Here is a 53,056-nt window from a genome sequence, read left to right as displayed (position 1 = left end):
ACCCGATCGACCACCCGCATGGTGGTGGTGAAGGCCGGACATCGGGTGGTCGTCACCCAGTGACCCCATGGGGCAAGCCCACCAAAGGTGCGCGGACCCGGAACAAGAACAAAGCGTCCAGCAAGCTGATCATCCGCTCGCGGCACGCCAAGAAGAAGGGACGTTAAGATATGTCTCGCTCAGTCTGGAAAGGGCCTTTCGTCGACAGCTACGTGCTGAAGAAGGCCGAAGCGTCGCGCGAGGGCGGTCGCAACGAAGTGATCAAGATCTGGTCGCGTCGTTCCACCATCCTGCCGCAGTTTGTGGGTCTGACGTTCGGCGTCTACAACGGCCACAAACATATCCCTGTCAACGTGTCCGAGGACATGATCGGTCAGAAGTTCGGTGAGTATTCGCCGACGCGGACCTACTACGGTCATGCCGCCGACAAAAAAGCGAAGCGGAAATAAGCCATGAGCAAGGATAAGAATCCCCGCCGCGTGGCCGACAACGAAGCAATGGCAAAACTGCGCATGCTTCGCACAAGCCCGCAAAAGCTGAACCTCGTCGCCGCGATGATCCGTGGCAAGAAGGTCGATCGCGCTCTGACCGATCTGACCTTCTCGAAAAAGCGGATCGCGCAGGACGTGAAGAAGTGCCTTCAGTCCGCCATCGCCAATGCCGAGAACAACCACAACCTCGACGTGGATGAGCTGGTCGTCGCCGAAGCCTATGTCGGCAAGAACCTGACCATGAAGCGCGGTCGCCCGCGGGCCCGTGGCCGGTTCGGCAAGATCATCAAGCCGTTCTCGGAAATCACCATTCTCGTGCGTCAAGTTGAGGAGCAAGCCTGATGGGTAACAAAGTCAATCCGATTGGCATGCGCCTGCAGGTGAACCGCACCTGGGACAGCCGCTGGTATGCCGACACCAAGGATTACGGTGATCTTCTTCTGGAAGACCTCGCGATCCGCGATTTCATCAAGGAAGAATGCAAGCAGGCCGGCGTGGCGCGTGTGATCATCGAACGTCCGCACAAGAAGTGCCGCGTGACGATCCACACTGCCCGCCCCGGCGTCATCATCGGCAAGAAAGGCGCGGACATCGAAGGTCTGCGCAAGAAGATCGCCGCGATGACCAAGAGCGAGCTGCACCTCAACATCGTTGAAGTGCGCAAGCCCGAGCTGGATGCGGCCCTCGTTGGTGAGAGCATTGCACAGCAGTTGGAGCGTCGGGTGTCTTTCCGCCGCGCCATGAAGCGTGCCGTTCAGAACGCGATGCGCATGGGGGCCCTGGGCATCCGTGTGAACCTCGCGGGTCGTCTGGGCGGGGCCGAGATCGCGCGGACCGAATGGTATCGCGAAGGTCGCGTGCCGTTGCATACGCTGCGGGCCGATATCGATTACGCACACGTTGAGGCGGCGACCGCCTATGGCATCATCGGGATCAAGACCTGGATCTTCAAAGGTGAGATCATGGAGCATGACCCGGGCGCGCGTGACCGTAAAGCACAGGAACTCCAGGATGGCCCTGCACCGCGTGGTGCTGGTGGTCGCCGCTAAGGGGGAATGACAGATGCTACAACCAAAGCGCACTAAATTCCGCAAGCAGTTCAAAGGCTCCATCAAGGGGCTGGCGAAAGGCGGGTCGGATCTCAACTTCGGGACCTATGGCCTCAAGGCCACCGAGCCCGAGCGTGTGACCGCGCGTCAGATCGAAGCGGCCCGCCGCGCGATGACCCGCCACATGAAACGTCAGGGTCGCGTCTGGATCCGGATCTTCCCGGATACGCCGGTAACCTCCAAGCCCGTCGAAGTTCGTATGGGTAAGGGTAAAGGTTCGGTGGATTTCTGGGCCTGCAAGGTCAAGCCCGGCCGCGTGATGTTCGAAATCGACGGCGTCGATGAGACGATCGCCCGCGAGGCGCTGCGCCTTGCCGCGATGAAGCTGCCGATCAAGACACGGGTCGTGGTCCGCGAGGACTGGTAAGGCCGACGGGGCATGGCCCCGATCCGCTGACAAGATCAAAGGCCCCCACCGCACACGCGGTGGGGGCCTTTATCGTTTCAAGGGGGCTTCGGGGACGTAAGTGGCTGGCCGGAGGGCGGCAATTTACGGGGTCCGGCGTCATGCCACGCCCGATCTGCCATTGGGGGGCTCAGGTTCGCGCCTTTTCAAAGGCGGTCCAGGCTGCTTCGAATGCCGCAAAGTCAAAACCCGGCCGGTTGGCCGGTTCCAGAACGATCTTCTCCGTTCGCAGAAGCGTTTCGATCGCGTCCGCGAGCCTGGGCAATATATCGTCGGGGATGACCAGAGCACCGTGGCGATCCGCATGGATCAGATCGCCCGAAGCGATGCGCAGGCCATGAACAGTGACCTCGGTGCCGATTTCACGCACATGGACAAAGCCGTGGCTGGGCCCGATGGACCCCGCGACGACCGGAAACCCGTCCGGCAGATCGCCAAGGTCGCGCATGACGCCATCGGTCAGTGCCCCGGACATGCCGAAACCCTTGTGAATGCTCGTGTTGATTTCGCCCCAGTAGGCGCCGATCGCTTGCGGTACATCCAGATCCTGGACGACGGCGACGCTGGGGTGTGCGCCCTCAGCCATGTAGCGGTAATAGGCCATGCGACGTTCGCGGATCACCTCGGGTGGTTCGGTCGGTGGGGCGACCGCGGCGATCTTGGCGGTTCGGGCATAGCCGACGATTGCGGGCGCATCCGGCGCACTGCACAGCATCGTGCCACGGGTGAAGGCATCAAAGCCACGCTTGCCCTGCGCGGTCTCGATCGCGTTGCAGACGGTCGGCGTATCGACCGAGCGGAGCAGTTTCAGCAAGTCGGGCGTCATTCGGCCTCCAGCCACCGGGCGATATGCCGGCATGTGTCTTGGGGATGTTCAAGCGTCGGCAAGTGGCCGGCGCCTTCGATGATCCGCAGTGTCGACCGGGGCAGCAGATCGGCCATCAGCCGATGCCGTTCCACCGGGCAAAGCGCGTCGTGTTGCCCGCACAGCACCAGCGCGTGGCCGCCAAAACCGCGGAGCGTGTCCTGTTGATCGGGTCTTGACCGCAGCGCCCGTGATTGCCGCACGAACACCTCCGGCCCCAGCGTCATGGCCATGGTTTCGCAAAGGGTTTCTATTTCGCGCCGGCACGGGCCGTCAGCCAGGTAGTTCGGTATCATCTGGTCGCGCATGACCCGCATCAGGTGGCCGGCTTCGACATCTGCGATCTGCGGGGCGCGCCGGGCCTTGACCGCATCCGTCTCCGCCAGCGGATTGGTATCGAGCAATGCCAGACGGTCCACGCGATCAGGGGCCTGGCGCACCACCTCCATCGCGACGATCCCGCCCATCGACAGCCCGGCCAAGGCGAACCGTTGCGGGGCGTGGCGCAGCACCTCCGCCGCCAATGCCTGCACGGTGTCATATGCGCCGATGGGCGCGTGTATCACGGTGCGCTGCGCCGAAAACGCGGTCGTCTGCGGCCCGAAAAGCCGGGCATCGCACATCATGCCGGGGATCATCAGCAGCGGGGTCATCTTAGCCCGCCCATGTCGCGCCCGCCGGGTCATCGGTGGCAACCACGTGATACATCGATGCCTCTCCGGTCATTGACGGTACGGCGGAATGCGCCAGGTTTTCCGGAACACTCATGGTGTCGCCGGGGGCCAGCGTGACGCCGCCGCCATCAAAACTGACGCGCCAGTGGCCGCGCATCGGCATCAGGACAGAGGGCCTGTCGTGGCTGTGGACCTTGTCGGTGGCCGAGGACCGGGTGATGAAATCAACCTCGAACCCGGGTTTGTCGCGCAGGATCCCGTGTTCGCCGATGACCTTGGCCGGCGCCCGGTCCGCCAGCGCGACAAGGTCGAGATAGCGCGCGACATGGCCGGGGACGACTTCTGCCGTGGTGGGTTCGGGAAAGGCCCCGAGCTCGTCTTGGGTCAGCACCTGCATCGGTGCGACGCCCTCGGGCAGGGTCGCGCCCTTGAGTGAATCGTAGAGCTTGCCGTTGGCGCCCAGCACCAGTCCGTGATCGGCCGCGTCCTCGATCACCTGCGGTGCCCAGATCACCCCGCCGCCCGCATCATCGCCGCCCAGCACGGCCATGATCATCCCGTAATCGGTGCCGATGTTCTCAAACCCGCGGAAGATACCGGTCGGGATGTTGATGATGTCTCCTTCCTCGAGAGTGACCTCTCCGGCGGTGCCCCAGCGGCCCCAGAAAAATCGCCACCGGCCCTTGAGCACGAAAAACACTTCGGCCGTGCGGTGGCTGTGAAGCGAGTTGCGGCATTTCGGAGGTTGGCCCGCGGCACCGATGTTGAAGCCGTGCGGAATCGAGATGTGCACATGCTGGTCCGGCGATTCGGACACGCCGCCACCGATGATCGTGAAGTTTTCCTTTTGGTCCGATCCGGGGGTATGGGCGTCGATGAAGGCCGTCTTGCATGGGATAAGATCGCCGTAGCGGACAATGCGGTTTTCCATGTCTTGGGGTGTCATTTCAGGCTCTCGTTTGCTGTGTGAGGTCAAGGGGAAGAGGGGTGGGCAAGGGTGGCGTTGCAGATCAGCCGGTCTGCAGATGTATCTGCTTCCACACGGCGGTTTCGTCATAAAGCGTGTATTCCCGGCGCAGCCCCCAGGGGCCGAACTCGGCATGGCTCATTCCCATGATGTGAACGCGCTTGCCGGTGGGGCGGCCAAAGGCCCCCCAGCCATCGTTCAAGCCGTCCAGCGACCAGCGGATCGCGGCGCGGGGCGACATCATCGCGTCGTCGCGTCCGACCACGTGGTGGATCTTGAACGTGGCCGACGGAAACGAAGCACGCAGCCCGATCCAGAAGTCGTCCACCGCCCGGTGACTGATCGCGGTCACGCCGCCCGCGTATTCGCCGATGACGGCCCGGTCGTATTCCCGTGGGATCACGGTGAAATCGGCGGCCATGATCCGCATTAGGATATCGGCGTATTTTGCACCCCAGTCGCTGTCGTTGCCGCGCCCGGTATAGGGGCCGGCGACATCGTTTTCGGGCAGGAAGGGTTTGACGCAGGCGTCGGGGCCGCCTTCGCGGTCAATCAGGTCGCGGGCATAGTCCGCCGGGGTCCAGCCCATCTGGCGCACGATGGCGCCCTGGTCGCGCACCAGCCATTCATCGGTGATCTGGTTGGCGCGCGCATAGCAATCGGCGATGATGCGGTAGCGCACCGTTTTGCCCGTGGCCGCGCCGTAGACACCCGGGTTGGTGTGGGTCGCGGTTGACAGCAAGCGGTGCGAGGACAGCAGCCCGTCGTCGTTGCCCTCGCACCAGATCACGTCCTCGCCGAAAAGCGTCCGATCAGGAAATTCCGCCAGCGTCGACATGGTCGCGGCGACCACGTTCTTGTTGCCGACGACTATGGACCCGGGCGATCGGACAGGCAGGTCGGCGCCGTAGTAGTGATCCAGCGTGGCAATGCCGCGATCCTCCCAGATCTCCTTGGTTATGCCGATGATGTAGTCGGGGAAATCCTTCCACCGCGGGTCGAAATTCTTCATGTCTTCCATCCTTTTGGCAGCCGGGCGGATCCGCGGACGATCAACGGACCGTCCAGCGCCACGCGGCGCGGTTCTGCGTTCTTGTCATCGATCCGGCTGAGCAGGATCGAAACCGTTTCACTTACCATCCGGTTGGCCGGTTGGCGCACGGTCGTCAGGTTGAAGCTGGGCCAGGAGGCAAGTGTCACATCGTCGTAGCCGACGACCGACACGTCCTGCGGGATCCGCAGACCCAGTTCGAAGCGCAGCACGTCCATGACGGCAAAGGCCATGTGATCGTTGGCGACGAACACCGCGTCGGGCCGGTCGGTGCCGGCGAACATCCGGCGTGCGGCATCGGTGGCGGCATCGTATTTGAACGCGCCGCTGATGCGCGAGTGCAGGCTGCGTGCACCGTCGGCCAGCCCCATCACGAAACCGGCTTCGCGGTCTCGTTGGGTCGATGCGCCTTCCCAACCGGCGATGTGGCCGATGCGGTCGTGCTGGCCGCGCAGCAGGAATTCCGCGACCTTGCGCCCGCCGGCCACGTTGTCGGAACTGACGCCCGACAGGCGGTCGTCGTCCTGCAGGCGGTTGAACATGACGATCGGGATCCCGGCGGAGTCGCAGCGTTCGGTCAGATCGCTGGTCATCCCGACAGAGGCGGTGATGATGCCGTCGACCTGATAGTCCAGCAATTCCTCGATCACGCTATGTGTGGCCGCGTCATCCTGCGCCGCCATGAAGACAAGGACATGATAGCCTTGTTCCTGCAAGGCGTTGGACAGCTTTTCGATGGCTTCGGGATAGAACTGGTTTTCGAGGTAGGACACGACCAACCCGATGATCCGGCTTTTGCCGGTAATCAGCGACCGGGCGAGGATATTCGGGCGATAACCCAGTTCCTCGGCGGCCTTGCGGACCTTCTGGGCGGTCTTGGACGATACCGATGCGCCCGGCGTGAACACCCGGCTGACGGCGGACTGGCTGACACCGGCGCGCAGCGCGACTTGCAGGGATGTGACCTTGTCGACCATCAGCCTGCCGTCCATCCGCCGTCGATCAGCAACGAGGTGCCGGTGATCAGCGCCGCCGCGTCCGATGCGAGGAACACCACAGCACCCATGATGTCCTCTACCTCGCCGACGCGGCCCAGCTTGATCTTCGATTCGATCCATTTGCGTTTTTCGGGGTCCGCCAATGTCTGTTCGCCCAGCGGCGTGCGGATGAAGGTCGGGCAAATGGTGTTGATCCGGATCCGGTCCGGCCCCCATTCGATGGCCATCGCCTTGATCATGCCTTCCAGCCCGTGCTTGGACGCGCAATAGACCGCGCGTTCGGGCCCCCCCACATGGCCCATCTGGCTCGAGATATGGATGATGCTGCCGCCGGTGCCTGACCTGATCATCGCACGTGCTGTCAGGGTGGACAGGAAATAGGCGGCCCGCAGGTTGACTCCCATGACCGCGTCATAATCTGCGACCGTGGTGTCGATCGCCGCAGAGTGGCGCGCAAGCCCGGCGGAATTGACCACGATGTCGAATGGCCCCTGCTGCGCCAGCCGATCCGACAAGTTGTCCAGATCGGCCACGTCCATCGCCACCGCGTCGGCGGACCAGCCGGCATCGCGCATTGCCGTGACCGTGTCGTCAAGCCGCGCGACGCCGCGCGCGGCACAGACCACATGCGCACCCGCTTCGGCCAGCGCCACGGCACAGCCGCGTCCGATGCCCGACGACGCGCCGGTCACCAGCGCGCGTTTTCCTGTCAGTGTCAGGGCAGGGGTTCGGGGAAGGGTCATGACGCAGGCCTTTGTATCGTGTCGACATCGGTTGCCCGGCGGGCACCGGTCAGTTGCCGCATCCGCGCAAGAACGTCGACCCCGATCTGGTGGTACATGTGCAGCAGATCGACCAGCACCCAGTTTTCCCGGATCAGGCCATTTTCCAGCCGCCAGAAATCCAGCGATCGCATCTCCACCTTCTGACCGGCGGGCGCGATGCCCAGCCAGCCATCGTGGGTGATCGTCTGGTACATGTCGGGCCAGCCGGTGACGGCGGCGTAATCGCGGTCTCCGAAAAAGTGATAGGTGATCTGATCCACATATTGTCCCCGGTCGGGCATCCCATTGAGAAACGGGATCTGGTGCCAATTGCGAAAGCCGTCGATGCCGCGGCCCGAACCGATCCCCGAGGGGCCGTACCACATCATCTTGGGGTGCCAGAAGCGCGGCATCTCCATCACCTCCGGCCCACCCAGCCTCGGGTGTTTCTTGAGGTGTTCGAGCATCTCCACAATGTGCCGGCATGTGGCCGCGCCCCATGCGGCATCATGGGGCCCCGGCACGATCCCGTCGTTCGTCGCCGGACCCGGCACATGCCATTCGCGCCCGAGGCTGGGCACCATCGGCCAGGCCCCCGCCTGCATCATCACTTCGGGGATGTCCCAAAGCGCCTGCATCTCCACCACGCGGCCCTGTGACACGCGGTAGAATTCATGGTGCCGCATGTGCACGATGTGCCCTGTCGCCGGAATGTCCAGCCACGGCGCGCGGAACGTGCCGGTGTACCAACCGCCGCAGCCGACCCAATCGTTGCCCTCTTCTGTCGGCCCGGCCATCACGATATGGTCGCGCCGCTCCAGATCCGGCACCGCGGCCAGCAGTGGAGCATAGGCCTTGTCGTAATAGGCATCCACCCCGGTGGTGGTTTCGAACGGATAGGCCAGGTGGAAAACGGCATCTGGCGCGCAGATGTCATGCAAGACACGGCGCACGTCCTGGCCATCGAAATTCGCCATTGCCGCCCGCAGCTTTGCGATCAGCGCCTTGTTCGCGGTGTGACACTCCATGGTCTCGTCTTTCCGTATCCGTGCCCCGCAGGGAACCTTCGCGTCAGTCCGCCGTTTTGAGAAGCGGCGCGCCTTCGCCGTAGGGGACGTTGATCCCGCCATAGCGCCGGACGCGCACGTTGCATTGCTCGGCGTGGCCGACGAAGCCTTCCAGCATACACAGCCGCGATCCGACGGCTCCGACCCTCGCGGCGGCCTCATCCGTCAGGATTTTCTGATAGCTGTGGGTTTTCAGAAACTTGCCGACCCATAATCCGCCCGTATAGCGCCCCGCCTTTTTCGTAGGCAGGGTGTGGTTGGTGCCGATCACCTTGTCGCCGTTGGCCACGTTTGTGCGCGGGCCCAGAAACAGCGCGCCATAGCAGGTCATGTGCTCGAGGAACCAATCGTCGCGATCGGTCATCACCTGCACGTGCTCTGACGCGATGTCGTCGGCGACGGCCAGCATTTCGTCATAGCTGTCACAAAGGATCACTTCGCCGTAGGTCTCCCAACTGACGCGCGCTGTATCGGCGGTGGGCAGGATGGTCAGCAGGCGGTCGATTTCCGCCAGGGTCGCTTCGGCCAGAGACCGGCTGTTGGTCAGCAGCACGCAGGGGCTGTTGTAGCCATGCTCGGCCTGACCGAGAAGGTCGGTGGCGCAGATTTCGGCATCAACTGTGTCGTCGGCGATAACCATCGTTTCGGTCGGCCCGGCGAAAAGGTCGATCCCCACCCGACCGAAAAGCTGGCGCTTGGCCTCGGCGACAAAGGCGTTGCCGGGGCCCACCAGCAGATGCACGGGGTCGATCGTTTCCGTCCCGATGGCCATGGCGCCGACCGCCTGGATCCCGCCCAGCACGTAGATTTCATGCGCCCCTCCAAGATGGATCGCGGCGATCACCGCCGGGTTCGGCTCGCCGTTGAAGGGGGGGGTGCAGGCGATGATGCGCGGGACCCCCGCGACCGATGCGGTGGCCACCGACATATGAGCGCTGGCGACCATCGGAAACTTGCCGCCCGGAACGTAGCAGCCGACGGACTGCACCGGGATCGTCTTGTGACCCAGTATCACGCCCGGCTGCAATTCCACTTCGATATCGAGCATCGAGTCGCGCTGCGCCTGTGCAAAGCGGCGGACGTTGTCTTGGGCGTACCGGATGTCCGCCATCTCGCGGTCCGATACCCGCGCCATCAAGGCTTCGATCTCGCTCTGGCTCAGCCTGAAGGAGGCCGGGGAATACCTGTCGAACTGCGCGGACAAATCGCGCACGGCCGTATCCCCGCGCGCCTCGATGTCTTTCAGCGTCGTCTCGACAACGGCGCGGGTCTTGGCATCGTCCTCGCCGCGCTCTGCGTCCGATTTGCCGCGCTTGAGATATTCGATCGTCATTTCGTTATCCTCGATTGTCGGGTTGTGGCGGAGTTGCGTCGCCCGTGTCGTAGGCTTCCCAGCCCTGGCCGCCGAAAACATCGACGCCAAGCTGGGCCAGCACATGCGCAAAATCGACCATCACCCAATTGTCGGTGATCCGGCCATTTTCCACCTTCCAGAAGTCCATATAGCGGATCTGTACCCGCTTTCCGGTTGCGGCGACGCCCATGAAGGCACCCGCGTGCGTGGCCTCCTGCCGTCCGAATGCGGCGGCCCATTCGCCCATGAAAAGCCGTGCCTCGTCGATGCAGACCTTGTCGGAGAACGCGGCCTGGAAGGGGCGTTGCCAATTGTCCTGGAACTGTTGCAGGCCCAGCTTGGTGCCGCAACCCTGGTTGCCCATCCAGCGGAACCCATCCGCGAAAAAAGCGCCGATGTCGTCGATCCTGTGATCGTTCAGCCCATCGACCATCGTTTCGATCACGGCGCGGGTCGCGTCCGTTTTCGACAGGTCGGTGTCGCGCGACAAAATCGCCTGTTCGGGGCGTGCGCCCTTGCCGGTGGCCGCAGGGGCGGTGGGGTCGAAACCGGTCATCCCTTGACCGCCCCCGCGGTCAGGCCCGATACGATCTGGCGCTGGAACACCATGACCAGCAAGAACAGCGGCGCGGTGATCGACACGGCGGCGGCAATCGCCTCGACTTGGTCGGTGGTGGTGGTTTCGCGGTTGAAATAGCCCGCGATGGCCGGAACCATCGTCTGGTTTTGCGCATCCAGCAGCAAAGAGGTCACGAGGAAGTCGTTGTAGCCCAGCAGGAAGCTGAACAGGCCCGTGGTGATGACGCCGGGCCACATCACCGGCATGATGACGCGGCGAAAGGCCTGGAAATGCGAACATCCATCGACGCGCGCGGCTTCGTCCAGTTCGGTCGGGATAGAGTGAAAGAACGACCGAAGCATCCAGATCGTGAAGGGCTGGTTGATCGCCACCAGCACCGCGATCACCGCGTAGGGCTGCCCGTACAGCGTCGGCGCGGCGTCGCCGAAGATTGGCCGCAGAATTTCCGCTGAGTTGATGAAGACCGGCAGGTATCCCGCCACCAGCACCGAATGGGGCAGCGCCCGGAAGATCAGCGCGAGGATCAGCAGCCAGAACGCCAGATTGGAACCCGAGCGCGCCAGACCGTACCCCGCCAGCGTTCCGACCGTCAGAGAGACCGTGACGACGCCGGTGGTCACCAAAAGCGAATTGAGGAAATTGCGGTAGAATTCGTTGTCCACCCAGACCGATTGGTAATGCACCGTCGTCAGCCCGATCAGCGGCGTCGACAGCGGCCCCGCGATGGCGTTCAGACCTGTCAGGATTACCGGCAGGATCACGAAGAAGCCGATGACGAAGGATACTGCGAAGCCCGACACCGCAATGATCCAGCCGATCACGATGGTGCCCGGCTGGGTCAGGCGCGACACCATCCGCGGCAACGTGCGCAGGGCAAACCGCGCCGACGCCCAAAGCGCGGCCAGCCCCAGCACGATGTCGATGATCGACAGCCCGTTGCCGTCAGCGCGGGTGGCTGGGCCGATGACCACGTCGAGCGGGTTGGACGCAAAGGCATCCACCGGCGACTTGAAGCTCATCACGGCGATCCAGACGATCGGAAACGCTGCCAGCAGGCACCAGAAGATCAGGAAGCCGGCGGACCCGACCCGAAGGGACAAGGATTGGCGCATGGACAGGGGGGTGGACATGTCAGTGGCTTCCTTTGTGGTCGCGCCAGGTGCGCGTGAGCAGGGGAATGAGCAGGACCACGATACCGATCATCGTCAGCATCGCGCTGGCCGATGCCCGCCCGATGGACCGGTTGCCCGCATCGTCGGGCGTCAGGAAGTCGTAGGTCAGCCACTGAAGCGAGATCACGTGGCTTTGGCTTGAGAAGCCGACGATTTCCTCGAACACGCGGTAGCAGTCCATCAGGTGAATGAGCGCCACGAAGACGATCAGCGGCATCAGGTGCGGCACGATCACGTAACGCAGCCGTTCCCATCGGTTTGCGCCGTCGATGATCGCGCTTTCCAGCGTGTCCTGGTTGACCGTCTGCAGGCCCGCGTAAAAGATGACAAAGGCAAAGGGCGCGACGTGCCAGACCCGGTAGAACAGCATCATCAATTCGATCGTCCAGCCCTGCGCGAACATCGCGATGTCCTGTGCCAGCCACCATTCGAGAAAACTGGTCAGGATGCCGTCACCGATGAACAGCCAGCGGATCGACAGCGCGCCGATCACCGGCGTGATGATGAAGGGCAGCAGCGAGATGAAGATCACCGGCCCACGCAGCGATTTCGCGGCGTTGTTGACGGCCAGAGCGATCGCCAGCCCGACAACGACGACCAACGGCAGTGTCAGCAACGTGAAGGTCAGCGTGAACCGCAGCGCCTTCCAGAAATCGATTGCCATCAACTGACGCCAGCTGCCGTTCGCGAGGGCGTCCTTGACCCGGCCCAACTCCAGAACGTTGCGGTAACTTTCCAGCCCGGTGAACCGGGTCTGGGTCAGGATCTTGCCATCCTCGCCGAGTATCGGCTTGGTTTCAGTCCGGGTGACACAGACCGGATCGGGAAACCCCGGCGTGCAGCTTTCGATCTCGACCTGCTCGAACACCGGCTGCGTGTTGTAAAAGCTTTGCGTGAACACGCTGACCAACGGCAGGGCGATGAACACCAGCATCATGAACAGCGACGGGCCGACGAAGGCTGCAAAGGTTTTGAATTTCATGGCATGGCCCTTTTCATACGGTCGCTTCGGCCCGGACTTTGACGCTGCGCAGGGCGCGGCTGCGCAGGGTCAAACCTCGGGATTGATGGGTGCGGCAGGGCGCGAACGCCCCGCCGCGAAACGGTCATTCGGCGATCAGCCCGGCCTCCTTGGCCGACGTCAGATAGGCTGCTTCGATGTCGGCCAGCGTGGTCGCGGCATCCTTGGCGCCAGTCAGGTAATCGCTGACCCCGTTGCCGATGGCGGTGTGCATCAGGCCCATTGCCGACGTCGATGGATAGGCCTGCGGGGCGGGTTGCGCGGTCAAGGTCGCGATCGCGCCCTGTGCCAGGCGATCGGGGTCGTATCCGGGAATGAGCCAGACCGCCGCACCGTTGTTGGCCTTGACCATCTCGGTGTCCAACCCCTCGACGATCAGCCGGAAGGCCGCGTCGGCTTGCTCGTCGGAGACGTTGGCGGCGATGACGACGCCGTCCCACCAGATCGTCGTGGCTGGCGCGCCGCCCTCCATGGCCAGTGGGGCCGCGGCGGTGTTGACCTTGCCGACGACCTGGCTTTCGCCCTCGACATCCACCGATCCGGCGCGGCTGGCCCAGAGGTTCGCCATGGCGATCTTGCCCTGTTGCAACTGCTGCTGCACGTAGGTGGAATCGGACACGAGGTATTCGGGATCCAGGTAGGCCGTGATCGCCTTGAGCGTCTCGAGGGCGTTCACGCCCGCATCGGTATTGACCGTCGGCATGTTGTTCTCGTCATAGAACTGTCCGCCGTAGCCTAGGAACATGTTGTTGAAATCCTGCGCCAGGTTCCAGCCGGATTTCATCGTGGCGCCCAAGGGATAGTCCACAACGCCCGCGGCCTTGATTTTTTCGGCGGCATCCAGAACCTCGTCCCAGGTGGTCGGGACCGCGATGCCCAGATCGGTCAGGATGTCATCGCGATAGATCAGGTGCTGGGTGTTGACCATCATCCCGATCGCCATGATCTTGCCGTCGATGCGGATCAACTGGTTCGGCGACAGGTCCTGACCGTATTTCGCCACCAGATCGTCAAGCGGGCGAATGGTGCCTTCGTTCATCAACGGCGTGATGGTGCCGTTCGACACCCCGCCAATGGTATAAAGCGACGGCTGCGCGGCAAAGGCCGCCGGCTGCTTGGTGCGGAACTCCTGATCCAGTTCGGCGGTGAAGTTGCCGCATTCGGCCATCGCGTCGGACACGGCCTTCCAGGCTTCGAAGCCAGCCGACAGCATGCTGACCGGCGTTTCGTTTTCGTACGAACAGGCGGCGAACGCGCCGGTGCCCATCAGTGATATGGCGCCCGACACTACAAGATTTCTCAGATACATGGTCTACACTCCCTTTTGATACTGCGGCGCCGGTTGTCCGACACCCGTTGGATGGCCGGCTTGTTGCCGGGGTTCTTGATTTGGGCCTACGCCGCGATACGCGCGCCGGTGGTCCGGTCGAACAGGTGGCAAATTGCGGCCGGTATGGCCAAGGATACCGGGTCGCCGATGCCTGCGCGGTACTCTTTGTGCGCCTTCACCGACACCATCTGCCCGCCCGCGCGGACCGTCAGCATCGTGGCGTCGCCCAACAGCTCGATGGTATAGAGCGGCGCATTGACCGCGCCGCTGGTCCCGGCTTCGGCGACGCTGGCATCTTCGGCGCGAAAGCCCAGGGTCACAGGGCCGTCGGCGCCGTTCAGACCGGTGATTTCCACGTTCTTGCCAGTAAAGGTTCCGTCCCTAAGGTCGCCATCCATCAGGTTCATCGCCGGTGATCCGATGAAACTGGCCACGAAGGTATTGGCGGGATTGTCGTAAATGTCGGTCGGCGTTCCCACCTGTTGCACGACCCCGGCCTTCATCACCACGACGCGATCTGCCAGCGTCATCGCCTCAATCTGGTCGTGGGTCACGTAAACCGTTGTCACCTTCAGCTCGTGGCTGAGGTTCTTGATCTGCGCGCGCGTCGAGACGCGCAGTTTCGCGTCGAGGTTCGACAGCGGCTCGTCCATCAGGAACACCGACGGCTTGCGCACGATGGCGCGCGCCAATGCAACCCGCTGCCGTTGCCCGCCCGACAGCTCGGCGGGTTTGCGGTGCAGGAATTCCGTGAGCTCGACCATTTCCGCGGCCTTCATCACCCGCTCGTCGTGGGTGGCGGGGTCGGCCTTGCGCACCTTGAGCGGAAACCGAATGTTCTCGTAGACGTTCAGGTGCGGATAAAGACCGTAGGACTGGAACACCATCGCGACATCGCGGTCCTTCGGGTCGAGGTCGTTGACCTGTCGATCCCCGATCCAGATTTCGCCCTCCGTGGCATCCTCCAGCCCGGCGATCATCCGCATTGTCGTGGTCTTGCCGCAGCCGGATGGACCCAGCAGCACCAGAAATTCCTGATCCGCGATGGTCAGATCGAAGTTGTTCACCCCGATGAAAGACCCCCATCGCTTGGACAGGTTCCTGAGTTGAATTTCGGCCATGATCCCTCCCGCCAGCGCAACTTGCATACGCTTGCAAAGAAGGTAAAATGAGAAACCGCCATAAGGCAAGAAATTTTTGCAAGCGTATGCATGGCGTATGGATCAGGCGGTTGTTACCGCGGGTCCATCGGTCTGAAATAGTTGAGGAATTGAACCGATGTCAGAAATTCAGGCCGCCAAGGATCTGGTGCGCGCCTATTACGCCGCGCTGGATGGCGCCGAGGTCGCGGAGATCCCGGAGGTCATCGGGCGATTCGCGACGCCGTCGTACGAGTGGCTTGGGTATCACCCCTTCGATGCGCTGACAGGCGCGGCGGAGGTCGGTCGGACGTTCTGGCAGCCGCTGCGCCGGTCGCTGGGCCGGATACAGCGGCGGCTGGATGTGTTCATGGCCGGGCACAACCGGTTGCCAGGCACGCAGGGTGTCTGGGTCTGCTCGATGGGGCACCTGATGGGCCTGTTCGACGCGCCGTGGCTGGGGATCGCGCCGACAGGCCGGATGGCATTCCTGCGCTATGGCGAATTTCACCTGATCGAAGACGGCAAGATTGCCCGGACGGCGATGTATTTCGACATACCCCACCTGATGATGCAGTCCGGTCTGGCCCCGTTCCCGCCGCAGACGGCCGCGCATCTGGTACAGCCGGGCCCGCAGACGCATGACGGCGTGATGTTCGGCCCGCAGGCGCCGCAAGACGGCGACAGAACGCAGGCGGCGATCGACGCGATGATCGGTGACCTAGGGCAATGGGCGTCGGGCCTGCCGCTTGAAGAGGAGCTGGCGCGGTCATGGCACGATGACATGATCTGGTGGGGGCCGGCGGGGATCGGCGCGACCTATACCATAGAACGTTATGCCAAGCAGCACGCGGGCCCGTTTCGCGCCGGGTTCCGCGATCGATCCGCCACCGGGCACATCTGCCGCATCGCGGAAGGCGCGTATGGCGGGTTCTTTGGCTGGCCGAACTTCACCGCCGTGCCGACCGGCGGCTTCATGAGCATGCCGGCGACGGACCGCCCCGGTGAATTTCGCGTCATCGATATCTATCGCCGCGCGGGCGACAAGCTGGCCGAGAACTGGGTGTTCATCGACCTTCTGCATTTCTGGAAGCAGCAAGGGGTCGATGTCCTGGCGCGGATGCAGGCCGTCTCCGCGGCGGGGAAAGCACGATCAGAGCCCTGAACAGGGCGGCCGGCGCAGCGGTCGCGTCATTCCCACGCGTAGTTGAAGGAGACGGAAATTCGGTCGTCCTCTGCCATGTTCATCGGTACTTCGTGACGCAGCCAGCTTTCCCAAAGCAGCACGTCACCCGGATCCGGCGCGACATAGACAAAGCTGCGCAGCGCGTCGCGCGCGTCGGCCCTGCGCCCCGGCGCGGCCATCATCATCGGCAGGCGCGGATCCTCGAACTTGATGGCGCTCGCCCCCTCGGGCATCGTCACATAGGTCGTGCCGCTGATGACCGAATGAGGGTGGATATGCGACGTATGCACCCCGCCTTCAGGTAGGATGTTGATCCACAAGTCATTGAGCGTGATCGCCTTGCCGTCCAGATCAAAGTCCAGATCCTCGACGAAGGTGGCGACATGCTTGTCCAGCGCCGCCTTGAGATCCTTGAAGATCGGAAAGCGGTAGGGCAGGTCATCGAGCGAGGCATAGGAGGTATAGCCGGGAAAGCCGTTCTCCTCGCACCAGTTCTGACCGGCTTCGTCATCCTGTGCGATGGAGTAGCACGACGCTTCGAGTTCGCTCGCATCGACAGGTTTTCCGAGTGCTGCCAGAGGCGCGTGATACAGGCGGGTGACGAATAGGGATCTGATCTGGGTCATGGGCTGGTTCGCTTTCGGGGATCGGGGCAGGGGGCACGGTATCTGCGAACGGCACGGTGTAAAACCCCCACGGTCCCTGGGCGGCGCGCGGCGGCGCGTGACGCGCGATCCTGTCCGGCAATAGGGGGTTGCGCCGTTGCGCCATCCCTCCTATACGGCGCACTTCGATACCCACTCCACCAGAATCATGGTCACCCGAACGGGGCCTGCTGGTGATGTTGAAAGGACTAGGGCTATGAACGCCAAGGAACTGCACGACAAGACGCCGGACCAGCTCCGCGAAGAGCTGTCGAACCTGAAGAAAGAAAGCTTTAACCTGCGCTTTCAACAGGCCACCGGTCAGCTGGAAAACCCCGCACAGATCAAGATCGCCCGCCGCGCCGCGGCCCGCGTCAAGACCGTGCTGAACCAGAAAGCCGCTGCCGCGGCAGCGACAGAATAAGGGAGCCTCAGACATGCCCAAGCGTATCCTCTCTGGCACCGTGACAAGCGACGCCAACGCCCAGACAGTAACCGTGTCGGTCGAGCGCCGCTTCACGCACCCTGTTCTGAAAAAAACCATTCGTAAGTCCAAGAAGTACCGGGCCCACGATGAGAACAACACATACAAGGTGGGCGACGCCGTTCGCATCATCGAGTGTGCACCGAAGTCGAAGACCAAGCGCTGGGAGGTTCTTGAGGCTGCTGAAGCCTGAAGACCCAATCCAGCTTAATCGAAACCCTGGGGATCAGGCACGCATCGCCCCCCAAAGGTCGGGAGAAACCAAATGATCCAGATGCAGACCAACCTGGATGTTGCTGACAACAGCGGCGCGCGCCGTGTTCAGTGCATCAAGGTCCTGGGTGGTTCCAAGCGTAAATACGCGTCCGTGGGCGACATCATCGTCGTCTCGGTCAAGGAAGCCATCCCGCGCGGTCGTGTGAAAAAGGGCGACGTCCGCAAGGCCGTCGTCGTTCGCACCGCCAAGGAAGTTCGTCGCGACGATGGCACAGCCATCCGCTTCGACCGCAACGCAGCCGTTATTCTGAACAATAACAACGAGCCCGTCGGCACCCGTATCTTCGGGCCAGTCGTGCGCGAGCTGCGTGCCAAGAACTTCATGAAAATCATCTCGCTCGCTCCGGAGGTGCTGTAATCATGGCTGCCAAACTTCGCAAAGGCGACAAGGTCGTCGTGCTCGCGGGCAAGGACAAGGGCAAGGAAGGCACGATCGCCTCGGTTGACCCCAAGTCCAACAAGGCCGTGGTCGAGGGCGTGAACATCGCCATCCGCGCCACCCGCCAGACCCAGACAGAGCAGGGCGGTCGCATCCCCAAGGCGATGCCGATCGACCTCAGCAACCTCGCGCTCGTCGATGCCAACGGCAAGGCGACACGCGTCGGCTTCAAGATGGACGGCGACAAGAAAGTGCGCTTTGCCAAAACCACGGGGGACGTGATCGATGCTTGATAGTGCAACTTACACACCCCGCCTGAAGGCGATCTACACGGACACGATCCGCGCCGCCCTCAAGGAAGAGTTCGGCTACAAGAACGAGATGATGATCCCGCGACTGGACAAGATCGTTCTGAACATCGGCTGTGGCGCCGAAGCCGTTCGGGACAGCAAGAAGGCCAAGTCGGCGCAGGAAGACCTGACGCTGATCGCGGGCCAGAAGGCTCTGACCACCGTGGCCAAGAAATCCATCGCCGGTTTCCGCGTTCGCGAGGAAATGCCGCTGGGCGCGAAAGTGACCCTGCGCGGCGATCGCATGTACGAATTCCTTGACCGTCTGATCACGATTGCAATGCCCCGTATCCGCGACTTTCGCGGCGTGCCCGGCAAGTCTTTCGATGGCCGTGGCAACTATGCCATGGGCCTCAAAGAGCACCTCGTGTTCCCCGAGATCAACTTCGACAAGATCGATGAGAACTGGGGAATGGATATCGTGATCGCCACCACGGCGAAAACCGACGCCGAAGCCAAGAGCCTGTTGAAAGCCTTCAACATGCCCTTCAATTCGTAAGCGCGGGAAGGAATAGACATGGCTAAGAAATCTATGATCGAACGCGAGAAGAAGCGTGAGGCGCTGGTGAAGAAATACGCCGCCAAGCGTGCCGCGCTGAAAGAGATCGTGAACGACGAAAGCAAGCCGATGGAAGAGCGGTTCCGCGCTTCCCTGAAGCTGGCAAAACTGCCGCGCAACAGCTCGGCCGTGCGTCTGCACAACCGGTGCCAACTGACCGGTCGTCCGCATGCGTACTATCGCAAACTGAAAATTTCGCGGATCGCGCTGCGGGACCTCGGCTCTACCGGCCAGATCCCCGGCCTGGTCAAGTCGAGCTGGTAAGGAGAGCATGATATGAACGATCCTATCGCAGATATGCTCACCCGGATCCGCAACTCTTCGTTGCGCGGCAAGTCCACGGTCATCACCCCGGCGTCCAAGCTGCGGGCATGGGTGTTGGATGTGCTGGCGGACGAAGGTTACATCCGTGGTTATGAGAAGATGACCGGCGCCGACGGCCACCCGGCCATCGAGATCAGCCTCAAGTACTACGAAGGCGAACCTGTCATTCGCGAACTGAAGCGGGTTTCCAAGCCCGGTCGCCGCGTTTACATGGGCGTCAAGGACATTCCCTCGGTCCGTCAGGGCCTGGGCGTGTCGATTGTCTCCACCCCTCAGGGTGTGATGTCGGACGCATCCGCACGCGCAGCCAATGTTGGCGGCGAAGTGCTTTGCACCGTATTCTAAGGGGAAACTGATGTCTCGTATTGGTAAGAGAGCGGTTGTGCTGCCCAGCGGTGTTACGGCATCGATCAGCGGCCAGACCATTGAAATCAAGGGGCCCAAGGGCACCCGTGCCTTCAAGGCGACGGATGACGTGACCCTGACTGTCGAAAACGACGCCGTTTCGGTCACGCCGCGTGGCACGTCCAAGCGCGCGCGCCAGCAGTGGGGCATGAGCCGCACGATGGTGGCGAACCTCGTGACCGGTGTCACCGACGGTTTCAAGAAAGAGCTTGAGATCCAGGGTGTCGGGTATCGTGCGGCCATGACCGGCAACACGCTGAAGTTGAACCTCGGTCTGTCGCACGATGTGGATTACACCCCACCTGCCGGCGTGACCGTGACAGCCCCCAAACAGACCGAGATTGTGGTGGAAGGCATTGACGAACAGCTTGTTGGTCAGGTTGCCGCGAACATCCGCGCATGGCGCAAGCCCGAGCCCTACAAGGGCAAGGGTATCCGCTATAAGGGCGAGTTCATCTTCCGCAAAGAAGGCAAGAAGAAGTAAGGACGCAGACAATGGCAAACAGCAAAAGACAACTGTTCTTGAAGCGCCGCCTGCGCGTTCGGAACAAACTTCGCCGGACCAACGCCGGGCGCATGCGCCTGTCGGTGCACCGCAGCAACAAGAACATCAGCGTCCAGCTGATCGACGATGTGAACGGCGTGACGCTCGCGTCCGCCTCCACGTTGGAAAAAGATCTGGGCGTTGTGGGCAAGAACAACATCGAAGCGGCCACCAAGGTGGGCGCGGCGATCGCCGAGCGCGCCAAGAAGGCCGGTGTTGAAACCGCCTACTTCGATCGTGGCGGGTTCCTGTTCCACGGCAAGGTCAAGGCCCTGGCCGACGCCGCCCGCGAAGGCGGTCTGAAAATCTAAGCGCAAGTCGCCCCGCGGGGCGACTTCGATGATCCGGGAGCGATCCGCTCACCTGGATTGACGGAAAACAGGTGCTTACGACGCACCGGAATGAAAGGAAGCCTGATGGCTCGAGAAGACAACCGAGGGGGCGGACGCCGCAACCAGCGCGACGAGACCCCGGAATTCGCTGACCGCCTTGTGGCGATCAACCGTGTGTCCAAGACCGTGAAGGGTGGTAAGCGTTTCGGCTTTGCCGCGCTTGTCGTCGTGGGCGACCAGAAGGGCCGCGTCGGCTTTGGCAAGGGCAAGGCGAAAGAGGTCCCCGAGGCCATTCGCAAGGCCACGGAGCAGGCCAAGCGCCAGATGATCCGCGTCCAGCTGCGCGAAGGCCGCACGCTGCACCATGACATGGAAGGCCGTCATGGCGCCGGCAAGGTCGTCATGCGCACGGCACCCGAAGGCACCGGCATCATCGCCGGCGGCCCGATGCGCGCCGTGTTCGAGATGCTGGGCATCAAGGACGTGGTGTCCAAGTCGATCGGATCGCAGAACCCCTACAACATGATCCGTGCCACGATGGACGGTCTGAAAAAAGAAGCCAGCCCCCGGTCTGTCGCACAGCGTCGCGGCAAGAAGGTGGCCGACATTCTGCCCAAGCGTGACGAGGCCCCCGAGGCGTCGGCACAAGTGGCTGAGGAGGCATAAACCATGGCCAAGACAATCGTCGTCAAGCAGATCGGTTCCCCGATCCGCCGCCCCGCCAAGCAGCGTGCCACGCTGATCGGTCTGGGACTGAACAAGATGCACAAGACTCGTGAGCTCGAAGACACACCTTCCGTTCGCGGCATGGTGAATTCGATCCCGCACATGGTCGAGATCATCGAAGAGAAGGGCTGAGGCCCCGTCGCCGATTTCTGATCGGAAAGCGGTTCGGAAATCTCAGAATCCCGGCTATTAGATCAAACGCTTCGCAGGATACTGCGGAGCGTTTTTTCTTGGCTGGACGGAATGGTTTTTTCGGTGTTCGTCCCGGGCAGGGCGCTGCCTCCGGTTTATCAACACAAGCCTTGATCCTCGCGGGTCCGGCGTCTATACGCGCCCGGTGGATGCATGTGCGCCCACAAGAATCATGAAACGCCGCGTTCGGCCGCTCCCGTCGCTGGGGGTCGCATCCGGCAAGAGGAGAAGCGACAATGAAACTGAACGAACTTCACGACAACGAAGGCGCCACCAAGAAACGCAAGCGCGTCGGTCGCGGTCCCGGCTCCGGCATGGGCAAGATGGGTGGCCGTGGTATCAAGGGTCAGAAATCCCGCTCCGGTGTCAGCATCAACGGCTACGAGGGTGGCCAGATGCCGCTCTACCAGCGCCTGCCCAAGCGCGGCTTCACCAAGCCGAACCGCAAATCCTACGCTGTCGTGAACCTGGGTCTGATCCAGAAATTCATCGACGCGAAAAAACTCGATGCGAAATCCGCGATCACCGAGGACGCGCTGATCGCAAGCGGTCTGGTGCGTCGCAAGCTCGATGGCATCCGCATCCTGGCAAAGGGCGATTTCACCACCAAGGTTGACCTCCAGGTCACCGGCGCGTCGAAGTCCGCCGTCGAGGCCGTCGAGAAAGCTGGCGGTTCGCTGACCGTCGCAACGCCGGCCGCGGCTGAGTAAGCCTTCGGATTGGCCTTGTGAGCGGCGACCGAGCCGCTTACATACCTATCTGAGTTTTCCCCAACGCCGCCCGCCGGAAAACGGCCCGGGCGGCGTTTTCGCAACAAGAGAGAGCCCTCCATGGTATCTGCCGTCGAAAACATGGCCGCCAACACCAGCTGGTCCGCGCTGGGAAAGGCGACGGACCTGCGCAATCGCATCTTGTTCACGCTTGGCCTGCTGATCGTTTACCGCCTCGGGACCTTCATCCCGGTTCCGGGTATCGACGGCGTCGCGCTGCGTGAATTCATGGAAAGCGCCGGGCAGGGGATCGGCGGCATGGTGTCGATGTTCACCGGCGGTGCGCTGGGGCGGATGGGTATCTTTGCGCTCGGGATCATGCCCTATATCTCGGCGTCGATCATCGTTCAGTTGCTGACCTCGATGGTGCCGCAGCTCGAGCAGTTGAAGAAAGAGGGCGAACAGGGCCGCAAGAAGATCAACCAGTACACGCGATACGGAACCGTCGCACTGGCCACACTGCAGGCGTATGGCCTTGCCGTGAGCCTTGAGGCAGGCGATATCGCCGCCGATCCGGGGCTGTATTTCCGTATGGCCTGCATGATCACGCTGGTGGGCGGCACCATGTTCCTGATGTGGCTGGGCGAGCAGATCACGGCGCGCGGCATCGGTAACGGTATCAGCCTTATCATCTTTGTCGGCATCATCGCCGAAGTGCCCGCCGCCATCGCGCAGTTCTTTGCGTCTGGCCGATCCGGCGCTATCAGCCCCGCCGTCATCGTGGGCGTGCTCGTGATGGTGATCACGACGATCATGTTCGTGGTGTTCATGGAACGCGCGCTACGCAAGATCCATATCCAGTACCCGCGCCGTCAGGTCGGGATGAAGGTGTACGACGGCGGCTCCAGCCATCTGCCGGTCAAGGTGAACCCGGCGGGCGTGATCCCGGCGATCTTTGCGTCCTCGCTGCTTTTGCTGCCCGTCACGATCAGTACGTTTTCGGGCAATTCCACCAGCCCGGTGATGTCTTGGCTGCTGGCGAACTTCGGCCCCGGCCAGCCGCTGTACCTGCTGTTCTTTGTCGCGATGATCGTGTTCTTCGCCTATTTCTATACCTTCAACGTTAGCTTCAAACCCGACGAGGTTGCCGAGAACCTGAAAAGCCAGAACGGCTTTGTTCCCGGTATCCGCCCGGGCAAGAAAACCTCGGAATATCTGGAGTACGTGGTCAACCGCGTGCTGGTCCTGGGTGCGGCCTATCTGGCTGCGGTCTGTATCCTGCCGGAAATCCTGCGTGGTCAGTTCGCCATTCCGTTCTACTTTGGTGGGACTTCCGTTCTGATCGTGGTTTCTGTGACAATGGACACGATCCAGCAGGTGCAAAGCCATCTTCTGGCTCACCAATACGAAGGACTGCTTGAAAAGTCGCAATTGCGCGGCAAAGGTAAAGGTCCCCGCAAGAAACGGAGCCCCGTGCGTCGATGAACATTATTCTGCTTGGGCCCCCGGGGGCCGGTAAGGGCACGCAAGCCCGCCACTTGGTCGAAACCCGAAACATGGTCCAGCTGTCCACCGGCGACATGCTGCGCGAGGCGAAAGACAGCGGCACCGAAATGGGCAGGATCGTCGCCGATGTGATGGCCCGCGGTGCGTTGGTCACGGATGAGATCGTGATCGGCCTCATTCGCGAAAAGCTCGAAACGGTCAAGGCCGACGGCTTCATCTTCGATGGCTTTCCGCGCACGCTGGCGCAGGCCGATGCGCTTGCCGAGTTGCTGGAGGCCGAGGGCCAGACGCTTGACGCGGTGATCGAGATGCGCGTCGACGACGAGGCGCTGGTCGCACGGATCACAGCACGCTCCACCTGCGGCGATTGCGGCGAGGTGTATAACGACAACACCAAGCCTATCCCCGCGGACGGCAAATGTTCCAATTGTGGTGGCACGGAATTCAAGCGTCGGGCCGATGACAATGCCGACAGCCTCAAGACCCGCCTGATGGAATACTACAAGCAGACTTCGCCGCTGATCGGCTATTACTATGCCAAGGGCATGCTCAGCCGGGTGAACGGTCTGGGCAAGATCGAAGAGGTCCAGGCCGAGATCGGGGCGATCCTCGACGCCTAATCGGAGCGGCGCGCCAGCGCGTCGCGACCGAACGCCAGAAGCGGCGCCACGGCCAGTGCCATATCGACCATCCGCTGCACGATGTCGCCGCTGATCCAGATGGGTTTGGGTTGCGGCGCGTAGACGGTGTAGCTTTTCAGCTTCAAATATTCCGCCAAAGGGTGATCGTCGTGATCGGCATAGCCGCGCGGCATGGTCCTGAGCGTGTCCTCGGTCGACAGCGGGAGGCCCCTGGCCGCCAGCGTAGCGGCGATCTCGGAAAACCGCTCCGGCTCTGCGATGATGCGGTCGCGCATCAGGCCAAGGTCGGCCGTGCCCAGCTTGTAGAAGCCTGCCGCCAGCAGGCCCGCTTGGGGGCCGACTTGGGCATAGACAACACCGCCCAGACCCGATTTCGTCCCCGAGGGGGTGATCATTCCCGATACGGTCGGTTTGTAGGGTCGCTTGTCCTTGGAAAACCGGACATCGCGGTTTTGCCGGAACATCGTCCTCGCGCTGCCCGCCAACGGGCACTTGCTGCCCGCAAGCCGCATCGTGACACTGTCCAGCATCGCCTCGAACGGTGCGCGCGCATCCGAATAAAGCCGGTCACGGTTTGCATCGTACCATGCCTTGGTGTTATTGGCCTCAAGCTCGGCGAGAACCCGAAAAGTCGCTTCGGTAAATCCTGTCATGTCCCGATCCTGCCTGGGTGAGCGTTAGCGCCACCACGGCGCGTCGCCCGATCAGGATACCCGGCAGGCCGCTCTGGTCCAAGACCTGGGTTGACGATGCCGCCAAAAGCCCATAACCAGCCGTATCTCGACAGAGAATCACGTTGCAGGGTGGGTTTTCCCGTCGCTGCAAGATCACCTGATCAGCTGCGGCCCGACGGTTTCGACCTCACCGGGCCACACGTTGTGAAAAAAGGGTCTGGAATGACGGACCCGCAACGAAAAGGACATGACACGTGGCACGTATTGCCGGCGTAAACATCCCGACTGCAAAGCGGGTTCCAATCGCCCTCACCTATATCACCGGAATCGGCAACGCCTCCGCCAACGCCATTTGCGAGGCTGTCGGCATCGACATCACCCGTCGCATCAATGAGCTGTCGGATTCCGAAATCCTGAAAATCCGCGAGCATATCGACGAGAACTATACCGTCGAAGGCGACCTGCGTCGCGAGACTCAGATGAACATCAAGCGCCTGATGGACCTTGGCTGCTACCGTGGTCTGCGCCACCGTCGCAATTTGCCGGTTCGCGGTCAGCGCACCCATACCAACGCTCGTACCCGCAAAGGCCCCGCAAAGGCCATTGCCGGCAAGAAGAAATAAGGGAGGGTCTGACAGATGGCACGCGAAAAGACACGCACCAAAAAGAAGGTCTCCAAGAACATCGCCGCTGGTGTGGCGCATGTGAATTCGAGCTTCAACAACACCAAGATCCTGATTTCGGATGTGCAGGGCAACGCGATCAGCTGGTCGTCCGCTGGCACATGCGGCTTCAAGGGGTCGCGGAAATCGACACCCTATGCCGCGCAGATGGCCGCCGAAGACGCGGGCCGCAAGGCACAGGAACATGGCGTCAAGACGCTGGAAGTCGAAGTGCAGGGCCCCGGTGGCGGACGCGAAAGTGCGCTGCGCGCGCTGGCGGCCGCAGGGTTCAACATCACCTCGATCCGCGACGTGACGCCGATGGCGCACAACGGCTGCCGCCCACCCAAGCGCCGCCGCGTTTAATCGATCCGATACTCTTGGGGCCGCGTGTTTTCACACGGCCCCAATCCGCTTTTTTGAAACCTCGAGCGTTTGTGCCTTTCGGACATGGGGCGCGAACAAGGATGGAGGGACCGCATGATCCATAAGAATTGGGCCGAATTGATCAAGCCGCAGCAGCTTGACGTGAAGCCGGGGAACGACCCCGCGCGTCAGGCGACCGTTGTGGCAGAACCGCTTGAGCGGGGCTTTGGCCTCACGATGGGCAACGCGCTGCGCCGCGTGCTGATGAGCTCGCTGCAGGGTGCGGCCATCACCTCCGTGCAAATCGACAACGTGCTGCACGAATTCTCGAGCGTCGCCGGCGTGCGCGAAGACGTCACCGACATCATCCTGAACCTCAAAGGTGTCAGCATCCGCATGGAAGTCGAAGGGCCCAAGCGCCTGTCGATCTCCGCCAAGGGTCCGGGCGTCGTCACCGCGGGTGACATCTCCGACAGCTCCGGCATCGAGATCCTGAACCGCGATCATGTCGTCTGCCACCTTGACGATGGTGCGGATGTCTACATGGAACTGACGGTCAACACCGGCAAGGGCTATGTCGCCGCCGACAAGAACAAGCCCGAGGACGCGCCCATCGGCCTTATCCCGATCGATGCGATCTACTCGCCCGTGAAAAAGGTCAGCTACGACGTGCAGCCCACCCGTGAAGGCCAGGTGCTGGACTACGACAAGCTGACCATGAAGGTCGAAACCGACGGCTCGATCACACCGGATGACGCCGTGGCCTTCGCGGCGCGCATCCTGCAGGACCAGCTTGGTATCTTCGTCAACTTCGAAGAGCCGGAATCGGCCGGTCGCGCGGACGAGGACGACGGGTTGGAGTTCAACCCGCTGCTGCTCAAGAAAGTCGACGAGCTGGAGCTTTCGGTGCGGTCGGCGAACTGCCTCAAGAACGACAACATCGTCTATATCGGCGATCTGATCCAGAAGACCGAAGCCGAAATGCTCCGCACGCCGAACTTCGGCCGCAAGTCCTTGAACGAGATCAAGGAAGTGCTGTCGGGTATGGGTCTGCACCTTGGCATGGATGTCGAGGACTGGCCGCCAGACAACATCGAGGACCTCGCCAAGAAGTTCGAGGATTCCTTCTGAACTTGCGGGCCGGGGCATTCCCGGCCCGCATCGCACGACCCCGGGCAATTCCGCCCCAAGGAGAGTTGGCGCTACGCACGCCAGCCAGACAAAGCAAAACCGCCCGTAGAGGGCACATCCAGGAGTAAAGAAATGCGTCACGCACGTGGATACCGCCGCCTCAACCGCACACATGAGCACCGCAAGGCGCTCTGGGCGAATATGGCGGGCTCGCTCATCGAACATGAGCAGATCAAGACGACCCTGCCGAAGGCAAAGGAACTGCGCCCGATCATCGAAAAGATGATCACGCTCGCCAAGCGCGGCGACCTGCACGCCCGCCGCCAGGCCGCGTCGAAGCTCAAGCAGGACCAGTATGTCGCCAAGCTTTTTGACGTTCTGGGCCCGCGCTACAAGGATCGTCAGGGCGGCTATGTCCGGGTTCTGAAGGCCGGTTTCCGCTATGGCGACATGGCGCCGATGGCGATCATCGAATTCGTGGACCGCGACCGCGACGCCAAGGGCGCCGGCGACAAGGCCCGCATCGCCGCCGAAGAGATGTCGGCGGAAGATTGAGACGACACAGCACTCCGGTGCCGCGTCTGAAAGAACCCTCGCCTGTGGCGGGGGTTTTTTTCTTTTCACCTCCGGCAGAGGGATTTTTCAGCCAAAAGAAACCCAGCATGGTTGCGCCGGCTGACCGGGCTGCGCATATCAGTACCTTATGAAAATCCTTGCGCTTATCATTGCCCTGAACTTTGCCCCCGCCGTCATGGCGCAGCAGGTGGCCGTTCCGCAAACGCAGGCGCAAATCCAGCTGAGTTTCGCCCCGTTGGTCAAGCAGGTCGCCCCGGCGGTGGTCAACATCTATGCCCGGATCATGGCAGAACCCGAACGTACGCCGCTGCAGCGGGACCCGTTTTTCGGCAGGTTGTTCGGGGACCCCGAGGCGCTGCGCCCCAAGGTGCAGAATTCGCTCGGGTCGGGGGTCATCCTGTCGGGGGACGGGATTGTCGTGTCGAACTATCATGTCGTTGGTATGGCCACGGATATCCGGGTCGTGCTGTCGGATCGGCGCGAGTACAGCGCGAAGGTTCTTCTGGCCGATGATCTGAGCGACCTTGCCATCTTGCAGATCGAGGACGCGCCTGGCGACCTGCCCAGCTTGCCGCTGCGCGCCAGCGACGGCGTCGAGGTGGGCGAACTGGCATTGGCCATCGGCAACCCGTTCGGCGTGGGCCAGACGGTGAGCAGCGGCATCGTGTCTGGGCTGGCGCGATCGGGTGCGGATGCCGGCACGGGACGGGGATATTTCATCCAGACGGACGCGCCGATCAATCCGGGTAATTCCGGCGGCGCGCTGGTGGATATGCAAGGGCGCCTGATCGGGGTCAACACGTCGATCCTGACGCGGTCGGGCGGGTCGAACGGCATCGGCTTTGCCATTCCCGCCGACCTGGTCGCGGCCTTCGTGGCGCAGGCGCGCGACGGCGAGACGCGCTTTGGCAGGCCCTGGGCGGGAATGACCGGTCAGCCGCTCGATGCCGACATGGCGGCGGCGTTCGGGCTGGACCGGCCCGGCGGCATCATCGTGTCCGGGCTGCATGCGGAGAGCCCCTTTGCTCGCGCGGGCTTTGCCGTGGGCGACGTGATCACGGCGGTCAACGGCCAGCCGGTCAATACGCCGTCGGAAATGGTCTACCGGATGAGCGTCACCGGCCTTGGCAAGACGGCGCAGATCACCCGCTTACGCGACGGCGCGGCGTCGGACGTGGGCGTGCCGCTGATGGCCGCGCCGGAGGAACCGCCGCGTGCCATTCTGCAAATGAACAATCGCACGCTGTTTCCCGGCCTGACGCTGTCGCGGGTCAATCCCGGCGTGATTGCCGAATTCAATCTTCCGCTGGATGCGGCGGGCGTTCTGGTGCTCGATCCCGGTGCCCTTGCGGGGCGGATCGGGCTGCGGTCAGGGGACGTCATCACAACCGTCAATGGCGTGACGGTCGATGACCCGCGCCGCGTGGCGCAAGCGTTCGATGGCCGGATCCGCGCCTTTGGCCTGACCGTGCTGCGGGGCGCGCGGCAGATCACCTTGCAGTTCAGGGTCTAGACCGCATGGCAGACCTTTTTGGATCACAGACACCGGCAGAGCCGACCGCGGGCCACCGTCCGCTGGCCGACCGGCTGCGCCCCAGGTCGCTGGGCGAGGTCATCGGCCAGGATCAGGTGCTTGGCCCCGACGGGCCGCTGACCGCGATGCTGACGTCGGGTGCATTGTCGTCGCTGATCTTCTGGGGGCCGCCGGGGGTGGGCAAAACCACCATCGCACGGCTGCTGGCGCACGAGACGGACCTGCATTTCGTGCAGATCAGTGCGATCTTCACCGGTGTGCCCGACCTGAAAAAGGTGTTCGAGGCCGCACGCATCCGGCGGCAGAACGGGCAGGGGACATTGCTGTTCGTCGACGAAATACACCGTTTCAACAAGGCGCAGCAAGACGGATTTCTGCCGCACATGGAAGACGGCACGATCCTGCTGGTGGGCGCCACGACGGAAAACCCCAGTTTCGAGCTGAACGCGGCCGTGCTGAGCCGGAGCCAGGTCCTGGTGCTGGAGCGGTTGCCCCTGCGTGATCTGGAGCGGTTGGCGCAGCGGGCCGAACAGGAGATGCAACGGCCATTGCCGCTGGATGGGCCGGCACGCGAGGCGTTGTTGCAGATGGCCGATGGCGACGGCAGGGCGCTGCTGAACCTGATCGAGCAGGTCAGCGCCTGGACGGTCGAGGGCAAGCTTGACACCGCGACCCTGTCCAAGCGGCTGATGCGGCGCGCGGCGCAATATGACAAGGGCGGTGATGCGCATTTCAACCTGATCTCGGCACTTCATAAATCGGTACGCGGATCCGACCCGGATGCGGCGCTTTACTGGTTCGCGCGGATGCTCGAGGGCGGTGAGGACCCACGATACCTGGCCCGGCGCATCACGCGCATGGCGGTCGAGGATATCGGTCTTGCCGATCCGCAGGCGCAGGCGGTCTGCCTTCAGGGCTGGGAAACCTATGAACGGCTGGGCAGTCCGGAAGGGGAGTTGGCGCTGGCGCAGGCGGTGACGTACCTGGCGCTGGCACCCAAGTCGAACGCCGCCTACGCTGCCTACAAGGCCGCGCGCCGCGAGGCCCGGCGCACCGGGTCCGAACCGCCGCCCAAGCATATCCTGAACGCGCCCACGTCGATGATGAAGGATCAGGGGTACGGCGCCGGATACGCTTATGACCACGATGCCGAAGACGGGTTTTCGGGTCAGGATTATTTCCCCGAAGCCATCAAGCGCCCGGTGCTTTATGTCCCGGTGGAACGGGGATTCGAGCGGGAACTGAAAAAGCGGCTGGACTACTTCGTGAAGCTGCGCGCCAAGCGGGGGGAATAGCCCCCTTGCGACGTGACGGCGCGGCCCCCCGAAACTTGACAACTGCGCGTGTCCGCGCGATGGCACCGGGATGATTTCAACATTTGCCCTTGTGGCCCTTGGCGGGGCCGTTGGCGCCACGTTGCGCTTTGCGTCGGGGCTTGCCGTTTTGCGGCTGACGGGCCCGCAGGACTTTCCGCTGGCGATCCTGTCGGTCAATGTCGTCGGCTCGTTCCTGATGGGTATTTTCGTGGTGGCCGCGGCACAGCGCGGGCTGACGCATCTCAGCCCGCTGGTGATGACCGGGGTCCTTGGCGGGTTCACCACGTTCTCGGCCTTCTCGCTCGAGGCGGTGACGCTGATGGAACGTGGGCAGGTGGGGCAGGCGGCAGCATATGTCATGCTGTCGGTCGGGTTGTCGATCGGGGGGCTTGCACTGGGCCTTTGGATCGCAAGAGAGGTATTCGCATGAGCCGGGTTCAGACCCTTACCGTTGCCGAAGACGACGACGATCAGCGGCTGGACCGCTGGTTTCGCCGGCACTTTCCGCACATCAACCAAGGCATGATCGAAAAGATGTGCCGCAAGGGCGAAGTGCGTGTCGACGGTGGCCGCGTCAAGGCGGCCACGCGCCTGGGGACGGGCCAGCAGGTGCGTATCCCGCCCTTGCCCGACACCGAAGCCCCGCCGCCGGAGCCGCGCACCCGCGTATCGGACGCTGACGCCAGGATGATCCGCGACTGCGTGATCTACCGCGACGATCATGTCATCGCGCTGAACAAGCCGCCGGGGCTGCCGACGCAGGGCGGATCCAAGCAGTTGCGCCATGTCGACGGCATGGCCCAAGCGCTGATGTTCGATCTGGACGAAAAGCCGCGTCTGGTGCACCGGCTCGACAAGGATACCTCGGGTGTATTGCTTCTGGCGCGGACACGCGCGGCGGCAAAGGCGCTGACCGCGTCGATGCGCCACCGCGAGACGCGCAAGGTGTACTGGGCGCTCGTCGCGGGCGTGCCGACACCGTATCAGGGCGAGGTCAGATACGCGCTGGTCAAGGCGCCCGGTCGTGGCCAGCAGGGCGAGGGCGAGAAGATGATCGCCCTGCATCCGCGCGAGCTTGACGCGACGCCCGGCGCGAAACGGGCGCATACCCGCTACGCGACGCTCTACCGTGTGGCCAGCCGTGCGGCTTGGGTCGCGCTGGAGCCGCTGACGGGCCGGACGCATCAATTGCGCGTGCACATGGCCGAAATCGGGCATCCGATCGTCGGCGACGGAAAGTATGGCGGCTCGGGCCAGGAAAACATGGGCGATGGCTGGGGCGCGCAGCTGGGGGGGATCATCTCCAAAAAGTTGCATCTGCACGCGCGGATGATGCGGTTCGAACATCCCGAGACACGCAAGGAAATCACCGTAACCGCCGCCCTGCCGGATCATATGGCCCAAAGCTGGGACACATTCGGCTGGACCGTCGATCTGGCCGCCGACGACCCCTTTGGCGAGGGGTGGGGCTAGCATGACGACGGGCCTGAAACTGGTGATCTTCGATGTCGATGGCACCCTTGTGGACAGCCAGAACGACATCGTCGCGGCGATGACGATGGCCTTCGATGCCGTGAGCGCGCCGGTGCCCGCGCGGGATGCGATCCTTGGCATCGTGGGGCTGTCGCTGGATCGCGCGATGCCACGGCTGGCGCCGGATCTGGCAGCCGCGGATCACGACCGGATGGTCGAGGCCTACAAGGCGTCCTACATGGCGCTGCGGGCGCAGGTCGGCGCGGCGGAGTCCTCGCCGCTTTATCCCGGCGCGTCGGAGCTACTGCACGCGCTGCATGCGGTGCCCGAAATCCTGCTCGGCGTGGCCACCGGGAAATCGAGGCGCGGCTTGGACAAGCTGCTTGAGGGGCACGGCTTGGGGCCATTGTTCGTCACGCAGCAGGTTGCCGATTTCCACCCTTCCAAACCGCATCCGTCGATGATTTACCAGGCGATGGCGGACACCGGTGTCGCGCCGGGCAGCACCGTGATGGTCGGCGACACCAGCTTTGACATGGACATGGCGGCGTCTGCGGGTGTGACGGGCATCGGCGTCAGCTGGGGCTATCACCCGGCGGCGACCCTGACAAACGCGGCGCATGTGATCGACGGGTTTGGCGATCTGCACCCCCTTTTGGACCGACTGTGGAGTGTTCCGGCATGAGCGAATGGAAAGCGAAACGTTTCTGGACCGCTGCCGAAGTGACCGAAAGCGAGGGCCGCTTTGGCATCGCGCTGGACGGGCGCGGGGTCAAGACGCCGGCCAAGCGTGGCTTGGAAGTTCCCACGCGCGCTCTTGCGCAGGCGATTGCGGCGGAATGGGATGCGCAGGACGATGTGATCGACCCACGCGGCATGCCCTTTACCCGGACCGCGAACGCCGCCATCGACAAGGTCGCGACGCAAAAGGCCGAAGTCGCCGACCTGCTGGCGGCCTACGGCGACAGCGATCTGCTGTGCTACCGCGCCCAGGCCCCCGAAGAGCTGGTCGCCCGGCAGGCCGAGCAGTGGGATCCCTTTCTCGACTGGGCCGACAAGGCACTGGGCGCGCGGCTGCAACCGCGCCAGGGCGTGATGCACGCCCCGCAGGACCCCGAGGCGCTGAGCGTGCTTGGCCGGCGGGTTCATGCGCTCGATGCGTTTGAACTTGCAGCGTTTCACGACCTAGTCAGCTTGTCGGGATCTCTGATTCTTGGCTTCGCGGCCGCGCAAGAAGTGCAAAGCCCGGAGGCGATTTGGGACATATCGCGTCTTGATGAAATATGGCAGTCGGAACAATGGGGTCGCGACGACGAGGCCGAAGCGATGGCTGCCCGCAAGCGCGAGGCATTTATGCATGCCAAAGACGTACTTACACTGCTGAACAGCCGCTGAATGCACGCAGTTGGGGCATCGCGCCGACCTGCGGCCCGCTGCAATCGTTTTTGGTGATCGCGCCCTTGACGTTTAAAGATGAATCCGACCACACTGGCGCCCACTGAGAGGGGAAATCTCTCCAGTATCGCCTCCGGCGTGCAAAGCGCCGGTTGAACCGCCCAACCCGTGGCGGAAAATCAGGAAGAGGTAAAAATGAAAAAATCCGTACTTTTTGGCGCGCTGACAGTTGCGGGCCTTGCGGCCGGCGCATCGGCAGCCGCTACGCTGGACGATGTAAAAGCACGCGGCAAGCTGAACTGCGGCGTGACCACCGGTCTGGTGGGCTTTGCCGCCCCCGACGCGAACGGTGAATGGAATGGTTTTGACGTTGCTGTCTGCCGCGCGGTCGCCGCTGCGGTTCTGGGCGACGCTTCCGCTGTCGAATTTATCCCCACAACGGGCAAGACACGCTTCACGGCGCTTGCATCGGGCGAAATCGACATGTTGGCACGCAACACCACATGGACATTCAGCCGCGACGTGGACCTGAAGTTCACCTTCGTGGGCGTCAACTACTACGATGGTCAGGGCTTCATGGTGCCCAAGGCGCTGGGCGTGTCCTCGGCCAAGGATTTGGACGGCGCGACCGTCTGCATCCAGACCGGCACAACCACAGAGCTGAACCTTGCGGACTATTTCCGCAAGAACAACATCAGCTACGAGCCGGTGCCGATCGAAACCAACGCCGAAGCACAGCAGCAGTATCTTGCCGGTGCCTGCGACGTCTACACCACGGATGCTTCCGGTCTGGCCGCGACACGCGCCACGTTCGAAGCGCCGGGCGACCACGTCCTGCTCCCCGAGATCATCTCGAAAGAGCCGCTGGGTCCGCTGGTGCGCCATGGCGACGACGATTGGGCCGATGTTGTCCGCTGGACACTGAACGCGCTGATCGCAGCCGAAGAGCTGGGCATTTCGTCGGCCAACGTCGCCGAGCTGGCATCGGGCACCAACAACCCTGAAGTGAACCGTATCCTCGGCACCGAAGGCACGTTGGGCGAAATGCTGGGTCTGGACGCCGAGTGGGCCAAGCGCGCCATCATGGCAAGCGGCAACTACGGCGAGATCTTCGAGAAGAACATCGGCGAAGCCACTCCGATCGGTCTGGCCCGCGGCCTGAACGCTCAGTGGACCGATGGCGGCCTGATCTACTCCCCGCCCTTCCGCTAAACGCGACACACGCAAGGGCGCAGGATCATCCTGCGCCCTTCGTTTTTGACGACATGACACCAGCCCGGCAAACGAACTGCGCCAAGCGGTCAAAATAACAACAGCCGGCACACGGGGAACAACACTGATGACGAGTATGACCGACCCTGCACAGGGCTCGTTCCGGCTGTCGATGCTGATCAACGACACCCGCTACAGATCGTACACCTTTCAATTCATCGCCCTCATGATCCTGATCGCCCTGATGGCGTTTCTCGGGGTCAACCTTGCGCGCAACCTTGCCGAGGCCGGGCTGAACATTTCCTACGGGTTCCTGGGCCAGCCTGCCGGGTATGACGTGAACCAGACGCTGATTGACTACACCAGCCAATCGTCGAACCTGCGTGCCGCCGTGGTCGGAATTCTCAATACATTGCTGGTGGCCTTTCTGGCCTGCGTGACCGCGACCATCCTCGGCGTGATCGCCGGTGTCGCACGCCTGTCGAAGAACTGGCTCGTGTCCAAGCTCATGGCCGCCTATGTCGAAGCGTTCCGCAATGTGCCGGTGCTGATCTGGATCCTGATGATCTATACGCTGATGACGGCGGTGCTGCCTGCGCCCAACGCGTTCCGGGGCGAAAACCCGTCGTCCTCGATGCTGCTCGACGCCTTTGCCTTCACCAATCGCGGCGTCTATACGCCCGCTCCGGTCTGGGGCCCGGGGTCGATGGTGGTCGTGGCGGTGTTTCTTGCCTCGATCGTGGGGGTGTTCGCGTACCGCCGCTATGCGATCAAGCAACTGTTCGATCACGGGCGCGTGCTGCCCACGGGCTGGCCCACGCCGGTCATTCTGTTCGTGCCGACCCTGGTCGTATTCTTTGCGCTGGGGATGCCGATCTCGCTCGATTATCCCGCGCTCCGGGGCTTCAATTTCCAGGGCGGCCTGCAGATCGGCGCACCGCTGATCGCGCTTTGGCTGGCCCTGTCGGTCTATACCGGTGCGTTCATCGCGGAAAACGTCCGTGCGGGTATCCAGGCGATCAGCAAGGGCCAGACCGAGGCCGCCGCCTCGCTTGGCCTGCGGCCGCGCCGGATCATGAACCTCGTGATCCTGCCGCAGGCGTTGCGGGTCATCATCCCGCCGCTGATTTCGCAGTACCTGAATATCACCAAGAACTCGTCGCTCGCCATTGCCGTCGGCTATGCCGATGTGACTGCGACGCTGGGCGGCATCACGCTGAACCAGACCGGTCGCGCAATCGAATGCGTGCTGTTGCTGATGCTGTTCTATCTCACGATCTCGCTGTCGATCTCGGCGATCATGAACGTCTATAACAATTCCGTCAGCCTGAAGGAGCGTTGATATGTCTGATACCCACGCTCATTCCGTCAGCTACGTGCGCGACACGATGCTGCCGCAGTCAGAGCCACCAGCCGCGCAAACCGGTGCGATCAAGTGGATGCGCGAAAGCCTTTTCTCGTCAGTGCCGTACACGATCCTGACGCTGCTGGCGCTTTATGTGGTCTATTCCCTGCTTGCAGGGTTCCTGCCCTGGCTTCTGGGCGGCGTCTGGACCACGGCCAACATCCGCGAGTGCCGCGAGGTGCTCGAGGGCGCGTCGGGGGGATGTTTCTCGGTCCTGACCGAACGCTGGAACCAGTTGTTGTTCGGCATCGCCTATCCGCAAGATGGCTATTGGCGGCCGACGCTGGCCTTTGCGTTGTTGTTCGTGGCCGCAGCGCCCGTGCTGTTCTCGCATTTGCCGCGCGGGCTTTTGGTGGTGACCGGGCTCTATCCCTTCATCGCGTTCTGGCTGATCTGGGGGGGTACGATCGCGGTGCCGGTCATGGCGCTGATCGGTGTCGTGGGCGGCTACCTGGTCTACAGCCGCCTGGTCGCCAACAGCTTTGCCGCCGGGTTCTTTGGCGGCATTCTGGCCGCGCTTCTGATCTGGTTCATCGGTGGCTACATCACCGCGCCTCTCGAGGGCGTTCTTGCGCTCGAGGCGGTGGCAAGCCGGAACATGGGTGGGTTCATGCTGAACATGATCCTCGGCGTGGTCTGCGTGTCGCTGTCGTTGCCCTTGGGCATCGCGCTGGCGCTGGGCCGTCAAAGCTCGCTGCCGATCATCAAGCTGATCTGCGTGGTGTTTATCGAGTTCATTCGCGGTGTGCCGCTGATCACCCTGCTGTTCGTCGCGAACGTCGTGCTGGCGTATTTCCTGCCGCCGGGGACGAACTTCGACCTGATCTTGCGGGTGATCATCATGATCACCATGTTCGCCGCCGCCTATATCGCCGAAGTGATCCGCGGCGGGCTTGCCGCCCTGCCGCGGGGCCAATACGAAGCCGCCGACAGCCTCGGGCTCGACTATGCGCAGGCTATGCGGCTGATCATTCTGCCGCAGGCACTGAAAATCTCCATTCCGGGTATCGTCAACGTCGCGGTGGGCCTGTTCAAGGACACCACGCTGGTGTCGATCATTTCGATGTTCGACCTGGTGGGCATGATCCGGGGTCCGATCCTCGCCTCCACCGACTGGAACGGCGTCTATTGGGAGCTTTGGGGCTTTGCCGCGCTTCTGTTTTTTGTCGTCTGCTACGGCATCTCGCAATATTCCCAATGGTTGGAGCGCAAGCTTCAGACCGGGCACTAATCAGAAAGGTCCGTCACAATGGCTGAGAATACCAAGCTCAAGGAAGTGTCCGACAAGGTCGCCGTTTCCATCCAGAACATGAACAAGTGGTACGGCACCTTTCATGTGCTGCGCGACATCGACCTGACCGTCTACCAGGGCGAGCGGATCGTGATCGCGGGGCCGTCGGGATCGGGAAAATCGACGTTGATCCGCTGCATCAACGCGCTGGAGGAACACCAGCAGGGGCGGATCGAAGTCGATGGCACCGTGTTGTCGTCTGACCTCAAGAACATTGACAAGATCCGGTCCGAGGTCGGCATGTGCTTTCAGCACTTCAACCTGTTCCCGCATCTGACGATCCTGGAAAACTGCACGCTGGCGCCGATCTGGGTTCGCAAGACGCCCAAGAAAGAAGCCGAGGAACTGGCGATGCATTTCCTCAAGAAGGTGAAGATCCCGGATCAGGCCGACAAGTATCCCGGCCAGTTGTCGGGTGGCCAGCAGCAGCGTGTGGCGATCGCACGGTCGTTGTGCATGCGCCCCCGGATCATGCTGTTCGACGAACCGACATCGGCGCTTGATCCCGAGATGATCAAGGAAGTTCTGGATACGATGGTCGAACTCGCCGAAGAGGGCATGACCATGCTTTGCGTCACGCACGAGATGGGTTTTGCCCGTCAGGTGGCGAACCGCGTGATCTTTATGGACGAGGGCCAGATCGTTGAACAGAACGAGCCCGAAGAGTTCTTCAACAACCCGCAAAGCCCGCGGACCAAGTTGTTCCTGAGCCAGATCTTGGGTCACTGACCAACCAGGAAGGCGGGGGCCGCCCCCCCGCCTTACTGTGTTTCCGCGTCCAGATCCCTGGGTGTGACGAACTGGACCGCGGTTCCCGTGCCGATTGGCAAATCCGCCCAATCCTCCAGATCGAAATCCGCGACCAGCGTGGCCCCTGTCGGGTAATCATCGAACCGATGATGATCGGGCGGGGTCGTCAGAAGCCTATGCGCGCAAAAGGCTATTCCAGGGTTATGGCCTACCATCAGCACGCAATCGCCCCTGGCTCCGCGCAAAAGCGCCAGCATCGTCCCCACATCCGCGTGATACAACGCCCTTAGATAGCGCACCGGTGTGTCCGGCGGCAGATCAAGCCCGGCCAGCGTTTCGCGCGTGCGGACAGCGTCCGAGCAGAGCACCTCGTCGGGAAGATAACCGTTGTGACGCAGGAACGCCCCCAGGCCCACCGCCGATCGCCGGCCGCGCGGGTTCAGCGTGCGGGCATGATCGGGCGCGCCCGTGCCCCATTCCGATTTCGCGTGCCTCATCAGGATCAGTCGCTTTGTCATTCTGCCTCTCGAAACTGTTGCATGTGATAGGCCGACTGCGCGGGCAGTCGCCCAAACCGGGCCGATACCGGGCAGGCGCGGCGCACGGCGCAGCCTTGGGTCATGCAGGTCTGGCCGTCGGCGCTGTGCAGGTAGGTCTTGCAGGCCGGCACGTCATACCCCGCCCCATCCAAGGCATCGACCGGGCAGGCGGTGCGGCACGGCTGCCCCGCACAGGCATCACAGGGCGAGGGCGGAGGGTGCGGCAAGTCGATGTGGCTGTCGAGCGCGAGGGCGGCGCGGAACGACACGAACAATCCCGCCTCGTCATGCACCAAAAGCCGGACCGGAGAGGCATGGATGCGGCCCGTGCGCAGCGCCCAGCGGTAAAACGGCAGGTACGGCGGACCGCCGAACGGAAAGACCGCCGTGGCGCCAAGCTCGCCTGCCCAATCGTTCACGACCCTGCGTGACCATCGGTCCACCGGGTCCGGGTGGCCATCGCGGTATTCGGGCGATGCGGTCAGGTGCGGCCAGAAGCCCGGCTCGTCGGGGCCCAGCAGAACCAGCGTCTTGCAGTCCCCTGGCGCGTCATCGCCCGGTGCAGGATGAAAGCCGCCCAGCACCGCGAGGTGCCGCGTACGGGCTGCGCGGGTCAGCGCGTCATACCTCATTCGCGCGAAAACGGCAGCAACAGCGACCAGCCAAGGCGACTGGGCCGTTTGTCCTGCCATTTCAGGCCAATGGTCATCGCGTCGTGACCGGCCGATGGCTGTGCCCTGTAGGTGCCAAAGATCCGGTCCCATATCGACAGCGCAAATCCGTAATTGCTGTCATGCTCGATCCGCTCGATCGAATGGTGGACACGGTGCATGTCGGGCGTGACCAACACCCGGCGCAGCGCGGCGTCCAGCCCATGTGGCAGACGCAGATTGGCGTGGTTGAAAAGGGCCGTTCCGTTCAGCAACACCTCGAAGGCGATCACGGCGGCGACCGAAGGACCCATCAGGTAGACCAGCCCGATCTTGATCAGCATCGACAACGCGATCTCGACCGGGTGAAACCGGATCGCGGTGGTCACATCCATGTCCAGATCGGCGTGATGCACCCGGTGAATGCGCCACAGCAGCGGGATTTTGTGGGTCACCAGGTGCTGCGCCCAAATCGCGAAGTCAAAGATCAGGACCGCAAGACAGAATTCGACCAAGACCGGCCAGCCAGTCAGGTTGAACAGCCCCCAGCCGCGCGCCTGCGCGTCCAGCGCGGCGCCCACGGCCAGCAAGGGCAGCACAATGGCCATCACGCGCAACACCGCGGCGTCGGTCAGGAGGATCGCCCAGTTCGTGATCCAGCGCCCCCGTCGCGGCAAACGGCGTATTCGGCGTGGCGCGAGTGCTTCGAGCCCGGCAAGCACCGTGAAAAGCCCCAGGAACACGCCCAGGCGAAGGATCAGCTCATAGCTCATGCCGACAGCATGATCCCGTTGTGCCGCGCTGACAAGCCGGGCGCTGCCGCGGCGCGCCGCAGGACGGGGTCACTTTGCCCGGATGATGCTGCCCGCGCCATGTTCGGTGAACAACTCGAGCAGGCAGGCGTTGGGCGCGCGCCCGTCCAGGATCACGACAGCCCGCGCACCGCCCTCGAGCGCATCAAGCGCGGTTTCGGTCTTGGGGATCATGCCGCCCGCGATCACGCCGCTGTCGGTCATCTCGCGGATCTGGGCAGCGGTCAGTTCCGTCACCACCTGACCTTCGGCGTTCTTGACGCCGGCCACATCGGTGAGCAGCAGCAGACGGTCGGCCCTGAGCGCGGCGGCAATGGCGCCCGCGGCCGTGTCGCCGTTGATGTTGAAGGTCTCGCCGTTGCGGCCCATGCCAAGCGGGGCGATCACCGGAATGATGCCCTTTTCGACCAGATCCTGAAGCAGTTTCGGGTTCACCTGGCTCGGGGTGCCGACAAGGCCCAGATCGGGATTTGTCTGATCGCAGATGATCAGCCCGCTGTCCTTGCCCGATACGCCGACGGCACGCCCCCCCTGTTCGGATATCGCCTGCACGATGCGCGCGTTCACAAGCCCGCTCAGCACCATTTCGACGACTTCCATCGTGGCGGCATCTGTGACCCGCTTGCCGTTGATGAACTCCGATTTGATCTGCAGGCGGTCCAGCATGGCGTTGATCATCGGTCCGCCGCCATGCACGATCACCGGGTTGACGCCGACCTGCCGCATCAGCGTGACGTCGCGCGCAAACTCGGCCATCGCCTCGTCGCTGCCCATGGCGTGACCGCCAAGCTTGATGACAACGGTGGCGTCCGCATAGCGCTGCAAATACGGCAGGGCCTGGTTCAGGGTGCGGGCGGTGGCGATCCAGTCGCGGTTCATATCTTGGGTTTTCATCCTAGAGCCATGCGTAAAGATGTTATCGGGACTGGCCGCAGGCCTCGCAAGGGGGGTGGCCAAGGTGCTATTCAAGTGTGGCGATTATGGCCCGCAACGTCGGAATTCCCCAGCCCTTTTCGCTGGAGGTGACGATCAGTTCGGGAAAGGCCGCCGGATGCTTGGCCAGAGTGGTGCGAATTTGGTCCAGCACCCGTTCGCGTTCCTTTTCCTTGACCTTGTCGGCCTTGGTCACAACGACCTGAAAGGTAACCGCGGCACTGTCCAGCAGGCTCATGATTTCCTCGTCGACCTTTTTCGCCCCGTGCCGGGCATCGATCAGTACAAAGGCGCGGCGAAGGGTCTGACGGCCCGACAGGAACTGCTTGAGCAGCCGCTGCCATTTCTCGACCACGGGCAGGGGCGCGTTGGCATAGCCATAGCCCGGAAGGTCGACGAGATAGAGGTCGTCGCCGGCCGTGAAATAGTTGATTTCCTGCGTGCGGCCCGGCGTGTTCGATGCGCGCGCAAGACCGCGCCGCCCGGTCAACGCATTGATCAGCGATGATTTACCGACATTCGAGCGCCCGGCAAAGCAGACCTCGAGCCGGTCCGCTTCGGGCAGGCCGGACATCGCGACGACGCCCTTGACGAATTCGGTTTCGCCCGCAAACAGCAACCGGCCCCGTTCGACGGTCTGTGCGTCGGGTTCTTCGGCTATGGGAAAGGGCAGTTGCATCAGATCACCTCAAGCCGGTCGCCGACCGCGACCGGGCCGCTTTCGATCACGGCCGCGCGGATCGAAAAATCATTGTGGCCCCAGTGATCCAACGCGCCGAGCGTATCGGCGTCGCGCAGACCGTTGTCCGGGTTGGCGGTTGTCGCCAGGCAGCGGTCCGTGCGCTCCACTCCGCGCAGCACCGCACCGCCAAGCCGCAGGTCGCGCCCGATCCAGTCGAATTCGGCCCAGGGCTCCGCGCCATCGACCCAGATGTTGCCGCGCCAGCGGTGGATCGACATCTCATGGCCGATCTGTCGCTCGACCGCGCGGTGCGACGCCAGGTTGCACAAGGTGACGGAGGCAAAGTCGCTGTCGGTAAAGCCGCGTCCGTCGAGCCGCAGGATACGGTCGGGCAGGGCGCGGTCCTGCGGCACAAGCGGCATGACCCAGTCGATGAACCGCGCGGCGTCGGTGTCGGGGTGAAACGTCAGATCGCTGAGCAACGGATGCGCCAGTGTCAGCGCTTCGGTTTCGGCGTCAAAGGTTGCGGTGATGGCCATCAGTTGCGGCGCCTTGGATACGCGGCTGAAATTCACGCACGCGGCCCATTCGCTGCCATCGGCGTGGGACGCGTCATGCGCCACCGCCCACACCCTGTCCCAGGGCATCGCGGCCCCGGCGGTCAGTTCGACCTTGTCCACCGCTTCGCGCCCGTGGCTTTTCAGCGGATAGCGCAGCAGGTGGCGCAGCGTTATCATCCCTTGCCGTCCGACTTGGCCTTGCGTGCGAAACTGCGTTTGATGTTGCCGAAGACGTCCGGTTTATAGCCCTGGCTGCGCATGATCAGGTACTGCTGGGTAAATGTGATCGTGTTGTTGGCGATCCAGTACACGACCAGGCCGCTTGCAAACCCGCCCAGCATGAACATGAAGACCCAAGGCATCCAGGCAAAAATCATCTGCTGCGTCGGGTCCGTGGGTGCCGGGTTCAGTTTCTGTTGCAGCCACATGGATATGCCCAACAGCAGCGGCAGGATCCCGATAAAGACCAGCGCCATGATGCTGCCCGGCTCCGGTCCGTCGAAGGGCAGCAGCCCGAAGAGGTTCAAAAGCGAGGTCGGATCGGGCGCGCTGAGGTCCTGAAAGGGGCCAAAGAACGGGGCATGACGCAATTCGATCGTGACGAAAATCACCTTGTAGAGCGAAAAGAAGATCGGGATTTGCAGAAGGATCGGCAGACAGCCCGCGGCGGGGTTCACCTTTTCCTTCTTGTAAAGCTCCATCATGCCCTGCTGCATCTTTTGCCGGTCGTCGCCCGCCCTTTCCTTGAGCTTCTCCATCTGGGGCTGAAGCTCCTTCATCTTGGCCATCGAGACGTAGGATTTATAGGCCAGCGGGAACAGAACAGCCTTGATGATCAGCGTCAGGCTGATGATGGACACCCCCATGTTGCCGATGATCTGGTTCAGTTCGTGCAGCAGCCAGAAGATTGGCTTGGTCAGGAAAAAGAACCATCCCCAGTCGATGCTGTCGATGAACCGGTCCACGCCCTGATCCTGGTATTCTCGGATGGCTTCCCATTCCTTGGCGCCGGCGAACAGCCGCGATTGCACCGTGACTTCGCCGCCGGGCGCGACGGTCTGCGTGGGCAGAACGGTTTCGGTCTGGAAGATCTCGGTTTGCGGCAGGTATTTCGTGGACAGACGCGTGGGCGTCGCCTGGTCGGGGATCAGCGTTGCCATCCAGAAGTGATCGGTAAATCCAATCCAGCCATTCGTGGCGTTCTCGATCCGCTGGGCCGGCACACCTTCGCGCGCATCGACATCCAGATCGGGGATGTCATCCCAGTCGGTTTCTGTCAGTTCGCCGTCCGCCATCGCGACGACGCCCTCGTGCAGGATAAAGAAGTTCTTGGCGTCCGACGGCACCCCATGGCGCGCCAGGATGCCGTAGGGGGCAAGGCTTGCCGCGGCGTCGCCGGTGTTGGTCACGGTCTGGTCGATGGTGAACATGTAGTCCTGATCCACCGCGATGGTCCGTGTAAAGCGCAGGCCCGCGCCGTTGTCCCAGCTGAGCGTGACCGGGCTGCCGACGGCCAGCGTGTCGCCTTCGGCCAGGGCCCATTCGGTGTTGGGCCCCGGAACCGCGGACGGGTCGAGCCCGGCCCCCGCCGCCCAGCCATAGAGCGCGTAATAGGCATCCGGGCTGCCCACAGGCGACAGCATGGTCACGATCGGGGCGTCATCATCCAGTGTGGTGCGGTAATCGTTCAGTGACAGGTCGTCGATGCGGCCCCCCAACAGCGAGATCGACCCGCTCAGACGGTCGGTCGCGATGGGAACACGCGGGGCGTCGGCCAGGGCGGCCTGACGCGTCTCCGTGTCGGTGGCGATGTCGGTCGGCGTGGTTGCCGTGGCGGCCGGGGCCGGGGTGGTCACGCCCTGGCCCGCGTCGGTCTGCGCCACGGGCGCGTCTGCGGGGGCCTGTGCTTCGGGCGGGGGAAACAGCACGAACCAGACAAGGATCACGATAAAGCTGAGCGCCGTTGCAAGAATGAGGTTCTTGTTCTGATCGTCCATGGGGGACTGCCACCTGATGCATTTGATATCAGAGGTGGGTTCAACAGAGTGCACCCCCAAAGGTCAAGCGGATTCGGGCCTTGATGCGGGTTTGCCGCGGCGCAGGCGGAATTTGACGCAAGCACATCTGGCCGGGAATGCCCACCCGACCGGACAAGGGTCGGTCGGGTTCCCGCCCCTGGCGGGGCATCCCAACGCGCGTTCAATCGGCCCCCTGTCTCGTGTGGTGACGCAACAGGGGGCACATGCGCAACAGGTGCTTCGCGCGATTACGCTTGGCGTCGCGTCATTGCTTGCGACGCGTTATTGCGTTGTATTGCGATGTCCGGCGTCTGCGTCTGTCCCGGGGCCGTTAGCGTCGCTCTCCTCGGGTCCTTGCCCGCATGGCGCATCGCGGAGAGGGCAGGGCGCGGTCTGTTCGGCAAGCGGTCCTTGCGCAGCGGTGCGCAGCATCCGATCACAACAGCCGTGAGCCGCCGGTCGCTTATTTCACATGATGCCCGGTGATCTTTGGCGGATCGCGCAGTTTGTCGTTATGTGCGCTGATCCAATCCAGCGTCTGCTCGAACGGCATCGGGCGCGCAATGCCAAAGCCCTGGACGTGGTCGCATCCCAACTGGGCCAGCAAGGCGTGTTCACCGACGCTTTCGACACCTTCGGCCAGCGTTTCGACGTTCAGTCGCTCCGCCATTGTCAGGATCGCGCTGATCATGCGCTGCTGCTCTGGGTCGCGGTCCGCCTTCATCACAAAGGACTTGTCGATCTTGATCCGGTTCACCGAAAATCGGCGGATCGAAGCGATGGACGCATGTCCGGTGCCGAAATCATCAAGATCGATTCGGCACCCGAGGTCGCACAATCCCTTGATATTGCGGGTCACGACATCATCGGGCGCGCTGGCAACGACGGTTTCGAGAACCTCGATGGCAAGCCTGTCGGCGGAGAGTTCGAAGCGATCAAGTTCCCAGCGGATCTTTTCCACCAGACGCGGGTTCTTCAGCTCGGAGCCGGCGAAATTCACGCCGACCTGCGGCACATGGTGGCCCGCGCTGTCCCAAGCCTTGAGCGCGGTAAAGGCATGGTACAACATGACCTCGGCCAGACGTTCCATCATACCGGCTTGTTCCATGGCCGGCATGAATTCACCGGGCGGGATCATGCCGCGTTTGGGATGCTGCCAACGCGCCAGGGCCTCGAACCCGGTGACAAGGCCGGTGTCGGTGGAAATCTGCGGCTGGAACCAGGGTTGGATGTGGCCCAGTTCAAGCCCTGTTACGACCTCTTCGCGCAATTCGGCGCGGGATTCCGTCATCCGGCGCATCTCGACGGAAAAGGCGCGGATCGCCGTTGGCCCCCGGCGTTGCGCCTCGCGCAGCGCGGTGCTCGCGGCCTGCAACCACGCCTGCCCGGTGGCTTTCGGTGAACGGGAATGCTGACAAAATCCGATGGTGGCGGTGACATAAACCGCTGTTCCGTCGATGGAAACAGGCTCTTCCACCGCGGCCTGCAATCTTCCGCACAACTGGATGCAAAGCTCAAGATCGAGCTGCCGCACGGGCGCCAGGCACATGCCGAACCGCACATCGCCCAAAAGCGCCACATGGTCGCCTTGCCGCAGGACACCGGCGATCCGTTCGCTCGTGCGCTGCACGATCATGTCCATGGCGGATTGACCGTAACGATCGACAAGCTGCGTTTGCTCGTTCAGTTCCAGCATCATGGTGGCAGACATGAGGCCGCTTTCACGCACTCGGGCATGGGTCTGTTCGACGACTTCGTCGAAGGTGTCGCGTTGCACCAGCCCGGTCGAGGTGGTGCGCGCCGAGGCCCCCTGCTGCGTCAGCCCCGAATAACCGCCCGCCAGAAGATACAATGTCGGCAAGGCCGCCGCCGCAAGGATCAGCGCCTGTTCCCCGCCAAGCCAGAAAGCGCCAAGGGTGATTGCCGGCAGGAATGCGAGCGCCGAAGGCCCGACCAGGAGCACGGCCAACTTCCTGCGCAGTCTTTGTTTGGCGTTTGCGGACCCATGCTTCATCTTGCACCCTTTTTGCTGACTGCACGCATGCCGTGCGGATTGGGGCAATGTATCTGAGGGTGGCTGGACCGAGCGTTAACGCGCCAGCGAAATTTCCATCAAATTAGAGAAGGTTTTTCCGAAGTCAGGGCAAGCCCTTGGAAATCGAACAGATTCGGGTCCAGCAGATGAGACGGCCGCGCGTTCATCAGGGCGCGAAACATCACCTGGCGGCGACCCGGGCTGTTGCGCTCCCACCCATCCAGGATCGCCTTCACCTGTTGGCGCTGCAGCCCGTCCTGGCTGCCGCACAAATCGCAGGGAATGATCGGATAGGCCATCGCGGCGGCGAATTTCTCGCAATCGGCCTCGGCCACATGCGCCAGCGGGCGATACAAGAACAGATCGCCCTCTTCATTGACCAGCTTCGGCGGCATCGTCGCCAGCCGCCCGCCGTGGAACAGGTTCATGAAGAATGTCTCGAGAATATCGTCGCGATGGTGGCCCAGCACCACGGCCGAACAGCCCTCCTCGCGCGCGAGCCGGTACAGATGACCCCGCCGCAGGCGCGAGCAGAGCGCACAGAACGTCCGGCCCGCCGGGATCTTGTCCATCACTACCGAATAGGTGTCCTGATATTCGATCCGGTGCGGCACGCCCATACGCTCAAGGAACGCCGGCAGCACCGTGGCGGGAAAGCCCGGTTGCCCCTGGTCCAGATTGCACGCCAGCAGATCGACCGGCAGCAGCCCACGCCATTTCAGCTCGTGGAGCACCGCAAGCAGCGTGTAGCTGTCTTTGCCTCCCGACAGGCACACCAGCCAGCGCGCGCCCTTTTCGATCATGCCGTACTGCTCGATCGCCTCGCGCACTTGCCGCACCACGCGTTTGCGCAGCTTCTTGAATTCGGTCGTGCGCGGCGCGCCGGAAAACAGCGGGTGGATCTCGTCTGCGTCGTCAAGCATGGCTGCGTCCTTTGGCAGGGGGTGGTTTTGTCTATATCCATATGCGTCTTGAACCAAAAGGCCCCGCCGCGCGTATGTGTCCCGACAAGGAGAGTGTTGATGTTCCGATTGCTGGCTGCGGCCCTTATCACATTGTCGCTGGGGGCCTGCGTCGGCAAACCTGCGCTTGATGACGAAAAACTGTCTGGCGGGCAGTTGAATCTCGAGGAGTTCTTTGACGGAAGGGTCAAGGCCCAGGGGCAGTTCCAGGACGTGTTCGGCACGGTGCGGCGGCGCTTTGACGTGGATATCACGGGCACTTGGGACGGCAAGACGCTGACCCTGGTCGAAGATTTCGTCTATGAAGACAAGAGCACCGAGCAGCGCGTCTGGACCTTGACCAAGACGGGCCCCGATACATGGCGCGGCACCGCCCCCGGCGTGATCGGAGAGGCCGCGGGCGAGGAGCGCGGCGATACCTTCAACTGGCGATACCAGATCGACCTGCCGGTGCCGGACGGCACGATGCGGGTGCGGTTCGACGACTGGATGTGGAAGTTGAGCGAGAACCGCGTTTTGAACCGCGCCTACATGACGAAATACGGCGTCGATATCGGCGAGGTCATCATCAGCTTCGAAAAACAGTGACCTAGGCGTCGGGCGGGTCGGCGTCGGGAACCGGGTCGTAGCCCGATCCGCCCCAGGGATGACAGCGCGCGATGCGCCGTGCCGCCAGCCATGTGCCCTTGATCCCGCCATGGCGCGACAGGGCCTCGAGGGCGTAGACGCTGCACGTGGGCTGATAGCGGCAGTTGTGCCCGACCCAGGGGCTAAAGACGATCCGGTAGGCGCGTACCGGCAGCGCCATGAACCGCGCCAGCGGGGTCATTTGCGCGGTCCATGCAATACCGCAAGGGCCCGGCGCAGATCGGCCAGCATCTGGTCGAAAGGCAGGGTCGCCGTCGCGCCCTGGCGCCCGATCAGGACATAGTCGGCGCCATCGCGCCCCGCCTCGGACAGCACGAGGCGCGCGATCTCGCGCAGCCGCCGCTTGGCGCGGTTGCGGGCGACGGCGTTGCCGACTTTCTTGGAACAGGTAAAGCCGACGCGAATGCCCTCGGCCTCGCCCTCGGGGCGCACCCGCATCTGAACGATGAAACCCGGCATCGCCACGCGTTTCGCGCGCGACGCGCGCAGGAAATCGGACCGTTTGGTCAGCGTCGTCAAACGCAAAGAAACCGCCGGAGGCGCATCCCCGGTGCTGGCGTTGCTGCCATCCATGGGGGCCTCCGGCGGTGTCATGTCGTCCAAACCGTAAACGAGGGCGCGATTACGCGCTCAGCGATTTCCGGCCCTGTGCGCGACGCGCATTGATGATCTTGCGACCGGCCTTTGTGGCCATGCGTGCGCGGAAACCGTGGCGCCGCTTGCGCACGAGGTTCGAGGGTTGAAAGGTGCGTTTCATCGCTCCGTCTCCAATTGCTCTGTCTGCGGGCGGCGCAGATTCGGCGCGCCCGGTGTTATCCGAAGCCCGTCCTCTAAAGCGGACGATTGGGCAAGTCAAACCCCTCCGGCCGGAATAAGCAGGGTTTTGCAATAATTTCCGCTGGATCCGGGGGCAAATGTTACAACACGGCGCAGTTGCCGCTGTCAGGGTGCCCAAACCGTCACCGCGCATCAAGCACCCGTGATCGCCCTGTTCCTTTGCGCCGACGCGCGTCATCTAGTGTGGTAATTGCAACCCGCGCCCCGAAAGGCGACAGTCATGTCCGAAATGAGCCAGACTTCAAAAAGCGGCCTGATGCGCCGAATGCCCCTGATCGTCATACTGGTGGTGGCCGCCGTCGGGGCGTTCACGCTGCGCGATTACCTGACTTTCGACACCCTGCGCGACAACCGCGAGGCGCTGATCGCGTTTCGCGACGCGCATTTTGGGCTGACGGCGCTCGGGTTCATCGCGGCATACGTGGTGATCGTGGGGTTTTCGCTGCCCGGCGCGTTGATCGCGACACTGACGGGCGGGTTTTTGTTCGGCACGCTTCTGGGCTCGTTGTTCAGCGTGACGGGGGCGACGCTGGGGGCCACCGTGATCTTTCTGGCGGCGCGGTTCGGGCTGGGCGACAAGCTCAGGGAGCGGATGGACGCGAGCCAGGGCACAGTGCGCAAGATCAAGCGCGGACTGGATGAAAACCAGTGGTCGATGCTATTTTTCATCCGTCTTGTGCCGGCGGTGCCGTTTTTCGTGGCCAATCTCATCCCGGCATTCCTCTCGGTGCCGCTGTGGCGCTTCGTGATCTCGACATTCCTGGGCATCATTCCGGGGTCGCTCGTGTATTCTTCGGTCGGTGCAGGGTTGGGCGCCGTGTTCGAACGCGGCGAGACACCCAATCTCGGCATCATATTCGAGCCGCATATCCTGCTGCCCATTCTTGGCCTCGCGGCGTTGTCGCTGCTGCCTGTCATCTTCAAGGCCGTGACCGGCAAAAAGGACATCTGATCTATGACCAATCGTATCAAGGCCGACATCCTGGTTATCGGTGCCGGATCGGGCGGGCTGTCCGTCGCGGCGGGAGCGGTGCAGATGGGCGCCGACGTGGTTCTGCTCGAAGGGCACAAGATGGGCGGCGATTGCCTGAACTATGGCTGTGTTCCGTCCAAGGCGCTGATTGCCAGCGGCAAGGCGGCCTACGCGCAGCGCCATTCGGATCAATACGGTGTCGCGGTGGCCAGCGGCGCGGCGGATTACGGCGCCGCCAAGGATCACGTGGCCGATGTCATCGCCCAGATCGAGCCCGTGGACAGCCAGGAGCGGTTCGAGGGGCTGGGCGTCAAGGTGATCCGCGAGTTCGGCCACTTCATATCGGACCGCGAAGTGCAGGCGGGCGACACGATCATCGAAGCGCGCCGCATCGTCATCGCCACCGGTTCGTCGCCGCTGGTGCCGCCCATTCCGGGGCTCGAGGATGTTCCCTTTGAGACCAACGAGACGCTGTTCGATCTGCGCGACAAGCCCGATCACCTGCTGATCATCGGCGGGGGACCTATCGGCATGGAAATGGCGCAGGCGCATGTCCGCCTCGGCAGCAAGGTCACCGTGATCGAAGGCGAACGCGCGCTGGGCAAGGATGACCCCGAACTGGCGCAGATCGTGTTGCAGACACTGCGCGACGAAGGCGTCGAGATTGTCGAGACTGCCACCGCGGCTGAAGTCAAAGGCAAGGCCGGCGCAATCGAGGTCGTGATCGAGGACGGGCGTAGCATCAAGGGGTCGCATCTGCTGATGGCGGTGGGGCGGCGGACGAACACCGACAAGTTGAACCTCGATGCGGCAGGCATCGAGACCACCAAGAGCGGCATCAAGGTGGACGCCGGCCTGCGCAGCACAAATCGCCGTGTCTATGCCATCGGTGACGTGGCGGGCGGCATGCAGTTCACCCATGTCGCGGGCTATCACGCCGGGGTCATCATCCGGTCAATGTTATTCGCACTGCCTTCCAAGGCCAGTACATCGCATATCCCCTGGGTCACCTACACCGACCCCGAACTGGCGCAGGTCGGCCTGACCGAGGCGCAGGCGCGCGACATTCACGGCGACAAGCTCGAAGTCGTGCGCTTTGACTATCACCACAACGACCGCGCCATCGCAGAACGTAAAACCAAGGGCTTTATCAAAGTGATGGTCGTCAAGGGGCGCCCCGTCGGCGCGTCTATCGTGGGGTATCAGGCGGGCGAATTGATCGGGCTTTGGGCGCTTGCGCTGGCCAACGACATGAAGATGAGCCAGATTGCCGCGATGGTGGCCCCGTATCCCACCATCGGCGAGATCAACAAGCGGGCGGCAGGGGCGTATTTCAGTCCGCGCTTGTTTGAAAGCGCATTGGTCAAGCGGGTGGTCGGGCTGGTGCAGCGGTTCATTCCGTAAAGGACATTAAACGCGTATGATCAATTCCCTTTCAGGGCGGCTTCTGGTTCTGACCACCATCTTCGTGATGCTGGCCGAAGTGTTGATCTTTGTGCCGTCAATCGCGCGCTTTCGGCAGGATTACCTGTTCAACCGGTTGGAGCGCGCGCAGATCGCGTCGCTGGCGCTTTTGGCCGACGACATGATCGACAACGAGCTGGAAGAAGAGCTGTTGCAGAACGCCGGTGTGTTCAACGTGGTGCTGCGCCGCGACGAGGTACGCCAACTTGTACTGGCCTCCAAGATGCCGCAGCCGATCGCACAGACCTTCGACATGCGTGATGCCACCGCAATGGTGCTGATCCGGGATGCGATCATGCGGTTGGTCCGTCCCGAAAACGAGGTGATCCGCGTCATCGGCGCGCCGGTGCAACAAGCGGGCCTGCTCATCGAGGTCACGATGGAAACCGCGCCGCTGCGCATGGCGATGATCGACTACGGCATCCGGATCCTTGTGTTGTCGGCGGTGATTTCCGTGATCACCGCCTTCTTGCTGTTTCTGGCGATGCGGGCCTTTCTGCTCAAGCCGATCAAGGGGGTGGTGGGGCACATGCAGAACTATGCGGCCGCCCCCGAGGACGCGCGCCGCATCATCAAACCTTCTGCCGGGGTGACCGAACTGCGCGAGGCGGAAGAGGCGTTGAAAACCTTGCAGACCGAGCTGACGCAGGCGCTGCGGCAAAAGGACAGGCTGGCGCAATTGGGCAGTGCGGTGAGCAAGATCAGCCATGATCTGCGCAACATCCTGACCTCCGCACAGCTTTTTACCGACCGGATCGAGGCGAGCGAGGATCCGGTGGTCAAGCGGATGGCGCCCAAACTGGTGGGGTCGATTACCCGCGCGGTGCATCTGTGCGAAAGCACGCTGGCCTTTGGCAAGGCCGAAGAGCCTAGCCCGACCCTGACGATGGTCCGGTTGGCGGATGTGGTCGAGGACGTGATCGACAGCGAGCGCCTGGCCAGCGAAGGCTTTGATCTGAGCTTTTCCGACGACGTCCCGGTGAACATGCTGGTGCGGGCGGACCCCGAACAGATGTACCGCGTGCTGGCCAACCTGGTCCGCAACGCGCGACAGGCCATCGTCAGCAGCGGCACCGGCGGAGAGATCAACGTGCGGGCCCACGAGGATGACACGGCATGGTGGATCGACGTGTCCGACACCGGGCCCGGGCTGCCCGCCAAGGCCCGCGAACACCTGTTCACGCCGTTTCAAGGCGGGGCGCGCAAGGGGGGCTCGGGCCTTGGCCTCGCGATCTCGGTCGAGTTGATCCGCGGCCACGGCGGAACGCTGGAATTGCTGGAGTCCGGCCCCGAAGGCACGCGGTTCTGCATCTGCCTGCCCAAGGGCGACGGCGCCGTTTGACGTAACCCGACGATCGGCAAGGTATTTCCACCAAAACCTCAAACAGGGGCTTGCAATGCCCCAGCGTGGCGACTAAACCCCGGCGCAGTGGACCGATAGCTCAGCTGGATAGAGTACTTGACTACGAATCAAGGGGTCGGGGGTTCGAATCCTCCTCGGTCCGCCACCCACCCTTGTCTCCCTTTTCCGTGCCCAAATAGCGCAGAATTCCAGCGCAATTTCCGCGACTTGCGAAACACCCTCACCGACAGTGGCGCCCCTGGTCTCGTCAGAAGGATTTGAGTCGAGGCGGGCAGGGTGGTTTCGTGGCCGTTGCACATGACGCAAACAGACCCTTTCAAGGGCTGTTACAGTAGCCCCGAGGTCTCCGACTGGCGGTCATGATGTGTGTGCGATTTCCACTTTCGCTTCGCAACGTCGAGGACCTATTGCACGAACGCGGCATCGACATCGACCATGAAACCGTGCGCTATTGGTGGAATGGATTTGGCCCGATGTTTGCCGCTGAAATCTGCCGCAAACGTATCCAGAAGATGCGGTATTGCTCGAACTGGCGATGGCATCTCGACG

General features: G+C 62.8%; 65 protein-coding genes, 1 tRNA gene and 1 pseudogene (1 of these 67 cut by a window edge). 40 read left to right on the top strand and 27 right to left on the bottom strand.

What is annotated here, in order from left to right; genetic code table 11:
• The 5 genes in view from rplB to rplP are tightly spaced (at most 13 nt apart) and all read left to right on the top strand, a layout consistent with a single transcriptional unit that may run on beyond the window.
• Positions 1–167: the 3' portion of a 50S ribosomal protein L2 gene (gene rplB, locus FDT80_RS18095; RefSeq protein WP_138663742.1), read on the top strand. Its footprint begins 676 nt before the window's first position; the window shows 167 of its 843 coding nt (coding positions 677–843); its start codon lies beyond the left edge, outside the window; it ends in the stop codon at positions 165–167.
• Between the two features lie 3 nt (positions 168–170).
• Complete coding sequence (rpsS, locus tag FDT80_RS18090; protein ID WP_114292533.1) at positions 171–449, top strand: 30S ribosomal protein S19; 279 nt, start codon at positions 171–173, stop codon at positions 447–449.
• 3 nt (positions 450–452) lie between these two features.
• A complete protein-coding gene (rplV, locus tag FDT80_RS18085; protein ID WP_138663741.1) occupies positions 453–833 on the top strand; it encodes a 50S ribosomal protein L22 in 381 nt (126 codons plus the stop codon).
• Complete coding sequence (gene rpsC / locus FDT80_RS18080) at positions 833–1,540, top strand: 30S ribosomal protein S3 (RefSeq protein WP_138663740.1); 708 nt, start codon at positions 833–835, stop codon at positions 1,538–1,540. The genes rplV and rpsC overlap by 1 nt, the downstream gene beginning before the upstream one ends.
• Before the next feature lie 13 nt (positions 1,541–1,553).
• A complete protein-coding gene (rplP, locus tag FDT80_RS18075; protein WP_138663739.1) occupies positions 1,554–1,967 on the top strand; it encodes a 50S ribosomal protein L16 in 414 nt (137 codons plus the stop codon).
• 169 nt (positions 1,968–2,136) lie between these two features.
• On the opposite strand, the gene FDT80_RS18070 is transcribed toward rplP, so the two are convergent.
• From FDT80_RS18070 to FDT80_RS18010, 13 genes are all read right to left on the bottom strand, one after another.
• On the bottom strand, positions 2,137–2,832 hold the full coding sequence (locus tag FDT80_RS18070) for an RraA family protein (RefSeq protein WP_138663738.1): 696 nt from the start codon (positions 2,830–2,832) through the stop codon (positions 2,137–2,139).
• Positions 2,829–3,524, bottom strand: coding sequence for an alpha/beta fold hydrolase (locus tag FDT80_RS18065; RefSeq protein WP_138663737.1), 696 nt, complete (start codon positions 3,522–3,524; stop codon positions 2,829–2,831). Before FDT80_RS18065 ends, FDT80_RS18070 begins: the two co-directional genes overlap by 4 nt.
• A gap of 1 nt (position 3,525) precedes the next feature.
• Entirely contained in the window at positions 3,526–4,491 is a 966-nt protein-coding gene (locus FDT80_RS18060) for a cupin domain-containing protein (RefSeq protein ID WP_138663736.1), read from the bottom strand.
• 64 nt (positions 4,492–4,555) lie between these two features.
• Positions 4,556–5,524: a nuclear transport factor 2 family protein gene (locus FDT80_RS18055; protein ID WP_138663735.1), complete on the bottom strand. Its 969-nt coding sequence runs from the start codon at positions 5,522–5,524 to the stop codon at positions 4,556–4,558.
• Positions 5,521–6,540, bottom strand: a complete 1,020-nt coding sequence (locus tag FDT80_RS18050) for a LacI family DNA-binding transcriptional regulator (protein ID WP_138663734.1) — start codon at positions 6,538–6,540, stop codon at positions 5,521–5,523. The genes FDT80_RS18055 and FDT80_RS18050 overlap by 4 nt, the downstream gene beginning before the upstream one ends.
• The gene (locus FDT80_RS18045; protein ID WP_138663733.1) at positions 6,540–7,304 is read right to left on the bottom strand and encodes an SDR family NAD(P)-dependent oxidoreductase; all 765 of its coding nucleotides are present in this window, start codon (positions 7,302–7,304) and stop codon (positions 6,540–6,542) included. Before FDT80_RS18045 ends, FDT80_RS18050 begins: the two co-directional genes overlap by 1 nt.
• The gene (locus FDT80_RS18040; RefSeq protein WP_138663732.1) at positions 7,301–8,353 is read right to left on the bottom strand and encodes an ester cyclase; all 1,053 of its coding nucleotides are present in this window, start codon (positions 8,351–8,353) and stop codon (positions 7,301–7,303) included. The genes FDT80_RS18045 and FDT80_RS18040 overlap by 4 nt, the downstream gene beginning before the upstream one ends.
• Positions 8,354–8,396: 43 nt before the next feature.
• Positions 8,397–9,725: a histidinol dehydrogenase gene (gene hisD, locus FDT80_RS18035; RefSeq protein WP_138663731.1), complete on the bottom strand. Its 1,329-nt coding sequence runs from the start codon at positions 9,723–9,725 to the stop codon at positions 8,397–8,399.
• A 4-nt stretch (positions 9,726–9,729) separates the two neighbouring features.
• Positions 9,730–10,302: an ester cyclase gene (locus FDT80_RS18030; protein WP_138663730.1), complete on the bottom strand. Its 573-nt coding sequence runs from the start codon at positions 10,300–10,302 to the stop codon at positions 9,730–9,732.
• A complete protein-coding gene (locus FDT80_RS18025) occupies positions 10,299–11,456 on the bottom strand; it encodes a carbohydrate ABC transporter permease (protein WP_138663729.1) in 1,158 nt (385 codons plus the stop codon). The genes FDT80_RS18030 and FDT80_RS18025 overlap by 4 nt, the downstream gene beginning before the upstream one ends.
• A gap of 1 nt (position 11,457) precedes the next feature.
• A complete protein-coding gene (locus FDT80_RS18020) occupies positions 11,458–12,480 on the bottom strand; it encodes a carbohydrate ABC transporter permease (RefSeq protein ID WP_138663728.1) in 1,023 nt (340 codons plus the stop codon).
• A 124-nt stretch (positions 12,481–12,604) separates the two neighbouring features.
• Positions 12,605–13,828, bottom strand: a complete 1,224-nt coding sequence (locus FDT80_RS18015) for an ABC transporter substrate-binding protein (protein WP_138663727.1) — start codon at positions 13,826–13,828, stop codon at positions 12,605–12,607.
• An 86-nt stretch (positions 13,829–13,914) separates the two neighbouring features.
• A complete protein-coding gene (locus tag FDT80_RS18010; RefSeq protein ID WP_138663726.1) occupies positions 13,915–14,970 on the bottom strand; it encodes an ABC transporter ATP-binding protein in 1,056 nt (351 codons plus the stop codon).
• Between the two features lie 157 nt (positions 14,971–15,127).
• On the opposite strand from FDT80_RS18010, the gene FDT80_RS18005 reads away from it, so the two are divergent.
• Complete coding sequence (locus FDT80_RS18005) at positions 15,128–16,153, top strand: nuclear transport factor 2 family protein (protein ID WP_138663725.1); 1,026 nt, start codon at positions 15,128–15,130, stop codon at positions 16,151–16,153.
• A 26-nt stretch (positions 16,154–16,179) separates the two neighbouring features.
• Here the strand turns inward: FDT80_RS18005 and FDT80_RS18000 are convergent, their stop codons facing one another.
• A complete protein-coding gene (locus tag FDT80_RS18000) occupies positions 16,180–16,800 on the bottom strand; it encodes a TIGR02466 family protein (protein WP_138663724.1) in 621 nt (206 codons plus the stop codon).
• A 235-nt stretch (positions 16,801–17,035) separates the two neighbouring features.
• Here FDT80_RS18000 and rpmC point away from each other — a divergent pair, with 235 nt between their 5' ends.
• From rpmC to FDT80_RS17930, 14 genes are all read left to right on the top strand, one after another.
• Positions 17,036–17,242 (top strand): 50S ribosomal protein L29, encoded by a 207-nt coding sequence (gene rpmC / locus FDT80_RS17995; RefSeq protein WP_138663723.1) that lies wholly within the window; start codon positions 17,036–17,038, stop codon positions 17,240–17,242.
• Between the two features lie 13 nt (positions 17,243–17,255).
• Positions 17,256–17,495 (top strand): 30S ribosomal protein S17, encoded by a 240-nt coding sequence (gene rpsQ / locus FDT80_RS17990; RefSeq protein ID WP_138663722.1) that lies wholly within the window; start codon positions 17,256–17,258, stop codon positions 17,493–17,495.
• A gap of 72 nt (positions 17,496–17,567) precedes the next feature.
• A complete protein-coding gene (gene rplN / locus FDT80_RS17985; RefSeq protein WP_007118848.1) occupies positions 17,568–17,936 on the top strand; it encodes a 50S ribosomal protein L14 in 369 nt (122 codons plus the stop codon).
• Positions 17,937–17,938: 2 nt separating this feature from the next.
• Positions 17,939–18,250, top strand: a complete 312-nt coding sequence (gene rplX, locus FDT80_RS17980) for a 50S ribosomal protein L24 (RefSeq protein WP_138663721.1) — start codon at positions 17,939–17,941, stop codon at positions 18,248–18,250.
• On the top strand, positions 18,243–18,806 hold the full coding sequence (gene rplE / locus FDT80_RS17975) for a 50S ribosomal protein L5 (protein WP_138663720.1): 564 nt from the start codon (positions 18,243–18,245) through the stop codon (positions 18,804–18,806). Before rplX ends, rplE begins: the two co-directional genes overlap by 8 nt.
• Positions 18,807–18,824: 18 nt before the next feature.
• Positions 18,825–19,130 (top strand): 30S ribosomal protein S14, encoded by a 306-nt coding sequence (gene rpsN, locus FDT80_RS17970; protein ID WP_138663719.1) that lies wholly within the window; start codon positions 18,825–18,827, stop codon positions 19,128–19,130.
• 12 nt (positions 19,131–19,142) lie between these two features.
• The gene (rpsH, locus tag FDT80_RS17965; protein ID WP_138663718.1) at positions 19,143–19,535 is read left to right on the top strand and encodes a 30S ribosomal protein S8; all 393 of its coding nucleotides are present in this window, start codon (positions 19,143–19,145) and stop codon (positions 19,533–19,535) included.
• A 10-nt stretch (positions 19,536–19,545) separates the two neighbouring features.
• A complete protein-coding gene (rplF, locus tag FDT80_RS17960; RefSeq protein WP_138663717.1) occupies positions 19,546–20,079 on the top strand; it encodes a 50S ribosomal protein L6 in 534 nt (177 codons plus the stop codon).
• 11 nt (positions 20,080–20,090) lie between these two features.
• The gene (gene rplR, locus FDT80_RS17955; RefSeq protein ID WP_138663716.1) at positions 20,091–20,450 is read left to right on the top strand and encodes a 50S ribosomal protein L18; all 360 of its coding nucleotides are present in this window, start codon (positions 20,091–20,093) and stop codon (positions 20,448–20,450) included.
• Positions 20,451–20,555: 105 nt separating this feature from the next.
• Positions 20,556–21,137 carry a 30S ribosomal protein S5 gene (gene rpsE / locus FDT80_RS17950; protein ID WP_138663715.1) on the top strand — a complete coding sequence of 194 codons (582 nt, stop codon included), beginning with the start codon at positions 20,556–20,558 and terminating at the stop codon, positions 21,135–21,137.
• A gap of 3 nt (positions 21,138–21,140) precedes the next feature.
• Positions 21,141–21,329, top strand: a complete 189-nt coding sequence (gene rpmD / locus FDT80_RS17945) for a 50S ribosomal protein L30 (RefSeq protein WP_138663714.1) — start codon at positions 21,141–21,143, stop codon at positions 21,327–21,329.
• A 296-nt stretch (positions 21,330–21,625) separates the two neighbouring features.
• Positions 21,626–22,099, top strand: coding sequence for a 50S ribosomal protein L15 (gene rplO / locus FDT80_RS17940; RefSeq protein WP_138663713.1), 474 nt, complete (start codon positions 21,626–21,628; stop codon positions 22,097–22,099).
• Between the two features lie 120 nt (positions 22,100–22,219).
• Positions 22,220–23,584 carry a preprotein translocase subunit SecY gene (gene secY, locus FDT80_RS17935; protein ID WP_138663712.1) on the top strand — a complete coding sequence of 455 codons (1,365 nt, stop codon included), beginning with the start codon at positions 22,220–22,222 and terminating at the stop codon, positions 23,582–23,584.
• On the top strand, positions 23,581–24,225 hold the full coding sequence (locus FDT80_RS17930) for an adenylate kinase (protein ID WP_138663711.1): 645 nt from the start codon (positions 23,581–23,583) through the stop codon (positions 24,223–24,225). The genes secY and FDT80_RS17930 overlap by 4 nt, the downstream gene beginning before the upstream one ends.
• On the opposite strand, the gene FDT80_RS17925 is transcribed toward FDT80_RS17930, so the two are convergent.
• Positions 24,222–24,899, bottom strand: a complete 678-nt coding sequence (locus FDT80_RS17925) for a DUF2461 domain-containing protein (RefSeq protein ID WP_138663710.1) — start codon at positions 24,897–24,899, stop codon at positions 24,222–24,224. The genes FDT80_RS17930 and FDT80_RS17925 overlap by 4 nt on opposite strands.
• 275 nt (positions 24,900–25,174) lie before the next feature.
• Between FDT80_RS17925 and rpsM the strand changes: the two genes are divergently transcribed.
• The 14 genes from rpsM to FDT80_RS17855 all read left to right on the top strand — a co-directional run bounded on the left by rpsM (position 25,175) and on the right by FDT80_RS17855 (position 38,010).
• Positions 25,175–25,543, top strand: a complete 369-nt coding sequence (gene rpsM / locus FDT80_RS17920) for a 30S ribosomal protein S13 (protein ID WP_138663709.1) — start codon at positions 25,175–25,177, stop codon at positions 25,541–25,543.
• Positions 25,544–25,558: 15 nt separating this feature from the next.
• Positions 25,559–25,948, top strand: a complete 390-nt coding sequence (rpsK, locus tag FDT80_RS17915) for a 30S ribosomal protein S11 (protein WP_138663708.1) — start codon at positions 25,559–25,561, stop codon at positions 25,946–25,948.
• A 114-nt stretch (positions 25,949–26,062) separates the two neighbouring features.
• Positions 26,063–27,079 carry a DNA-directed RNA polymerase subunit alpha gene (locus tag FDT80_RS17910; protein WP_138663707.1) on the top strand — a complete coding sequence of 339 codons (1,017 nt, stop codon included), beginning with the start codon at positions 26,063–26,065 and terminating at the stop codon, positions 27,077–27,079.
• A 132-nt stretch (positions 27,080–27,211) separates the two neighbouring features.
• Positions 27,212–27,634 carry a 50S ribosomal protein L17 gene (gene rplQ, locus FDT80_RS17905; RefSeq protein WP_138663706.1) on the top strand — a complete coding sequence of 141 codons (423 nt, stop codon included), beginning with the start codon at positions 27,212–27,214 and terminating at the stop codon, positions 27,632–27,634.
• Between the two features lie 148 nt (positions 27,635–27,782).
• Complete coding sequence (locus FDT80_RS17900; protein WP_138663705.1) at positions 27,783–29,168, top strand: trypsin-like peptidase domain-containing protein; 1,386 nt, start codon at positions 27,783–27,785, stop codon at positions 29,166–29,168.
• A gap of 5 nt (positions 29,169–29,173) precedes the next feature.
• Positions 29,174–30,484, top strand: a complete 1,311-nt coding sequence (locus FDT80_RS17895; protein WP_138663704.1) for a replication-associated recombination protein A — start codon at positions 29,174–29,176, stop codon at positions 30,482–30,484.
• 70 nt (positions 30,485–30,554) lie between these two features.
• Positions 30,555–30,935: a fluoride efflux transporter CrcB gene (gene crcB / locus FDT80_RS17890; protein WP_138663703.1), complete on the top strand. Its 381-nt coding sequence runs from the start codon at positions 30,555–30,557 to the stop codon at positions 30,933–30,935.
• The gene (locus tag FDT80_RS17885) at positions 30,932–31,978 is read left to right on the top strand and encodes an RluA family pseudouridine synthase (protein WP_138663702.1); all 1,047 of its coding nucleotides are present in this window, start codon (positions 30,932–30,934) and stop codon (positions 31,976–31,978) included. Before crcB ends, FDT80_RS17885 begins: the two co-directional genes overlap by 4 nt.
• Before the next feature lies 1 nt (position 31,979).
• Positions 31,980–32,663 (top strand): HAD-IA family hydrolase, encoded by a 684-nt coding sequence (locus FDT80_RS17880; protein WP_138663701.1) that lies wholly within the window; start codon positions 31,980–31,982, stop codon positions 32,661–32,663.
• A complete protein-coding gene (locus tag FDT80_RS17875) occupies positions 32,660–33,373 on the top strand; it encodes an ATP12 family chaperone protein (RefSeq protein ID WP_138663700.1) in 714 nt (237 codons plus the stop codon). The genes FDT80_RS17880 and FDT80_RS17875 overlap by 4 nt, the downstream gene beginning before the upstream one ends.
• Before the next feature lie 195 nt (positions 33,374–33,568).
• Positions 33,569–34,585, top strand: coding sequence for an amino acid ABC transporter substrate-binding protein (locus tag FDT80_RS17870; protein ID WP_138663699.1), 1,017 nt, complete (start codon positions 33,569–33,571; stop codon positions 34,583–34,585).
• A 127-nt stretch (positions 34,586–34,712) separates the two neighbouring features.
• A complete protein-coding gene (locus tag FDT80_RS17865; protein ID WP_138663698.1) occupies positions 34,713–35,927 on the top strand; it encodes an amino acid ABC transporter permease in 1,215 nt (404 codons plus the stop codon).
• Between the two features lies 1 nt (position 35,928).
• Entirely contained in the window at positions 35,929–37,221 is a 1,293-nt protein-coding gene (locus FDT80_RS17860) for an amino acid ABC transporter permease (RefSeq protein ID WP_138663697.1), read from the top strand.
• 18 nt (positions 37,222–37,239) lie between these two features.
• A complete protein-coding gene (locus tag FDT80_RS17855; protein ID WP_138663696.1) occupies positions 37,240–38,010 on the top strand; it encodes an amino acid ABC transporter ATP-binding protein in 771 nt (256 codons plus the stop codon).
• Positions 38,011–38,042: 32 nt separating this feature from the next.
• On the opposite strand, the gene FDT80_RS17850 is transcribed toward FDT80_RS17855, so the two are convergent.
• From FDT80_RS17850 to ttcA, 9 genes are all read right to left on the bottom strand, one after another.
• Positions 38,043–38,549 (bottom strand): SixA phosphatase family protein, encoded by a 507-nt coding sequence (locus FDT80_RS17850; protein WP_246039998.1) that lies wholly within the window; start codon positions 38,547–38,549, stop codon positions 38,043–38,045.
• Positions 38,546–39,202: a ferredoxin gene (locus tag FDT80_RS17845; protein ID WP_138663694.1), complete on the bottom strand. Its 657-nt coding sequence runs from the start codon at positions 39,200–39,202 to the stop codon at positions 38,546–38,548. Before FDT80_RS17845 ends, FDT80_RS17850 begins: the two co-directional genes overlap by 4 nt.
• Entirely contained in the window at positions 39,199–39,993 is a 795-nt protein-coding gene (locus FDT80_RS17840) for a sterol desaturase family protein (RefSeq protein ID WP_138663693.1), read from the bottom strand. The genes FDT80_RS17845 and FDT80_RS17840 overlap by 4 nt, the downstream gene beginning before the upstream one ends.
• 69 nt (positions 39,994–40,062) lie before the next feature.
• Positions 40,063–40,926: an acetylglutamate kinase gene (gene argB / locus FDT80_RS17835; RefSeq protein ID WP_138663692.1), complete on the bottom strand. Its 864-nt coding sequence runs from the start codon at positions 40,924–40,926 to the stop codon at positions 40,063–40,065.
• Positions 40,927–40,993: 67 nt separating this feature from the next.
• Positions 40,994–41,644, bottom strand: coding sequence for a ribosome biogenesis GTP-binding protein YihA/YsxC (yihA, locus tag FDT80_RS17830; protein WP_138663691.1), 651 nt, complete (start codon positions 41,642–41,644; stop codon positions 40,994–40,996).
• Positions 41,644–42,384, bottom strand: a complete 741-nt coding sequence (locus tag FDT80_RS17825; RefSeq protein ID WP_138663690.1) for an MOSC domain-containing protein — start codon at positions 42,382–42,384, stop codon at positions 41,644–41,646. Before FDT80_RS17825 ends, yihA begins: the two co-directional genes overlap by 1 nt.
• Complete coding sequence (gene yidC, locus FDT80_RS17820) at positions 42,381–44,204, bottom strand: membrane protein insertase YidC (RefSeq protein WP_138663689.1); 1,824 nt, start codon at positions 44,202–44,204, stop codon at positions 42,381–42,383. Before yidC ends, FDT80_RS17825 begins: the two co-directional genes overlap by 4 nt.
• Before the next feature lie 484 nt (positions 44,205–44,688).
• On the bottom strand, positions 44,689–46,239 hold the full coding sequence (locus FDT80_RS17815; protein WP_138663688.1) for a putative bifunctional diguanylate cyclase/phosphodiesterase: 1,551 nt from the start codon (positions 46,237–46,239) through the stop codon (positions 44,689–44,691).
• A gap of 98 nt (positions 46,240–46,337) precedes the next feature.
• A complete protein-coding gene (gene ttcA, locus FDT80_RS17810) occupies positions 46,338–47,183 on the bottom strand; it encodes a tRNA 2-thiocytidine(32) synthetase TtcA (protein WP_138663687.1) in 846 nt (281 codons plus the stop codon).
• A 99-nt stretch (positions 47,184–47,282) separates the two neighbouring features.
• On the opposite strand from ttcA, the gene FDT80_RS17805 reads away from it, so the two are divergent.
• The gene (locus FDT80_RS17805) at positions 47,283–47,810 is read left to right on the top strand and encodes a DUF3833 domain-containing protein (RefSeq protein ID WP_138663686.1); all 528 of its coding nucleotides are present in this window, start codon (positions 47,283–47,285) and stop codon (positions 47,808–47,810) included.
• 1 nt (position 47,811) lies between these two features.
• Here the strand turns inward: FDT80_RS17805 and yidD are convergent, their stop codons facing one another.
• Genes yidD through rpmH form a run of 3 tightly spaced genes read right to left on the bottom strand, consistent with a single transcriptional unit; the run spans position 47,812 to position 48,627 of the window.
• Entirely contained in the window at positions 47,812–48,051 is a 240-nt protein-coding gene (gene yidD, locus FDT80_RS17800) for a membrane protein insertion efficiency factor YidD (RefSeq protein WP_138663685.1), read from the bottom strand.
• Complete coding sequence (gene rnpA, locus FDT80_RS17795) at positions 48,048–48,443, bottom strand: ribonuclease P protein component (RefSeq protein WP_246039997.1); 396 nt, start codon at positions 48,441–48,443, stop codon at positions 48,048–48,050. The genes yidD and rnpA overlap by 4 nt, the downstream gene beginning before the upstream one ends.
• A 49-nt stretch (positions 48,444–48,492) precedes the next feature.
• Positions 48,493–48,627 carry a 50S ribosomal protein L34 gene (gene rpmH, locus FDT80_RS17790; protein WP_007118882.1) on the bottom strand — a complete coding sequence of 45 codons (135 nt, stop codon included), beginning with the start codon at positions 48,625–48,627 and terminating at the stop codon, positions 48,493–48,495.
• A gap of 300 nt (positions 48,628–48,927) precedes the next feature.
• Between rpmH and FDT80_RS17785 the strand changes: the two genes are divergently transcribed.
• From FDT80_RS17785 to FDT80_RS19005, 5 genes and pseudogenes are all read left to right on the top strand, one after another.
• The gene (locus tag FDT80_RS17785; RefSeq protein WP_138663683.1) at positions 48,928–49,659 is read left to right on the top strand and encodes a TVP38/TMEM64 family protein; all 732 of its coding nucleotides are present in this window, start codon (positions 48,928–48,930) and stop codon (positions 49,657–49,659) included.
• 3 nt (positions 49,660–49,662) lie between these two features.
• A complete protein-coding gene (locus FDT80_RS17780; RefSeq protein WP_138663682.1) occupies positions 49,663–51,084 on the top strand; it encodes a dihydrolipoyl dehydrogenase family protein in 1,422 nt (473 codons plus the stop codon).
• Positions 51,085–51,100: 16 nt separating this feature from the next.
• On the top strand, positions 51,101–52,486 hold the full coding sequence (locus FDT80_RS17775; protein ID WP_138663681.1) for a sensor histidine kinase: 1,386 nt from the start codon (positions 51,101–51,103) through the stop codon (positions 52,484–52,486).
• An 89-nt stretch (positions 52,487–52,575) separates the two neighbouring features.
• A tRNA-Arg gene (locus tag FDT80_RS17770) sits at positions 52,576–52,652 on the top strand.
• Positions 52,653–52,804: 152 nt separating this feature from the next.
• Positions 52,805–53,056: pseudogene (locus FDT80_RS19005) on the top strand (IS6 family transposase); the annotation flags it as partial.

The sequence above is a fragment of the Sulfitobacter sabulilitoris genome (genome assembly GCF_005887615.1).
Classification (GTDB): domain Bacteria; phylum Pseudomonadota; class Alphaproteobacteria; order Rhodobacterales; family Rhodobacteraceae; genus Sulfitobacter_E; species Sulfitobacter_E sabulilitoris.
The sequence above is the reverse complement of the archived record's forward strand: the minus strand, read 5'-3'. Positions and strand labels throughout refer to the sequence as shown.

What these genes read in the sequence shown, in the direction of transcription:
- FDT80_RS17870 (WP_138663699.1), top strand. Translation starts at nt 33,569, where the DNA reads ATGAAAAAATCCGTACTTTTTGGCGCGCTGACAGTTGCGGGCCTTGCG.
- FDT80_RS17815 (WP_138663688.1), bottom strand. Translation starts at nt 46,239, where the DNA reads ATGAAGCATGGGTCCGCAAACGCCAAACAAAGACTGCGCAGGAAGTTG.
- FDT80_RS17875 (WP_138663700.1), top strand. Translation starts at nt 32,660, where the DNA reads ATGAGCGAATGGAAAGCGAAACGTTTCTGGACCGCTGCCGAAGTGACC.
- FDT80_RS17900 (WP_138663705.1), top strand. Translation starts at nt 27,783, where the DNA reads ATGAAAATCCTTGCGCTTATCATTGCCCTGAACTTTGCCCCCGCCGTC.
- FDT80_RS17880 (WP_138663701.1), top strand. Translation starts at nt 31,980, where the DNA reads ATGACGACGGGCCTGAAACTGGTGATCTTCGATGTCGATGGCACCCTT.
- rpsS (WP_114292533.1), top strand. Translation starts at nt 171, where the DNA reads ATGTCTCGCTCAGTCTGGAAAGGGCCTTTCGTCGACAGCTACGTGCTG.
- FDT80_RS18060 (WP_138663736.1), bottom strand. Translation starts at nt 4,491, where the DNA reads ATGACACCCCAAGACATGGAAAACCGCATTGTCCGCTACGGCGATCTT.
- rpsC (WP_138663740.1), top strand. Translation starts at nt 833, where the DNA reads ATGGGTAACAAAGTCAATCCGATTGGCATGCGCCTGCAGGTGAACCGC.
- FDT80_RS17845 (WP_138663694.1), bottom strand. Translation starts at nt 39,202, where the DNA reads ATGAGGTATGACGCGCTGACCCGCGCAGCCCGTACGCGGCACCTCGCG.
- rplX (WP_138663721.1), top strand. Translation starts at nt 17,939, where the DNA reads ATGGCTGCCAAACTTCGCAAAGGCGACAAGGTCGTCGTGCTCGCGGGC.
- rplV (WP_138663741.1), top strand. Translation starts at nt 453, where the DNA reads ATGAGCAAGGATAAGAATCCCCGCCGCGTGGCCGACAACGAAGCAATG.
- crcB (WP_138663703.1), top strand. Translation starts at nt 30,555, where the DNA reads ATGATTTCAACATTTGCCCTTGTGGCCCTTGGCGGGGCCGTTGGCGCC.
- rplP (WP_138663739.1), top strand. Translation starts at nt 1,554, where the DNA reads ATGCTACAACCAAAGCGCACTAAATTCCGCAAGCAGTTCAAAGGCTCC.
- FDT80_RS17925 (WP_138663710.1), bottom strand. Translation starts at nt 24,899, where the DNA reads ATGACAGGATTTACCGAAGCGACTTTTCGGGTTCTCGCCGAGCTTGAG.
- FDT80_RS18050 (WP_138663734.1), bottom strand. Translation starts at nt 6,540, where the DNA reads ATGGTCGACAAGGTCACATCCCTGCAAGTCGCGCTGCGCGCCGGTGTC.
- FDT80_RS17780 (WP_138663682.1), top strand. Translation starts at nt 49,663, where the DNA reads ATGACCAATCGTATCAAGGCCGACATCCTGGTTATCGGTGCCGGATCG.
- FDT80_RS17930 (WP_138663711.1), top strand. Translation starts at nt 23,581, where the DNA reads ATGAACATTATTCTGCTTGGGCCCCCGGGGGCCGGTAAGGGCACGCAA.
- argB (WP_138663692.1), bottom strand. Translation starts at nt 40,926, where the DNA reads ATGAAAACCCAAGATATGAACCGCGACTGGATCGCCACCGCCCGCACC.
- FDT80_RS18010 (WP_138663726.1), bottom strand. Translation starts at nt 14,970, where the DNA reads ATGGCCGAAATTCAACTCAGGAACCTGTCCAAGCGATGGGGGTCTTTC.
- rpmH (WP_007118882.1), bottom strand. Translation starts at nt 48,627, where the DNA reads ATGAAACGCACCTTTCAACCCTCGAACCTCGTGCGCAAGCGGCGCCAC.
- FDT80_RS17855 (WP_138663696.1), top strand. Translation starts at nt 37,240, where the DNA reads ATGGCTGAGAATACCAAGCTCAAGGAAGTGTCCGACAAGGTCGCCGTT.
- rplQ (WP_138663706.1), top strand. Translation starts at nt 27,212, where the DNA reads ATGCGTCACGCACGTGGATACCGCCGCCTCAACCGCACACATGAGCAC.
- yidD (WP_138663685.1), bottom strand. Translation starts at nt 48,051, where the DNA reads ATGACCCCGCTGGCGCGGTTCATGGCGCTGCCGGTACGCGCCTACCGG.
- FDT80_RS17805 (WP_138663686.1), top strand. Translation starts at nt 47,283, where the DNA reads ATGTTCCGATTGCTGGCTGCGGCCCTTATCACATTGTCGCTGGGGGCC.
- FDT80_RS18040 (WP_138663732.1), bottom strand. Translation starts at nt 8,353, where the DNA reads ATGGAGTGTCACACCGCGAACAAGGCGCTGATCGCAAAGCTGCGGGCG.
- rpmD (WP_138663714.1), top strand. Translation starts at nt 21,141, where the DNA reads ATGGCCAAGACAATCGTCGTCAAGCAGATCGGTTCCCCGATCCGCCGC.
- FDT80_RS18030 (WP_138663730.1), bottom strand. Translation starts at nt 10,302, where the DNA reads ATGACCGGTTTCGACCCCACCGCCCCTGCGGCCACCGGCAAGGGCGCA.
- FDT80_RS18015 (WP_138663727.1), bottom strand. Translation starts at nt 13,828, where the DNA reads ATGTATCTGAGAAATCTTGTAGTGTCGGGCGCCATATCACTGATGGGC.
- rplF (WP_138663717.1), top strand. Translation starts at nt 19,546, where the DNA reads ATGTCTCGTATTGGTAAGAGAGCGGTTGTGCTGCCCAGCGGTGTTACG.
- hisD (WP_138663731.1), bottom strand. Translation starts at nt 9,725, where the DNA reads ATGACGATCGAATATCTCAAGCGCGGCAAATCGGACGCAGAGCGCGGC.
- FDT80_RS17825 (WP_138663690.1), bottom strand. Translation starts at nt 42,384, where the DNA reads ATGATAACGCTGCGCCACCTGCTGCGCTATCCGCTGAAAAGCCACGGG.
- ttcA (WP_138663687.1), bottom strand. Translation starts at nt 47,183, where the DNA reads ATGCTTGACGACGCAGACGAGATCCACCCGCTGTTTTCCGGCGCGCCG.
- FDT80_RS17885 (WP_138663702.1), top strand. Translation starts at nt 30,932, where the DNA reads ATGAGCCGGGTTCAGACCCTTACCGTTGCCGAAGACGACGACGATCAG.
- yihA (WP_138663691.1), bottom strand. Translation starts at nt 41,644, where the DNA reads ATGCAACTGCCCTTTCCCATAGCCGAAGAACCCGACGCACAGACCGTC.
- rnpA (WP_246039997.1), bottom strand. Translation starts at nt 48,443, where the DNA reads ATGGATGGCAGCAACGCCAGCACCGGGGATGCGCCTCCGGCGGTTTCT.
- FDT80_RS18070 (WP_138663738.1), bottom strand. Translation starts at nt 2,832, where the DNA reads ATGACGCCCGACTTGCTGAAACTGCTCCGCTCGGTCGATACGCCGACC.
- yidC (WP_138663689.1), bottom strand. Translation starts at nt 44,204, where the DNA reads ATGGACGATCAGAACAAGAACCTCATTCTTGCAACGGCGCTCAGCTTT.
- rplO (WP_138663713.1), top strand. Translation starts at nt 21,626, where the DNA reads ATGAAACTGAACGAACTTCACGACAACGAAGGCGCCACCAAGAAACGC.
- FDT80_RS17865 (WP_138663698.1), top strand. Translation starts at nt 34,713, where the DNA reads ATGACGAGTATGACCGACCCTGCACAGGGCTCGTTCCGGCTGTCGATG.
- FDT80_RS17840 (WP_138663693.1), bottom strand. Translation starts at nt 39,993, where the DNA reads ATGAGCTATGAGCTGATCCTTCGCCTGGGCGTGTTCCTGGGGCTTTTC.
- rplE (WP_138663720.1), top strand. Translation starts at nt 18,243, where the DNA reads ATGCTTGATAGTGCAACTTACACACCCCGCCTGAAGGCGATCTACACG.
- FDT80_RS18020 (WP_138663728.1), bottom strand. Translation starts at nt 12,480, where the DNA reads ATGAAATTCAAAACCTTTGCAGCCTTCGTCGGCCCGTCGCTGTTCATG.
- FDT80_RS18055 (WP_138663735.1), bottom strand. Translation starts at nt 5,524, where the DNA reads ATGAAGAATTTCGACCCGCGGTGGAAGGATTTCCCCGACTACATCATC.
- FDT80_RS17895 (WP_138663704.1), top strand. Translation starts at nt 29,174, where the DNA reads ATGGCAGACCTTTTTGGATCACAGACACCGGCAGAGCCGACCGCGGGC.
- rpsQ (WP_138663722.1), top strand. Translation starts at nt 17,256, where the DNA reads ATGCCCAAGCGTATCCTCTCTGGCACCGTGACAAGCGACGCCAACGCC.
- FDT80_RS18065 (WP_138663737.1), bottom strand. Translation starts at nt 3,524, where the DNA reads ATGACCCCGCTGCTGATGATCCCCGGCATGATGTGCGATGCCCGGCTT.
- rpsK (WP_138663708.1), top strand. Translation starts at nt 25,559, where the DNA reads ATGGCACGCGAAAAGACACGCACCAAAAAGAAGGTCTCCAAGAACATC.
- FDT80_RS18045 (WP_138663733.1), bottom strand. Translation starts at nt 7,304, where the DNA reads ATGACCCTTCCCCGAACCCCTGCCCTGACACTGACAGGAAAACGCGCG.
- secY (WP_138663712.1), top strand. Translation starts at nt 22,220, where the DNA reads ATGGTATCTGCCGTCGAAAACATGGCCGCCAACACCAGCTGGTCCGCG.
- rpsH (WP_138663718.1), top strand. Translation starts at nt 19,143, where the DNA reads ATGAACGATCCTATCGCAGATATGCTCACCCGGATCCGCAACTCTTCG.
- FDT80_RS18000 (WP_138663724.1), bottom strand. Translation starts at nt 16,800, where the DNA reads ATGACCCAGATCAGATCCCTATTCGTCACCCGCCTGTATCACGCGCCT.
- rplN (WP_007118848.1), top strand. Translation starts at nt 17,568, where the DNA reads ATGATCCAGATGCAGACCAACCTGGATGTTGCTGACAACAGCGGCGCG.
- FDT80_RS17785 (WP_138663683.1), top strand. Translation starts at nt 48,928, where the DNA reads ATGTCCGAAATGAGCCAGACTTCAAAAAGCGGCCTGATGCGCCGAATG.
- rpsE (WP_138663715.1), top strand. Translation starts at nt 20,556, where the DNA reads ATGGCTCGAGAAGACAACCGAGGGGGCGGACGCCGCAACCAGCGCGAC.
- FDT80_RS18025 (WP_138663729.1), bottom strand. Translation starts at nt 11,456, where the DNA reads ATGTCCACCCCCCTGTCCATGCGCCAATCCTTGTCCCTTCGGGTCGGG.
- FDT80_RS17860 (WP_138663697.1), top strand. Translation starts at nt 35,929, where the DNA reads ATGTCTGATACCCACGCTCATTCCGTCAGCTACGTGCGCGACACGATG.
- rpsN (WP_138663719.1), top strand. Translation starts at nt 18,825, where the DNA reads ATGGCTAAGAAATCTATGATCGAACGCGAGAAGAAGCGTGAGGCGCTG.
- FDT80_RS18005 (WP_138663725.1), top strand. Translation starts at nt 15,128, where the DNA reads ATGTCAGAAATTCAGGCCGCCAAGGATCTGGTGCGCGCCTATTACGCC.
- rplR (WP_138663716.1), top strand. Translation starts at nt 20,091, where the DNA reads ATGGCAAACAGCAAAAGACAACTGTTCTTGAAGCGCCGCCTGCGCGTT.
- FDT80_RS17775 (WP_138663681.1), top strand. Translation starts at nt 51,101, where the DNA reads ATGATCAATTCCCTTTCAGGGCGGCTTCTGGTTCTGACCACCATCTTC.
- FDT80_RS17910 (WP_138663707.1), top strand. Translation starts at nt 26,063, where the DNA reads ATGATCCATAAGAATTGGGCCGAATTGATCAAGCCGCAGCAGCTTGAC.
- rpmC (WP_138663723.1), top strand. Translation starts at nt 17,036, where the DNA reads ATGAACGCCAAGGAACTGCACGACAAGACGCCGGACCAGCTCCGCGAA.
- FDT80_RS17850 (WP_246039998.1), bottom strand. Translation starts at nt 38,549, where the DNA reads ATGACAAAGCGACTGATCCTGATGAGGCACGCGAAATCGGAATGGGGC.